Annotated in this window: 55 protein-coding genes and 1 tRNA gene (2 of these 56 cut by a window edge); 23 read left to right on the top strand and 33 right to left on the bottom strand. The window is 73.3% G+C overall.

Annotated elements, in window-relative coordinates:
• The 6 genes from V1258_RS14335 to V1258_RS14310 all read right to left on the bottom strand — a co-directional run.
• Positions 1 to 1,859: the 5' portion of a beta-galactosidase gene (locus tag V1258_RS14335; RefSeq protein WP_329750317.1), read on the bottom strand. 151 nt of this gene lie to the left of the window's left edge; the window shows 1,859 of its 2,010 coding nt (coding positions 1-1,859); the start codon lies at positions 1,857 to 1,859; its stop codon lies off the left edge, out of view.
• 58 nt (positions 1,860 to 1,917) lie between these two features.
• Positions 1,918 to 3,081 (bottom strand): serpin family protein, encoded by a 1,164-nt coding sequence (locus V1258_RS14330; protein ID WP_329750316.1) that lies wholly within the window; start codon positions 3,079 to 3,081, stop codon positions 1,918 to 1,920.
• The gene (locus tag V1258_RS14325) at positions 3,078 to 4,472 is read right to left on the bottom strand and encodes a serpin family protein (RefSeq protein ID WP_329750315.1); all 1,395 of its coding nucleotides are present in this window, start codon (positions 4,470 to 4,472) and stop codon (positions 3,078 to 3,080) included. Before V1258_RS14325 ends, V1258_RS14330 begins: the two co-directional genes overlap by 4 nt.
• 248 nt (positions 4,473 to 4,720) lie before the next feature.
• Positions 4,721 to 5,650 carry a carbohydrate ABC transporter permease gene (locus tag V1258_RS14320; protein ID WP_329750314.1) on the bottom strand — a complete coding sequence of 310 codons (930 nt, stop codon included), beginning with the start codon at positions 5,648 to 5,650 and terminating at the stop codon, positions 4,721 to 4,723.
• Positions 5,647 to 6,531, bottom strand: coding sequence for a carbohydrate ABC transporter permease (locus V1258_RS14315; RefSeq protein WP_329750313.1), 885 nt, complete (start codon positions 6,529 to 6,531; stop codon positions 5,647 to 5,649). The genes V1258_RS14320 and V1258_RS14315 overlap by 4 nt, the downstream gene beginning before the upstream one ends.
• Entirely contained in the window at positions 6,528 to 7,862 is a 1,335-nt protein-coding gene (locus V1258_RS14310) for an ABC transporter substrate-binding protein (protein WP_329750312.1), read from the bottom strand. Before V1258_RS14310 ends, V1258_RS14315 begins: the two co-directional genes overlap by 4 nt.
• 394 nt (positions 7,863 to 8,256) lie before the next feature.
• Here V1258_RS14310 and V1258_RS14305 point away from each other — a divergent pair, with 394 nt between their 5' ends.
• The 3 genes from V1258_RS14305 (at position 8,257) to V1258_RS14295 (ending at position 11,907) form a co-directional block, all read left to right on the top strand.
• Positions 8,257 to 9,954 carry a sodium:solute symporter family protein gene (locus V1258_RS14305; protein WP_329750311.1) on the top strand — a complete coding sequence of 566 codons (1,698 nt, stop codon included), beginning with the start codon at positions 8,257 to 8,259 and terminating at the stop codon, positions 9,952 to 9,954.
• 23 nt (positions 9,955 to 9,977) lie between these two features.
• On the top strand, positions 9,978 to 10,313 hold the full coding sequence (locus V1258_RS14300) for a hypothetical protein (protein ID WP_329750310.1): 336 nt from the start codon (positions 9,978 to 9,980) through the stop codon (positions 10,311 to 10,313).
• 91 nt (positions 10,314 to 10,404) lie between these two features.
• Positions 10,405 to 11,907 carry an NAD-dependent succinate-semialdehyde dehydrogenase gene (locus V1258_RS14295; protein ID WP_329750309.1) on the top strand — a complete coding sequence of 501 codons (1,503 nt, stop codon included), beginning with the start codon at positions 10,405 to 10,407 and terminating at the stop codon, positions 11,905 to 11,907.
• Positions 11,908 to 11,919: 12 nt separating this feature from the next.
• On the opposite strand, the gene V1258_RS14290 is transcribed toward V1258_RS14295, so the two are convergent.
• The 5 genes from V1258_RS14290 to V1258_RS14270 form a co-directional block, all read right to left on the bottom strand.
• On the bottom strand, positions 11,920 to 12,255 hold the full coding sequence (locus V1258_RS14290) for a hypothetical protein (RefSeq protein ID WP_329750308.1): 336 nt from the start codon (positions 12,253 to 12,255) through the stop codon (positions 11,920 to 11,922).
• Between the two features lie 86 nt (positions 12,256 to 12,341).
• Positions 12,342 to 13,169 (bottom strand): hypothetical protein, encoded by an 828-nt coding sequence (locus V1258_RS14285; RefSeq protein ID WP_329750307.1) that lies wholly within the window; start codon positions 13,167 to 13,169, stop codon positions 12,342 to 12,344.
• Complete coding sequence (locus V1258_RS14280; protein WP_329750306.1) at positions 13,166 to 13,789, bottom strand: RNA polymerase sigma factor; 624 nt, start codon at positions 13,787 to 13,789, stop codon at positions 13,166 to 13,168. The genes V1258_RS14285 and V1258_RS14280 overlap by 4 nt, the downstream gene beginning before the upstream one ends.
• Positions 13,790 to 14,027: 238 nt before the next feature.
• Entirely contained in the window at positions 14,028 to 14,876 is an 849-nt protein-coding gene (locus V1258_RS14275; protein ID WP_329750305.1) for an aldo/keto reductase, read from the bottom strand.
• 170 nt (positions 14,877 to 15,046) lie between these two features.
• Positions 15,047 to 16,759 carry an IlvD/Edd family dehydratase gene (locus V1258_RS14270; protein ID WP_329750304.1) on the bottom strand — a complete coding sequence of 571 codons (1,713 nt, stop codon included), beginning with the start codon at positions 16,757 to 16,759 and terminating at the stop codon, positions 15,047 to 15,049.
• A 118-nt stretch (positions 16,760 to 16,877) separates the two neighbouring features.
• Between V1258_RS14270 and V1258_RS14265 the strand changes: the two genes are divergently transcribed.
• Positions 16,878 to 17,936 (top strand): zinc-dependent alcohol dehydrogenase, encoded by a 1,059-nt coding sequence (locus V1258_RS14265; protein WP_329750303.1) that lies wholly within the window; start codon positions 16,878 to 16,880, stop codon positions 17,934 to 17,936.
• Positions 17,937 to 18,485: 549 nt separating this feature from the next.
• Positions 18,486 to 20,093, top strand: coding sequence for an HNH endonuclease signature motif containing protein (locus tag V1258_RS14260; protein WP_329750302.1), 1,608 nt, complete (start codon positions 18,486 to 18,488; stop codon positions 20,091 to 20,093).
• A gap of 58 nt (positions 20,094 to 20,151) precedes the next feature.
• Here the strand turns inward: V1258_RS14260 and V1258_RS14255 are convergent, their stop codons facing one another.
• Positions 20,152 to 20,622, bottom strand: coding sequence for an NUDIX domain-containing protein (locus V1258_RS14255; protein ID WP_329750301.1), 471 nt, complete (start codon positions 20,620 to 20,622; stop codon positions 20,152 to 20,154).
• A complete protein-coding gene (locus V1258_RS14250; protein WP_329750300.1) occupies positions 20,619 to 21,083 on the bottom strand; it encodes a PTS sugar transporter subunit IIA in 465 nt (154 codons plus the stop codon). Before V1258_RS14250 ends, V1258_RS14255 begins: the two co-directional genes overlap by 4 nt.
• 81 nt (positions 21,084 to 21,164) lie before the next feature.
• On the opposite strand from V1258_RS14250, the gene V1258_RS14245 reads away from it, so the two are divergent.
• On the top strand, positions 21,165 to 22,121 hold the full coding sequence (locus tag V1258_RS14245; protein WP_329750299.1) for a sugar-binding transcriptional regulator: 957 nt from the start codon (positions 21,165 to 21,167) through the stop codon (positions 22,119 to 22,121).
• Here the strand turns inward: V1258_RS14245 and V1258_RS14240 are convergent, their stop codons facing one another.
• The 10 genes from V1258_RS14240 to V1258_RS14195 all read right to left on the bottom strand — a co-directional run bounded on the left by V1258_RS14240 (position 22,122) and on the right by V1258_RS14195 (position 31,758).
• Complete coding sequence (locus tag V1258_RS14240) at positions 22,122 to 22,970, bottom strand: aminotransferase class IV (RefSeq protein WP_329750298.1); 849 nt, start codon at positions 22,968 to 22,970, stop codon at positions 22,122 to 22,124.
• A gap of 19 nt (positions 22,971 to 22,989) precedes the next feature.
• Entirely contained in the window at positions 22,990 to 24,036 is a 1,047-nt protein-coding gene (locus V1258_RS14235) for a hypothetical protein (protein ID WP_329750297.1), read from the bottom strand.
• 91 nt (positions 24,037 to 24,127) lie between these two features.
• Positions 24,128 to 24,589, bottom strand: a complete 462-nt coding sequence (locus V1258_RS14230) for a hypothetical protein (protein WP_329750296.1) — start codon at positions 24,587 to 24,589, stop codon at positions 24,128 to 24,130.
• Between the two features lie 18 nt (positions 24,590 to 24,607).
• A complete protein-coding gene (locus tag V1258_RS14225) occupies positions 24,608 to 25,711 on the bottom strand; it encodes a hypothetical protein (protein WP_329750295.1) in 1,104 nt (367 codons plus the stop codon).
• 64 nt (positions 25,712 to 25,775) lie between these two features.
• Positions 25,776 to 26,522, bottom strand: a complete 747-nt coding sequence (locus V1258_RS14220) for a hypothetical protein (RefSeq protein WP_329750294.1) — start codon at positions 26,520 to 26,522, stop codon at positions 25,776 to 25,778.
• Positions 26,519 to 27,649, bottom strand: coding sequence for a cysteine desulfurase family protein (locus V1258_RS14215; RefSeq protein WP_329750293.1), 1,131 nt, complete (start codon positions 27,647 to 27,649; stop codon positions 26,519 to 26,521). Before V1258_RS14215 ends, V1258_RS14220 begins: the two co-directional genes overlap by 4 nt.
• The gene (gene nadC / locus V1258_RS14210; RefSeq protein WP_329750292.1) at positions 27,646 to 28,500 is read right to left on the bottom strand and encodes a carboxylating nicotinate-nucleotide diphosphorylase; all 855 of its coding nucleotides are present in this window, start codon (positions 28,498 to 28,500) and stop codon (positions 27,646 to 27,648) included. Before nadC ends, V1258_RS14215 begins: the two co-directional genes overlap by 4 nt.
• Positions 28,494 to 29,879, bottom strand: coding sequence for an L-aspartate oxidase (locus tag V1258_RS14205; protein ID WP_329750291.1), 1,386 nt, complete (start codon positions 29,877 to 29,879; stop codon positions 28,494 to 28,496). The genes nadC and V1258_RS14205 overlap by 7 nt, the downstream gene beginning before the upstream one ends.
• On the bottom strand, positions 29,876 to 31,093 hold the full coding sequence (nadA, locus tag V1258_RS14200) for a quinolinate synthase NadA (protein ID WP_329750290.1): 1,218 nt from the start codon (positions 31,091 to 31,093) through the stop codon (positions 29,876 to 29,878). The genes V1258_RS14205 and nadA overlap by 4 nt, the downstream gene beginning before the upstream one ends.
• Positions 31,090 to 31,758, bottom strand: coding sequence for an NUDIX hydrolase (locus V1258_RS14195; RefSeq protein ID WP_442878631.1), 669 nt, complete (start codon positions 31,756 to 31,758; stop codon positions 31,090 to 31,092). The genes nadA and V1258_RS14195 overlap by 4 nt, the downstream gene beginning before the upstream one ends.
• 120 nt (positions 31,759 to 31,878) lie before the next feature.
• On the opposite strand from V1258_RS14195, the gene V1258_RS14190 reads away from it, so the two are divergent.
• From V1258_RS14190 to V1258_RS14175, 4 genes are all read left to right on the top strand, one after another.
• Positions 31,879 to 33,387: a glutamate--cysteine ligase gene (locus V1258_RS14190; protein ID WP_329750288.1), complete on the top strand. Its 1,509-nt coding sequence runs from the start codon at positions 31,879 to 31,881 to the stop codon at positions 33,385 to 33,387.
• A 62-nt stretch (positions 33,388 to 33,449) separates the two neighbouring features.
• A complete protein-coding gene (locus V1258_RS14185; RefSeq protein ID WP_329745592.1) occupies positions 33,450 to 34,412 on the top strand; it encodes a bile acid:sodium symporter family protein in 963 nt (320 codons plus the stop codon).
• An 89-nt stretch (positions 34,413 to 34,501) separates the two neighbouring features.
• Positions 34,502 to 35,101 carry a DUF4352 domain-containing protein gene (locus V1258_RS14180; protein ID WP_329750287.1) on the top strand — a complete coding sequence of 200 codons (600 nt, stop codon included), beginning with the start codon at positions 34,502 to 34,504 and terminating at the stop codon, positions 35,099 to 35,101.
• A gap of 233 nt (positions 35,102 to 35,334) precedes the next feature.
• Positions 35,335 to 35,928, top strand: coding sequence for a DinB family protein (locus tag V1258_RS14175; RefSeq protein WP_329750286.1), 594 nt, complete (start codon positions 35,335 to 35,337; stop codon positions 35,926 to 35,928).
• Between the two features lie 16 nt (positions 35,929 to 35,944).
• Here the strand turns inward: V1258_RS14175 and V1258_RS14170 are convergent, their stop codons facing one another.
• Positions 35,945 to 36,634 carry a hypothetical protein gene (locus V1258_RS14170; RefSeq protein ID WP_329750285.1) on the bottom strand — a complete coding sequence of 230 codons (690 nt, stop codon included), beginning with the start codon at positions 36,632 to 36,634 and terminating at the stop codon, positions 35,945 to 35,947.
• Positions 36,635 to 36,667: 33 nt separating this feature from the next.
• Here V1258_RS14170 and V1258_RS14165 point away from each other — a divergent pair, with 33 nt between their 5' ends.
• Positions 36,668 to 37,162, top strand: coding sequence for a hypothetical protein (locus V1258_RS14165; RefSeq protein WP_329745596.1), 495 nt, complete (start codon positions 36,668 to 36,670; stop codon positions 37,160 to 37,162).
• Positions 37,159 to 39,564, top strand: a complete 2,406-nt coding sequence (gene hrpB / locus V1258_RS14160) for an ATP-dependent helicase HrpB (protein ID WP_329745654.1) — start codon at positions 37,159 to 37,161, stop codon at positions 39,562 to 39,564. Before V1258_RS14165 ends, hrpB begins: the two co-directional genes overlap by 4 nt.
• On the opposite strand, the gene V1258_RS14155 is transcribed toward hrpB, so the two are convergent.
• A complete protein-coding gene (locus tag V1258_RS14155) occupies positions 39,554 to 40,204 on the bottom strand; it encodes a GOLPH3/VPS74 family protein (RefSeq protein WP_329745597.1) in 651 nt (216 codons plus the stop codon). The genes hrpB and V1258_RS14155 overlap by 11 nt on opposite strands.
• A 42-nt stretch (positions 40,205 to 40,246) precedes the next feature.
• Here V1258_RS14155 and V1258_RS14150 point away from each other — a divergent pair, with 42 nt between their 5' ends.
• The 3 genes from V1258_RS14150 to V1258_RS14140 are packed head-to-tail and all read left to right on the top strand — an operon-like array spanning position 40,247 to position 42,914.
• Positions 40,247 to 40,756, top strand: coding sequence for a DUF3817 domain-containing protein (locus V1258_RS14150; protein ID WP_329745598.1), 510 nt, complete (start codon positions 40,247 to 40,249; stop codon positions 40,754 to 40,756).
• Between the two features lie 2 nt (positions 40,757 to 40,758).
• Entirely contained in the window at positions 40,759 to 41,895 is a 1,137-nt protein-coding gene (locus V1258_RS14145) for a methyltransferase domain-containing protein (RefSeq protein ID WP_329750284.1), read from the top strand.
• Positions 41,892 to 42,914 (top strand): asparaginase, encoded by a 1,023-nt coding sequence (locus V1258_RS14140; RefSeq protein WP_329750283.1) that lies wholly within the window; start codon positions 41,892 to 41,894, stop codon positions 42,912 to 42,914. The genes V1258_RS14145 and V1258_RS14140 overlap by 4 nt, the downstream gene beginning before the upstream one ends.
• Here the strand turns inward: V1258_RS14140 and V1258_RS14135 are convergent.
• On the bottom strand, positions 42,859 to 43,281 hold the full coding sequence (locus tag V1258_RS14135) for a VOC family protein (RefSeq protein WP_329745601.1): 423 nt from the start codon (positions 43,279 to 43,281) through the stop codon (positions 42,859 to 42,861). The two genes, V1258_RS14140 and V1258_RS14135, sit on opposite strands and share 56 nt — an antisense overlap.
• 110 nt (positions 43,282 to 43,391) lie before the next feature.
• On the opposite strand from V1258_RS14135, the gene V1258_RS14130 reads away from it, so the two are divergent.
• On the top strand, positions 43,392 to 44,297 hold the full coding sequence (locus tag V1258_RS14130; protein ID WP_329745602.1) for a sulfurtransferase: 906 nt from the start codon (positions 43,392 to 43,394) through the stop codon (positions 44,295 to 44,297).
• The gene (locus V1258_RS14125) at positions 44,294 to 44,728 is read left to right on the top strand and encodes a SufE family protein (RefSeq protein ID WP_329745603.1); all 435 of its coding nucleotides are present in this window, start codon (positions 44,294 to 44,296) and stop codon (positions 44,726 to 44,728) included. The genes V1258_RS14130 and V1258_RS14125 overlap by 4 nt, the downstream gene beginning before the upstream one ends.
• 4 nt (positions 44,729 to 44,732) lie before the next feature.
• Here V1258_RS14125 and V1258_RS14120 read toward each other — a convergent pair whose 3' ends face one another.
• On the bottom strand, positions 44,733 to 45,416 hold the full coding sequence (locus V1258_RS14120) for a hypothetical protein (protein WP_329745604.1): 684 nt from the start codon (positions 45,414 to 45,416) through the stop codon (positions 44,733 to 44,735).
• Positions 45,416 to 46,090, bottom strand: coding sequence for a TetR/AcrR family transcriptional regulator (locus tag V1258_RS14115; protein WP_329745605.1), 675 nt, complete (start codon positions 46,088 to 46,090; stop codon positions 45,416 to 45,418). The genes V1258_RS14120 and V1258_RS14115 overlap by 1 nt, the downstream gene beginning before the upstream one ends.
• Positions 46,091 to 46,128: 38 nt before the next feature.
• Between V1258_RS14115 and V1258_RS14110 the strand changes: the two genes are divergently transcribed.
• Together V1258_RS14110 and V1258_RS14105 are read left to right on the top strand one after the other, a co-directional pair.
• A complete protein-coding gene (locus V1258_RS14110) occupies positions 46,129 to 46,881 on the top strand; it encodes a hypothetical protein (RefSeq protein ID WP_329745606.1) in 753 nt (250 codons plus the stop codon).
• 131 nt (positions 46,882 to 47,012) lie between these two features.
• Positions 47,013 to 47,285: an HPr family phosphocarrier protein gene (locus V1258_RS14105; protein ID WP_329745607.1), complete on the top strand. Its 273-nt coding sequence runs from the start codon at positions 47,013 to 47,015 to the stop codon at positions 47,283 to 47,285.
• Positions 47,286 to 47,333: 48 nt separating this feature from the next.
• Here V1258_RS14105 and V1258_RS14100 read toward each other — a convergent pair.
• Together V1258_RS14100 and V1258_RS14095 are read right to left on the bottom strand one after the other, a co-directional pair.
• Positions 47,334 to 47,420 (bottom strand) — tRNA-Ser (locus V1258_RS14100).
• 64 nt (positions 47,421 to 47,484) lie between these two features.
• Positions 47,485 to 48,243 carry a universal stress protein gene (locus V1258_RS14095; RefSeq protein ID WP_329745608.1) on the bottom strand — a complete coding sequence of 253 codons (759 nt, stop codon included), beginning with the start codon at positions 48,241 to 48,243 and terminating at the stop codon, positions 47,485 to 47,487.
• 34 nt (positions 48,244 to 48,277) lie between these two features.
• On the opposite strand from V1258_RS14095, the gene V1258_RS14090 reads away from it, so the two are divergent.
• Positions 48,278 to 50,401 (top strand): S9 family peptidase, encoded by a 2,124-nt coding sequence (locus tag V1258_RS14090; protein ID WP_329750282.1) that lies wholly within the window; start codon positions 48,278 to 48,280, stop codon positions 50,399 to 50,401.
• Here the strand turns inward: V1258_RS14090 and V1258_RS14085 are convergent.
• Genes V1258_RS14085 through V1258_RS14075 form a run of 3 tightly spaced genes read right to left on the bottom strand, consistent with a single transcriptional unit; the run spans position 50,385 to position 52,963 of the window.
• Positions 50,385 to 51,224, bottom strand: coding sequence for a MetQ/NlpA family ABC transporter substrate-binding protein (locus V1258_RS14085; protein WP_329750281.1), 840 nt, complete (start codon positions 51,222 to 51,224; stop codon positions 50,385 to 50,387). The genes V1258_RS14090 and V1258_RS14085 overlap by 17 nt on opposite strands.
• A gap of 24 nt (positions 51,225 to 51,248) precedes the next feature.
• Entirely contained in the window at positions 51,249 to 51,950 is a 702-nt protein-coding gene (locus tag V1258_RS14080; RefSeq protein WP_329750280.1) for a methionine ABC transporter permease, read from the bottom strand.
• Positions 51,947 to 52,963 carry a methionine ABC transporter ATP-binding protein gene (locus tag V1258_RS14075; RefSeq protein WP_329750279.1) on the bottom strand — a complete coding sequence of 339 codons (1,017 nt, stop codon included), beginning with the start codon at positions 52,961 to 52,963 and terminating at the stop codon, positions 51,947 to 51,949. Before V1258_RS14075 ends, V1258_RS14080 begins: the two co-directional genes overlap by 4 nt.
• A gap of 84 nt (positions 52,964 to 53,047) precedes the next feature.
• On the opposite strand from V1258_RS14075, the gene V1258_RS14070 reads away from it, so the two are divergent.
• From V1258_RS14070 to V1258_RS14060, 3 genes are all read left to right on the top strand, one after another.
• Positions 53,048 to 53,560 (top strand): SRPBCC domain-containing protein, encoded by a 513-nt coding sequence (locus V1258_RS14070; RefSeq protein WP_329750278.1) that lies wholly within the window; start codon positions 53,048 to 53,050, stop codon positions 53,558 to 53,560.
• Between the two features lie 90 nt (positions 53,561 to 53,650).
• A complete protein-coding gene (locus tag V1258_RS14065; protein WP_329750277.1) occupies positions 53,651 to 54,562 on the top strand; it encodes an ABC transporter ATP-binding protein in 912 nt (303 codons plus the stop codon).
• A 29-nt stretch (positions 54,563 to 54,591) separates the two neighbouring features.
• On the top strand, positions 54,592 to 55,027 hold the 5' portion of the coding sequence (locus tag V1258_RS14060; RefSeq protein WP_329750276.1) for an ABC transporter permease. 305 nt of this gene lie beyond the right edge of the window; 436 of the gene's 741 nt are visible here — the first part of the coding sequence; its start codon is at positions 54,592 to 54,594; its stop codon lies beyond the right edge, outside the window.

The raw sequence follows: 55,027 nt of genomic DNA, 5'->3' as shown, positions 1-55,027 counted from the left end.
GCGAAGCGGCGCACCGCCTCGACGTCCCGGTGCAGGCCCGGGACGGCCGGCTCGACACCGGCGGCGTCCGCGATCTCCTCGAGCAGCGCCTCGAGGCCCGCGACGGAGGGGCGGGCGGCGACATACCAGGCGGCTCCCTCCCCCACCTCGTGGCGGGTCACGGCGGGCCAGCCGTGCAACGGCCCGTCGGCCCAGGTGCGCACCGCGCGGGCGCCCTCGAGGTGGGTGCGCTCGCTCCACAGATCCGCGCTCGAGCCGTCGTCGAGATGGCGCACCTCGTCCTCGAGCAGCGGGTCGAACTCCTCGGTGCGCACGCCCAGCAGCTCGCGGAAGGCGCCGGGGTAGCCGCCGAGCCGCACCAGGTCGTTCTCGTCGACGATGCCGGAGAAGAAGGTGATCACCACCTGGGCGCCCTCGCGCGCGGCGGCGGCGAGCCGCTCGGCGTCCTCGTCGCGGACCGTGTACAGCGTCGGCGCGATGATCAGGTCGTACCCGTCGAGATCGCCGCCGACGGGCACCAGGTCGACCCCGAGCCCCAGGTCCCACAGCGCCGTGTACCAGCGCAGCAGCTCCCCGGGATAGGACAGGGCCTGGGTGGGATGGGAGTCCAGCTCGCTCGCCCACCACGAGGGGTAGTCCATGACCAGCGCCACCCGGTTCAGCACGCGGCTGCCCCGCACCGAGGCGAGGGCCTGCAGCACGCGCCCGAGGCCCACGGTGCCGCGCCACACCTCCGAGTCCCGCCCGGCGTGCGGAACCATCGCCGAGTGGAACTTCTCGGCGCCGGCCCGGGACTGCTGCCACTGGAAGAACATGACCCCGTCGGCCCCGCGCGCGACGTGCGAGAGGGAGTTGCGCAGCATCTCGCCGCGGCGCTTGGACCGGTTGCGGTTCTGCCAGTTCACGGCCGAGGTGGAGTGCTCCATGAGGATCCACGGGTCGCCGCCCGCGACGCCGCGGGAGAGGTCCGCGGCGAAGGCCAGCTCGATCTGACCGCGGGGATCGGCGGAGATCAGGTAGTGGTCGTTGGCGACCAGGTCGAGGTCCCCCGCCCACGAGAAGTAGTCCATCCACTTCGTCGCCGAGGACAGCATCAGGTTGGTGGTCACCGGGACGTGCGGGGTGACCTCCCGCAGCACGTCCCGCAGGGCCCGGTAGTGGGTCAGCAGCTCATCGCTCGAGAAGCGGGCGAAGTCCAGCTGCTGGGTGGGATTGGGGTAGGTGGGCGCCGCGCGCGGCGGCAGGATCTCGGCGAAGTCGTCGTAGCGCTGGGACCAGAACGCGGTGCCCCAGGCCCGGTTCAGCTCCTCGATCGTGCCGTAGCGGTCCTCGAGCCAGGTGCGGAAGGCGAGCGCCGCATGCTCGGAGAAGTCGTGGGGAACGTGGCAACCGAGCTCGTTGTCCACGTGCCAGAGGGCGAGCGCGGGATGCTCGGCGTAGCGCTCGGCGAGAACCCGCGTCATGCGCAGGGCGTACTCCCGGTAGAGCGGGGAGGAGACCGCGTAGGCCTGGCGGCCGCCGGGGCTGAGCACCGTGCCCTCCGCCGTGACGGGCAGGATCTCGGGATGCGCGCGGGTCAGCCACGGCGGCGGGGAGGCGGTCGCCGTCGCGAGCGCGACCTGGACGCCGGCCTCTCCGAGGCGGTCCATGACGTCATCGAGCCAGGCGAACTCGTACTCGCCCTCGCGCGGTTCGAGCGTGGCCCACGCGAAGATCGCGACGCTCACCAGGTTCACGCCCGCCTCGCGCATCAGCTCCACGTCCTCGAGCCGGACCTCCTCGGGCCACTGCTCGGGGTTGTAGTCGCCTCCGTACGCGAGGCCCTGCACTCCGAGGGGCCAGGGTCGCTGCTCGCTCATGTCTCCTCCATCGGATCCGATCGTCCACCGTGGGGCTCGGCAACCCCTTACCCGCAGTCTAGGCGGCCGCGGTGGGGTCGCCGATCCGCGCGACCACCAGCGGGGTTCCGGTCCCGGTCTCGACGACGAGCGCGAGGAAGGGGACGTCGAGCGCGAGGGTCCGGCTCGGGACCGCGGCCGCGGTGCGTGCGGCGACGAGGGTCGCGGCGGCCGCCTCCATCCCCTCCTCGTCCACGCGTAGCACCGCCTGCTGGAGCACAAGGGAGAGATGCAGGCGCGGATCCTCGGCGATGCCGGAGAGGTCCGCCCCGGGCCGGAGCACGGGTCCGGCCCCGAGGCCCGCGAGCGCTCCCGTGAGGTCGCCGGACCAGCGCAGATCGAGCGGCGGAACGCTCAAGCGCACGGCCTCGCGCGGGGTGCGGAGCTCCGCGAGCAGGCCGACGAGCGCCGCCGGGTCCGCGGCCCAGGCCGCGAGGAGCGCCTCCGGTCCGGTGCGTGGCCGCACGAGCACGAGGGAGAGCGCGCCGCCGACGGTCCGCAGGCTGCTCGCCTCCCACAGCTCCCCTTCGGACCAGCCCGCCCCGGTCCCGGTGAGCAGGTCCGTCTCCACCCGCTCGCCGCGGGCCGTGGTGAACTCGCCCCGGGTGCGGGCGAGCGGCGCCGTCCAGGGGGCGCGCACGTGCAGGGCGTCGATGAGCACGAGGAGCAGGTGCGGGGAGAGGCCGTCCGGGCCGACGAGATCGGTGATCAGCCCGTCGGTCGCCTCCTCGACGAGGGCGTTGATCTCGTCCCGCGCTCGCGCCCGCCCCTCGGCGCGGGTGAAGTCCGCGCTCCCCGGCCGGGCCCGCAGCTCGTGCACCAGACGGTCCCGGAAGCCGCCCTCGAGGTGGATCCCCGACTGCAGCCAGAAGGCGTCCACGAGCGCCGCCTGCGCGGGGGCGCCGATCTGCTCGAGCGCCTCGCGCAGCGCCATGGCCTGCGCGGCGAGCGACTCCGCGTCGGCGCCGAGGGCCGTCTCGAGCTGGTCTAGCGTCTCCGTTCGCGCACCGAGCGCGAGCGGGGTGAGCGCGATCCGTGCCGAGACCGGCGAGCAGACCATGTTCTGCTCCGCCGGGTCCTTCTCTCCCGGCGCGAGCAGCGGGAGCAGCGGGAGCAGCCGCGCGGTGAACGCGGCGGCGGAGGCGGAGGGATCGTCGGCGGTCGGCGGGACGGGCGCGCTCATCGGGTCTGCGTCGGGTCGCCGATCCAGCCCGCGACCAGCGGGGCGAGGGTCGTGCGCTCGTAGGCGACGACGAGGAAGGGCCGATCCAGCACCAGCTCCTTCGGCTCGAGCGGGGCGGAGCCCGCTTCCATGACGACCGCGGTGGCCGCGGCGGCCTCCATGCCGTTCTCATCGACCGTCAGCACGGCCTTCTGGATCACGTCGCTGATCAGCAGCTTCTCGGCGGTGCTGATCCCGGAGAAGTCTGCGATGTCGGTGAAGGCATCCGCCATGCCGAGCTCCCGCAGCAGGTCGACGAGGGAGGAGTCCCAGTCGATGTCGATGGCCGGCACGGTCACGTCGACCGTCTCCTGCGCGTTCTCGAGCCCCGCGAGCAGCGCGCCGAGCCCCGCGGCCGGGTCGTCGGCCGACTCCGCCCAGGCGTCGAGCACCTCCGCGGGGCTACCGACGGGCAGCACCAGCGCGAGGGCCAGCTCGCCGCCAGCCGCCGCGAGCGCGGTCGCCTGGCACAGCGCGTCCTCGTACCAGGACGACGTGCTGCCGCGGAGCATCTCGGCCGAGACCTGCTCGCCGCCCGAGGTGGTGAAGGTGCCGCCGGTCTTCTCGAGCGGTGCGGGCCAGGAGGCCTTGAGGTGCAGGGCGTTGACCAGCACGAGGCGGGTGTCCTCGGAGAGCGCGTCCGGGGGGATCAGCTCCTCGATGAGGTCGTTGGTCTGCTCGAGCACCCAGTCGTTGATCCGCTCGCGGCCCGCCTCCCGGGCGCCGGGGTCGATGTAGTCGACCTCGAAGACGCCGCTGCCGAACCATTGCGCGAGGGCGTCCAGGTAGAGCTGCTCGACCTCGAAGCCCTCCTGCAGCCACGTGGAGTTGACGAGGGAGGCGACGGCGGGCTCGGGCGCGTCGGGATCATCGTCCTCCCGGGCCCGGTCCGCGACGGCGGCGAGCACCGCGGAGAGGGTGTTGGCGGTCTCGGCGAGCTCCTCGACGGTGCCGCTGAGGGCCTCCTCCATCTGCGCACGGGTGGCCCCCGCCGCACCGAGCGCCGCCATGGTCAGGGCGGTCTGTGCCGAGAGCGGGGAGCAGACCGCGTTGACCTCCTCGCGGTCGATGAGGGCGAGCATCCGTGCGGTGAAGGGCACGACCTTCTCCCCCGCGCCCTCGGCCGGCCCGGGCTCGCGGCGCGGCAGCTCGGCGGCGAGGTCCGGCTCGTCCCCTCCCCCGCCGGGCAGCAGATCCGTGCCGCAGGCCGAGAGGCCGAGGCCGGCGAGGGGCAGCCCCGCCGCGGCGGTGAGCAGGGTGCGGCGGCGCGGGCCTCCCGTGTGCTGCGGCGCCGCCGCCGTGCTGTCCGCGTGGGCGTCTGCAGGCGGCGCTGTCGGCGCGGTGGGGCTCATCACCCCATCGAAGCCGCCGATCGGGCCCGGCGCAAGCACTGCCGGGGTGCGCAGTGGTCGGTGGCTGACGGGGTGAACGTTGGCCGGGTCCTGGCGCCCTGCGCAGCACGACGCCATATATGGCGTAGTCATCGCTGTGACGCCAGTACCCGACCATGGCCCCGCCGATGGGGGCGGGGGTGCGGGCGAGCGGGGGCGGGCGGAGGCGAGCGGGGCGGGCCCGGACAGGCCGGCCCCGCCCCCGGCGCTCAGCCCTTGACGGAGCCCTCGGTGAGGCCGCCGCGCCAGAAGCGCTGCAGCACCAGGATGAGGATCGCCAGCGGGATCACCGAGAGCAGCGCGCCGCCCACGGTGAGCTGGTAGAACTCCGGCAGACGGTCCGTCTGCGCGCGCCAGTTGTCCAGGCCCAGGGTGATCGGGTAGAGCCGCTCGTCGGCCAGCATCACCAGGGGCAGGAAGTAGTTGTTCCAGATCGCGACGAACTGGAACAGCACGATGGTCACGACCGCCGGGGTCAGCTGCGGCAGGGCCAGGCGGTGGAAGAGCCCGATCTCGCTGACGCCGTCGAGACGGCCCGCCTCGAGCATCTCGTCCGGCACCGCGGCGCTCGCGTAGATCGAGGCGAGGAACAGGCCGAAGGGGCTCACGAGCGACGGGATCAGCACGGACCAGTAGGTGTTGGTCAGGCCCACCGAGCTGAACAGGAAGAACAGCGGCAGCGCCACCGCGGTGCCGGGCACCAGCACACCGCCCAGCACGAAGCCGTAGACCAGGCTGCGTCCCCGGAAGCGGTACTTCGCCAGCGCATAGCCCGCGGCGACCGCGAAGTAGGTCGCGAGCAGGGAGCCCACGCCCGAGTAGAGCAGCGAGTTCAGCGCCCAGCGGGGGAAGATCCCGCCGTTCGCGCTGAGCACGGCGCCGAGGTTCTCGAACAGCTGGAAGTTCTCGCCGAACCAGAAGCCGCTCGTGCCGAAGAGGTCCTCGGTGGACTTGGTGGCGTTGACGACCACCCAGTAGACCGGCACCAGGAAGTAGATCGCGACGATCGCGAGGATCGCGGTGACCAGGATCGTGGTGGTGGGCCGACGGCCCGCGTCGCGGGAGCCGGAGCGGGAGTGGTCGGCGGTGCGGCGGGGCGAGCCGGAGGCCTTCGCCCGGTGAGTCTGCGTGGTGGTCATCGACGCTTCTCCGTCCAGTTCGAGATGCCGAGCGCCACGGCGGACAGCACGAAGGCCGAGACCGCGATGATCACGGCCTGCGCGGCCGCCATGCCGATGTCGTTGTACTGGAAGGCGAAGGCGTAGGCGGACATGTTCGGGGTGTACTCCGAGGTGATGCCGGAGCTCATGGTCTGCAGCAGGCGCGGCTCGGCGAAGAGCTGCAGGGTCCCGATGATCGAGAAGATGATCGTGAGCATGAGCGCGGGGCGGATCAGCGGCAGCTGGATGGACAGCGCGACCCGCAGCGAGGAGGCGCCGTCGAGCTTGGCCGCCTCGTAGAGCTCACCGGGGATCGCCTTCAGCTGGGCGATGATGATGAGCATGTTGTAGCCGGTGTAGGTCCAGGTCACGATGTTCGCGATCGACCACAGCACCATGTTCGGGGCGAGGAAGTCGACGTTGATCCCGACCACCGCGAGGGTGTCCACGATCGGGCTGAGGCCCGGGATGTAGAGGAAGGACCACAGGATCGTCGCGATCACGCCGGGGATGCCGTAGGGCAGGAAGTAGGTCGCGCGGAAGAAGCCGGGCCACTTCGCCGAGGCGCTCTCGAGGAGCAGGGCGAGGACCGTCGCGGCGACGATCATGACCGTCACCTGCACCGCGCCGAAGAGCACCATGCGGCCGAGCGAGGCGATGAAGTTGACGTTCGACAGTGCCGCGATGTAGTTGTCGAGGCCGGCGAACACGCTGGTCACGCCCGCCTCACCGAGGAGGCCGGAGCGCTCGACGCGGGTGAAGGAGTAGCCGATCGCCATGATGATCGGCACCACCATGGTCACCACGAACAGGAACAGGAAGGGCGCCATCAGCACCCAGGGAGCGGACTTCGCCTTCATCGTGCCTCCTCCGCGTTCAAGCCGATGGTGCGCATGATGTCGACGATCTGCGTCTGCGCGTCGGCGAACATGTCCACCAGCGGCACCTCGCCGCTGACTGCTCGGGTCATGCCGTCCCCGATGATCGCCTGGGCGCGCTGCATGAGCGGTGCCCAGGTCCAGTCGAGGTTCTGGCCGGCGGCCATCGGGACGATGACCTCCTCGTTGTAGTTCTGGCCGGAGAAGAACTCCGAGGGCTGCATGCGGCTCTCGCCGATGTAGTCCGCGGCCGGGGACCAGCCGATGCCGGAGTACTGGATCATCGCGTCGATCCCCGCGGGGTCGGTGCACATCCAGGTGAGGAACTCGAGCGCCTCGGCAGGGTGCTTCGCGTTCGACAGGATCGCGCCGGAGGAGCCGCCGTGGCCGCCGGAGGCATAGCCGTCGGACCAGGTGGGCATCGGGGCGACCGCCCACTTGCCCTCGCCGCCGGGGACGGTGGCGTTCAGGGCGTCGGACCAGGAGCCCGAGATCGAGGCGAGCACGTTGCCGTCACCGGCCGCCGCGTACCAGGGCGTGGTGTACGAGCCGTAGCCGGTGCCGACGATCCCGTCGGCGAAGATGCCGTCCCAGAACTCGGCGACGCGCATCGAGGCGTCGTCGGTCATGTCGACGATCCAGCCGTCGCCCTCGGGGCGGAACCACACCGCGCCGGACTGCATGACCCAGGCGATGGGGTGCGATCCGTCGGAGGGGTCGAGACTGATGAGGTTCTTGCCGGCCTCCTGCACGGCACCCGCGACCTCGCGGAAGTCGTCCCAGGTCGCGGGGACGGTCAGCCCCAGCTCCCCCTCGAGGACCTCGCGGTTGTAGAAGGTCGCGACGGGGCCGGTGTCCTGCGGGACGCCCCAGAAGGAGTCGCCCACCTTGACCTGGCTGATCGCGCCCGGGTCGAACAGCGACTCCTGGTCGCCGAAGCCGTAGCGGGTGAGGTCCACGAGCGCGCCGGCGAGGGCGAACTCGGGGATCTGACGCAGCTCGACCTGGGCGATGTCGGGACCGCCGCCCGCGGCGACCGCGGAGAGGATCTTGGCGTAGCCGCCCGAGTTGCCACCGGGGATCCAGGTGGCCTCGACCGTGATCCGGTCCTGCGACGCGTTGAACACGTCGGCGACCTTCTGCAGGTCCTTCAGCCACGCCCAGTAGGTCACGGTGACCTTGCCGTCCGCGGCGGGGATGGTGGGCTCGGCGTTCACCGTGCCGTTGTTGGGCGGGGCGCAGGCGGCGAGCCCGGCGGCGAGCGCCGCTCCGGTCCCCACCAGCGCCGAGCGCCGCGACAGTCGTTGCCTCATCGCTCTCCTTGTCGTTCCTCATCATCGAGTCGTGTCTCGTCTCCGAGCGCCGCGAGCCTAACCGAGAAAAGTGACGGGGCACTATTTTCCACGTGAACGTTCCCGTCGACGTGAGCCGAGCCACGTCGAGGCGGGGGCGGTCGGGCTGGAACGGATGCCCGGGCACGGTCCGGGCCCGTCGGCCGACCACCCTGCCCGTCCGCCCACCGACCGGCGCGCCGTTACCACACGGCGGAGCATCTGTCCGGACCTTGAGGGAAGATGCCGCACGCGGCTCCTCGCCCGGTGGTAGCGTGACCCGCCGTCGGCGCTGGATTCCCCGTCAGCTCACCGCTGGCCCGGACCCGTCCCCTCCACGTCCCCTCCCCCTCTCCCCACTCTGAAGGATCTGATCATGGTCGACATCCGGCTGGATGCGCAGTGGATCGACTACGCGATCATCGCGTTGTACTTCGTCTTCGTGCTCGGAGTGGGGTGGTACGCCAAGCGCGGCGTCTCCAGCTCCATCGAGTTCTTCCTCTCCGGCCGCTCGCTGCCCGCGTGGGTCACGGGCCTGGCGTTCATCTCCGCGAACCTCGGCGCGGTCGAGATCATGGGCATGTCCGCCACGGGCGCCCAGTACGGCATGCCGACGATGCACTACTTCTGGGTCGGCGCGGTGCCTGCGATGCTGTTCCTCGGCGTCGTGATGATGCCGTTCTACTACGGCTCGAAGGTGCGCTCGGTCCCCGAGTTCATGCGGATGCGCTTCGGCACCGGCGCGCATCTGGTGAACTCGATCAGCTTCGCCGTCGCGCAGCTGCTCATCGCGGGCGTGAACCTGTCGCTGCTCGCGACGATCGTGAACCGGCTGCTGGGCTGGCCGATGTGGGTGGGGCTCGTCCTCGCCGCCGCGTTCGTGCTCTTCTACATCACCGTGGGCGGGCTCTCCGCCGCGATCTACAACGAGGTGCTGCAGTTCTTCGTGATCGTCGCGGCGCTGCTGCCGCTGACCCTGATCGGCCTGCACCGCGTGGGCGGCTGGAACGGCCTCACGGAGCGCGTCGCCGGGGACGGCATGCTCGGCGGGGAGCAGCTGCACACCTGGCCCGGCCAGGCCCTCTCCGGCTTCGACAGCCCCGTGCTCTCCGTGATCGGGATCGTCTTCGGCCTCGGCTTCGTGCTCTCCTTCGGCTACTGGACCACGAACTTCGTCGAGGTGCAGCGCGCGATGGCCTCGAAGTCGCTCACCGCCGCCCGGATGACGCCGATCATCGGCGCCTTCCCGAAGATGTTCATCCCCTTCATCGTGATCATCCCCGGCATGATCGCCGCCGTGCTCGTCGGCGAGCTCACCGAGTACAAGCAGCTCGACCACGCGGGCGACGCCGCCGGCGCGGCCGCCACCGGTGTGAACTACAACGACGCGCTGCTACTGCTCATGCGCGACGTGCTCCCCAACGGCCTGCTCGGCGTCGCGATCGCGGGCCTGCTCGCCGCGTTCATGGCCGGCATGGCCGCGAACATCTCCGCCTTCAACACGGTGGTCTCCTACGACCTCTACCAGCAGTACGTGAAGCCGGACGCCCCCGACGCCCACTACCTGAAGGTGGGCCGCGTCGCGACGCTCATGGCCTGCGTCATCGCGATCTTCACCGCGCTCATCGCCGGGCAGTTCTCCAATCTCATGGACTACCTGCAGACCCTCTTCGGGTTCTTCAACGCGCCGCTGTTCGCGACCTTCATCCTGGGCATGTTCTGGAAGCGGATGACCCCCACCGCGGGCTGGACCGGCCTCGTCGCCGGTACCCTCTCGGCCGTCGCGCTGTGGGCCTCCTCCACCTTCTTCGGGCTGTTCGAGCTGCCCGGCCAGGGCCTCGCCTTCGTGAGCGCCGCGACCGCCTTCGTGGTCGACATCCTCGTCTCCGTGGTGGTCACGCAGTTCACCGCCCCGAAGCCCGTCCACGAGCTGAAGGGCCTGGTCTACTCCGAGACCCCGAAGTCCCAGCTCGTCGACCCCGAGGAGAAGGACCTGCCGATCTGGCGCCGCCCGGTGCCGATGGCCGGCCTGGGCCTGGTCCTCGTCAGCGTCCTGAACATCGTCTTCGCCTGAGCCGGGATCACCAGGAGCACACCATGAACACGCACAAGGGCACGACCCCCGAGCCGGCCGACTCCCCCGACGTCCCCGCGGACGCCCACGTCGAGACCGCCGGCGCCTTCGACATCCGCACCTTCATCGGCGCGCTCGTAGGCCTGTTCGGCCTGATCCTCGTCGCGATGGGGCTGTTCGCGTTCACGCCGCACGAGGCCGCGAAGACAGACGGGCTCAACGCCAACCTCTGGGCGGGCATCGCCATGGTGGTCGTCGCGATCCTCTTCTTCGTCTGGGCGAAGCTCGACCCGATCCGCATGATCGTGCGCGAGAACGAGGACGGCGCCGAGGAGCCGAAGGACATCGCGGCCCTCTGACCGGTCGGGGCCGCGGCCTCGGGCCCAGCATGCCCCCGCCGGGCGACGCCGAGGGGCAGACTGGACGGACCCGACGACGTTGGAGGTTCCCGTGCCCGACCTGCCCACCATCACCCCGGACCGCATCGCCGACCTGCTGGAGCGGGTGCCGCGCAGCTCCTTCGTGGACGGCGGCTTCCTCGGCGGGACCCCGTCGCTGGACGTCATCGACCCCGCGACGGGGCTGCCGCTGCTCGAGGTCGTGGACGCCGACGCCGCGACCGTCGGGCGCCGCGCGCTGGATGCCGCGGTCGCCGCGCAGGACGCGTGGGCGGCGACCCTCCCGCGGGAGCGCTCGGAGATCCTGCGCCGCGCCTACGAGCTGTGCCACGAGCGGGCCGACGACCTCGCGCTCGCGATGACCCTCGAGATGGGCAAGCCGCTCGCGGAGGCGTACGGCGAGGTCACGTACGGGGCCGAGTTCCTGCGCTGGTTCTCGGAGCAGGCGGTGCGGCAGCCGGGCGGGTTCCGGCAGGCGCCCAGCGCCGACCAGGCGATCCTCACCGTGGCGCGGCCCGTCGGCCCGGTCCTCGCGATCACGCCGTGGAACTTCCCGCTGTCGATGGGCACGCGGAAGATCGGTCCGGCGCTCGCGGCCGGCTGCACCGTGGTGCTCAAGCCCGCGCAGGCCACGCCGCTGACGTCGCTGCTGCTGATGCGGATCCTGGCCGACGCCGGTGTGCCAGATGGCGTCGTGAACTGCGTGGTCACCTCCGACGCACGGGGGCTGTCCGGGACGCTGCTCGCCGATCCGCGGCTGCGGAAGATGTCCTTCACCGGCTCGACCCCGGTGGGTCGCGGGCTGCTCGCCCAGGCCTCCGAGCAAGTGCTGCGCACGTCGATGGAGCTCGGCGGGAACGCACCGTTCCTGGTGCTTCCGTCGGCCGACGTGGCGACCGCCGTGGAGGCGGCGATGCCCGCGAAGTTCCGCAACAACGGCGAGGCGTGCACCGCCGCGAACCGCTTCTACGTGCACGCGTCGGTGGCGGAGGAGTTCACGGCGGCGCTCGTGGAGCGGGCGGCGGCGTTGCAAGTGGGGCCCGGGATCGACCCCGCGACGACGCTCGGCCCGCTCCTCGACGAGGCGGGGCTCGCGAAGGTCGAGGAGCTGGTCGCCGACGCGGTCGAGCGCGGGGCGCGGGTGCTGGTGGGCGGGCGCCGGCCGACGGCCGAGGAGCTGCCGGACGGCTGCGCGGGCGGCACGTACTACCTGCCGACGGTGCTCGCCGACGTCCCGGCCGACGCCCGCGTCGCCCGGGAGGAGATCTTCGGGCCCGTCGCCCCGATCATCGTCATGGACGACGTGGACGAGATGGTCCGCGCCGCGAACGACACCGAGTTCGGGCTGATGAGCTACGTGATCGGGGACGATCTGGGCGCGGTGACGGCCGCGGCGCGGCGGATCGAGTCGGGGATGGTCGCGGTGAACCTCGGGGTCGCGTCCGATGCGGCCGCCCCCTTCGGCGGGGTCAAGGAGTCGGGGCTCGGCCGCGAAGGATCCCACGAGGGGATGGCCGAGTACCTGGAGATGACGTACGTGCGCCTGCCCCTGTGAGCTCGGCGCCCGTCAGCGGTCGCGGCGCAGTGGGTCGTCCTCGGCGAAGGGCTCGTCCTCGAAGGCGTCCACGGGCTCGTCGGCCTCGTCCAGCAGCTCCCGGCCGTCCGGGAGCTCCTGATCGGTGAGCATCTCGTCCCCGGCGCGGTTGCCCTGCTCGGCGGCGGCCACGTCCTCCTCGCCCAGCTCGGCGGGCATGTCCGCGGCGTCGTCGCTGCGACCGGAGGCGTCCCGCTCCCGCTCCAGCTCGAGGATCCGGTCGATGTTCTCGGTCCCGTCGGGGCCGGTGACGTCCTCGCGCGGGGTGTCGGTGCCGTTAGCGGACGGGTCGTAGGGGTTCTCCGTCATGGCGATGCTCCTTCTCGTGGTCACTGCGGCGGGGCCGGATGCGTCCCGCCGTGTGCCCCGACCCTACGGGGTCGCCGCGGGTGGCGTCAGGCGCTCCCCTCCAGGGTCACGGTGCGGGTGGTGCCGTCGGCCAGGGTGATCGTCGCCGGGACGACGGGGTGCGGGTCGGAGTCGTCCTCGATCGGCCACCAGGCGGCGAAACGGCCGTCCGCGACGCTCGCCTCCACCGGGCCCCTCTCCGTGTCCAGGACCAGGCGCGCCACGTCCTCGCCTACGTGCCCGGTGATGGCGGTGGACCCATCGGCCTGCCAGCCGTTCTGCGGCATGGCCTCCTGGAACGACGTCTGCACGAAACCCACCACGACTTCGTCGGCACCGGGTGCCGCCGCGGGCGGCTCCTCCAGCGAGGTCATACCCCCGATCGGCTCCCGCCCATCGATGAGGGTGGCGGTGCACAGCAGTTCCCGCCCGTCCTCGTCGCCCGCCAGGACCAGGGTCGTGCTCCCGCGCTGCTCCTGCAGGAGCGGCCGCAGCCGATCGGACTCCACGCGCCACCAGCGCGCGCACTGCTGCACGCCCGGGGCATCCACGGCGACCGGGTCGCCGACCGGGGTCCAGCCGGCGGAGGCGGTCGGCGGACGGATCAGGTCGACGGCGACCACCGCCGTCGTGACCACGAGGGCCGCGGCGGCGAGAGCGAGGAGACCCCGTCGGCGCAGCGGATGCCGACGCGATCCCGCCCGGGGTCGGGTGTCGTCGGCATCCGCGGAGCGCGGGTCCGAAGCCTTCGGCTGCCGGCGCGTGGTGGCGAGGATCCGCCGGAGATCGGCCTCGGCCCGCTGCTCGCGACCAGCGTGCTGGGGAGGGGCGGGGTCGAGGGAGCGCAGCGCGGTCTCGATCTCGGTGGTCGTCATCGGATGGCCTCCCAGGTGGTGTCGACGGACGGGGCGGGGCGCGCGGGGTGGGCGGGCGGCGCGGGGCGCGCGGGCGGCCCGGGGTGCGGGGGCGGCGCGGGGTGCGGGGGCGGCCCGTCCTCGACGAGGCGGCGCAGTCTCCGGCGGGCACGGGACACACGCAGCCGGTAGGCGACCGCCGTGGTGCCGAGCACGCGGGCAGCCTGCGCGGACGTGAGATCGTCCAGGACGGCGAGCGCGATGGCCTCCTGCTCGCCGTCCGTGAGATGGCGCCAGGCCCGGGCGACGTCGAGCCGCAACGTCGCAGCATCATCCTCCGGGTGGGGTGTCGTCGACTCCGCGTCGGCCAGGCGCACGCCCAGGGCATCGCGACGGCGGTCGCTGCGTCGACCGTTGGCGAGGGTGCCGCGGGCGATGCCGAACAGCCAGGCTCGGGCGTCGCCGCGATCCTCGGGCAGGTCCTCGAAACGTCGCCAGGCCGCGAGGAAGGCCTCTGCGACCACGTCCTCCGCCCCGCTCTCCCCGTGGCGGCGGCGCACGAAGCGGAGGACGTCGGCGTACGTTTCGTCGTACAACGCGGTGAAGTGCTGGGCGGGATCGGGTCGGGGCGGCGTGCTCACATCCTCTTCCTGTCCGGCAGCGCACGAGGTGTGTCACGCAACCTCGACGGCCGTCTGCTCTGGTGCTCGAGCCGACGGCCGCGCGCCGTGCTCCCTCGAGCGGGAGCACGGCGCGCGGGTGCGGGGGTCGGGGCGGGGTGGGGCGCGTCCGTCGGCCGGACCGACGGGTGGCTGGACCGATGGGCGCCGGGACCGATGGGCGCCGGGACCGATGGGCGCCGGGCCGCGCCCGGCGGGGTCAGGCGCCCTGGTGCCCGCCGAAGTCGTCCGGGTTGCCGCCGCGACGACCCGCCTCACCCTTGTGCAGCGCGGTGATCGCGGCGATCTGCTCCTCGGAGAGCGTGACCTCGAGGGAGGCGAAGTTGGCGGCGATGCGCTCCGGGGTCACGGACTTCGGGATCACCACGTTGCCCAGCGCGAGGTTCCAGGCGAGCACCACCTGGGCGGTGGTGGCGCCGACGGCCTCGGCGATCTCGGCGATCACCGGGTCCTCGAGCTCGCCGCCGCCCTGACCCAGCGGCGACCAGGACTCGGTGACGATGTTCTTCTCCGCGTGGTACTCGCGCAGCTCGGGCTGGTTGAAGTACGGGTGCAGTTCGATCTGGTTGATGACCGGCACGATCCCGGTGGCGTGCTCGATCTTCTCGAGGTCCTCGCGGCGGAAGTTGGAGACGCCGATGGAACGGATGCGGCCCTGCTCGTGGAGCTCGGTGAGTGCCTTCCAGGTCTCGACGGCGAGGCCCTTGGACGGCGCCGGCCAGTGGATCAGGTACAGGTCGAGGACGTCGAGGCCGAGGTCGCTCATGCTCGCGTCGAAGGAGCGCAGGGTCGCGTCGCGGCCCTGGTCCTGGTTGGGGACCTTCGAGGTCACGAAGACATCGTCCCGGGGAAGGCCCGAGCGTCGCAGCGCCTCACCGACGCCGGCCTCGTTGTTGTAGCCGCGGGCGGTGTCGATGTGGCGGTAGCCGGTCTCGAGGGCGGTCACCACGACGTCGGCGGCCTCCTCGTTCGAGACCTGCCAGACGCCGAAGCCCAGCTGGGGGATCGAGCGGCCGTCGTGGAAGCTGAGGCGGGGAGAGACAGTCATGATGCTCCTTGGGTGGGAGGTCCGCGGCAGCTCCGCGGGCGGACGACGGGATCCAGGCTAGCGCTTGCCCTGGTGGTGCGGGATGGAGAGTCGAGCGGTGTCGGGGGATGGGGCGGACAGGGACGGGTCCGGGCGCGCGCGACGACGGACGGGTCGACGGTGGGGCCGGGTCAGTGCGACTCGCGCGGAACGTCCGATCCGCTCGATCCGACGAGGAAGTCGAGGTCGGCACCGGTATCGGCCTGCAGGACGTGATCGACGTAGAGCCGTTCCCAGCCGCGCTCGGGACTCGCGAAAGCCGAGGTCATGGCCTCGGACGGAACTCGAGCGGCCAGCTCCTCGGCGCTGAGCTCGACGTCGAGTCGGCGGGCCGGCACGTCCAGCACGATCCAGTCGCCGGTGCGGACCAGGCCGAGGGGACCACCTGCGGCGGCCTCCGGGGCGACATGCAGGACGACGGTGCCGTAGGCGGTGCCGGACATGCGGCCGTCGCAGATGCGGACCATGTCCCGCACCCCCTTCTCGAGCAGCTTCGGGGGCAGCGGCATGTTCGAGACCTCGGGCATGCCCGGATACCCCTTCGGTCCACAGCCGCGCAGGATCATGACCGTGGAGGCGTCGACCTCGAGATCCGGATCGTCGATGCGGGCGTGGAAGTCCTCGATGCTGTCGAAGACGAGCGCCCTGCCCCGGTGCTGCAGCAGCTCGGGCGAGGCGGCGGCGGGCTTGATGATCGCGCCGTCGGGGGCGAGGTTCCCCCGGAGCAGCGCGATGCCCGCGTCCTCCTGGAGCGGCGCGCTGCGTGGGGTGATCACCTCGGGGTCCCAGATCTCCGCACCCTCGAGATGCTCGACCAAGGGCCGGCCCGTGATGGTGAGCGCCTCGGGATCCAGCAGGTCCTGCACCTCGCGGAGCACCGCGAGCAGGCCACCGGCACGGAAGAGGTCCTCCATGAGGTGCCGGCCCGCGGGTTGCAGGTCGACCAGCAGCGGCACCCTCGCACCGATCCGGTCGAAGTCCTCGACGCTCAGCTCGATGCCGAGTCGTCCAGCGATCGCGAGCAGGTGCACCACGGCGTTGGTGGAACCGCCGATCGCGGCGAGGGCCACGATCGCGTTGTGGAAGGAGCCCTTGGTGAGGAAGGACGACGGAGTGCGCCCCTCGCGCACGAGGTCCACGGCGAGACGACCGGTGAGCTGGGCCGCCTCGTTCAACCGGGCGTCGGCCGCGGGCGTGCCGGCGATCCCGGGGACTATCGTGCCCAGCGCCTCGGCGACCAGCGCCATCGTCGAGGCGGTGCCCATCGTGTTGCAGTGACCGGCGCTGCGGATCATCGCGGACTCGGAGCGGGTGAAGTCCTCCTGGGAGAGGGCCCCTGCCCGAACCTCCTCGCTGAGCTTCCAGACGCCCGTGCCGCACCCGAGCCGCTCCCCCCGGAAAGTGCCGTTGAGCATCGGTCCGCCCGGGATCACGACCGCCGGGATGTCCACGCTCGCCGCGGCCATGAGGAGGGACGGGATGGTCTTGTCGCATCCGCCCAGGAGGACGACGCCGTCGACGGGGTTCGCACGGAGCATCTCCTCGATGCTCATGGCGGCCATGTTCCGCCAGAGCATCGCCGTGGGTCGCACGTTGGTCTCGCCGAGGGAGGTGACCGGCAGCTCGAGGGGCACTCCTCCGGCCTCCAGCACGCCGTTCTTCACGAACTGGGCGACGCCGGTGAGGTGCGCATTGCAGGGGGTGAGGTCGCTCGCGGTGTTCGCGATCGCGATCTGGGGGCGGCCGCGGAAGGCGTCGTTGGGCACGCCGCGCCGCATCCAGGCCCGATGGATGTAGCCGTTGCGGTCCTCGCCCCCGTACCACTGGCTGCTGCGGAGCTCCATTGCCGTTCCCCTCATCATCGATCGGGCCTACGCTCGGAAACATCATGGATCCTATGTTATTTCGTTCCAGCGCCTCGAGGGGTCCGGCGGTCGGGATGACGTTCGAGGGGGAACGACGATGCGCGCACTGGTGATCACGGGACCGGGTCGGGCCGAGGTGCAGGAGGTCGAGCCGCCCACCGCCGCCCCCGGCGAGGTCGTGGTCGAGGTGGAGCGCGCCGGGATCTGCGGCACCGATGCGGAGATCTTCAGCGGCCACATGTCCTACCTCGAACAGGGGGTCTCCCGCTTTCCGATGCGGATCGGGCACGAGTGGTGCGGGCGGGTGAGCGCCGTCGGCACCGGCGTCGATCCGGGGTGGCTGGACCGGCGGGTCATGGGAGACACCATGCTCGGCTGCGGATCGTGCCGACGCTGCCGCCGCGGCCATCAGCACGTCTGCGCCGCGCGCGAGGAGGTCGGGATCCGCGGAGCCCGCGCCGGTGCCCTCGCCGAGCAGCTCGCCGTGCCTGCGAACTCGTTGCACGCCCTGCCGGATGCGGTGGGACCGACGTCGGGGGCGCTGGTCGAGCCGGGCGGGAACGCGCTGCGCGCCGTGCAGGGCGCACAGCTGTCCGTCGGGGACCGCGTGCTGATCATGGGACCGGGGACGATCGGCCTGTTCAGCGCCCTCTTCGCCCGCGCCACGGGGGCCGAGGTCCATGTGCTGGGCCTGCCCGGCCCGCACCTCGAGCTCGCGTGCACCCTCGGCCTCGACGGGGTCTGGGACGACGCGACGCTGCCCGATCTCCCCTGGGACGCGGTGATCGACGCGGCGGGCGCCCCGCTCCTGCCCGCCCGCGCCGTGGAACTCGTCGAGCCCGGAGGCCGGGCGGTGTTCATCGGCCTTGCCGGCACACCGACCCCGGTGGACTCGCGCGAGCTGGTCCTCGCGGACGTCACGGCGGTCGGAGTGCTCAGCGCCTCCCCCGCCCTCGAGGAGACGATCGCGGCCTATGCCTCGGGCACCGTCGACCCGTGCCCGATCGTGGGCAGCACCATCGCGCTGGAGGAGGTCCCGGACGTCCTCGCCGCGACGCCGGGACGCGGGCGGGAGGGCGCCGAGCCGCGCCGCGGGCCGACGACCGCGCCGGAGAGGCCACGCGGCCCGAAGGTGCACATCGACCCTCACTTGTGACGCGGAGCGCGCCGGGCGCTCTGAGCGCGCCGTGTGCTGGCTGATCCGAAGGGACATGGGCGCCATCATGCCCGCTCGAGCGCGCCAGAGGAAGGGTTCTCGGCGATCGATTGCACGAACGATTCCTCCCCAGAGAATGGTTTTCCACAATGGACTAATATGCGGCCCACATGTCGCACCCAACGTGTATTACGCGGGGCGCGCGCGTGCTGCGCGATCACCCGTCGTGGCACCCTCCGCTCGGAGATGTCGGGGCATCCTGCGTGTCGCGACACGTCCATGGCCTGGGCGTCTGGTGCGCTGACCATCGCGTCGACGTCCCCGCTCCCGCGCGCATCACCACCGACTCCCCCGCCCTGAACCGCCAGGAGGTTCCCGCCCGCGGCGCGAACCGTTCCTCCCCACTCTCGGTTTTCCACATTTTCATCCCCATGTTCGCGCAGGGGTTCCCTCACCCTCAGGCATCGAATAGCGTTGTCACATCTCCCCGGAACTCCGGGGGCGTCGACGGCGAGATGGGACGGGGGTTTCCAGGACATGTCCGCAGTGATGACCGCAGAGCTCCCCCGCGAGCTGAGGCCCTGGCCCGTCCGCGCCCGCCGGCCCCTCACCCCTGAGGCCGTCCGGGCCTCTGCGCTGGTCGACAGCGCGCACGAAGCAGACCCGGTCGTCACCGCGCACGCGCAGCAGGCCGTGACCATCCATGACACCTCTCGGGAGCGGACCCGGCTCTACGCGCGCCAGCTCGCGGAGGTCGCGCAGTTCCTGCAGGAGGACCCTGACGTCAGCGACCCGAGCGACGATCTCGACCTGATCGCGATGAAGCTGGCCACCGCCCTGCGGGTGTCCGCCTCCCAGGCGGCCGGCAGGGTCCGGGACGCGCACCGCGCAGTCACCGTCATGCCGGGCACCTTCGAGCAGCTGACCACCGGGGACCTCCCGGAGGACTGGCATCGGACTCTGCTCCGGCGGCTCGCGGGCATGAGCGATGCGCAGGCCGCCGCGATCGACGCCGTGGTCGCGACCTGGGAAGTCGCCTCCATCTCGCGCTCCCAGTTCGATCGGCATCTCGGTCTCGCGATCAGCCTCACCCTCTCCGAGGTCCCCGAACCCGCGCGCACGCCGGAGCGGGACGTGTCCGTGCAGATCGGTCCTGTCCCCGAGGGGACGGCGACTCTCTCGGTGACGGGGCCGATGCTGGAGATCCTCGCCCTGTCGCATCGGCTCGACGCCGTCGCGCGCACGGTCCAGGCGGCCCAGCGCAAGCAGCTCGCCGAGCAGCCCGGGGAGGCACTTCCCTTCGACCCGGACGGCACGGCGCTGGAGAACGGTCGGGCCCTGTCCCTCGCGACGCTGCGCTATCTCGTCCTGACCCATTCCCTGCTGCACCACGAGCCCGTCGAAGCTCCCCGGACCGCGTTAACCCTCTTCGTGACCGTCCCGGCCATGACCCTGCTCGGTGCGAGCGACGCCCCGGGGATGCTCGAGGGCCGCACTCCGATCCCCGCGGACCAGGCCCGCTTCCTGGCCGCCGGGCAGCCGGATTGGCACCGCCTGCTCACCGACCCGATCAGCGGCGCGTACCTCGACGCTCCCACCACGAGATACACGCCCACCGCGGCCCAGCGCACACAGCTCCGGTTGAGACATCCCGTCTGCGCGGCGCCGGGCTGCACGCATTCCACGGTTCTCGCCTCCGAGGATGACCACATCGAGGAGTTCGACCACCGAGACCCGGCGCGTGGAGGACCGACCACGCTCGAAAATCTCCATCGCCTCTGCTGGCGACACCACCAGCTCAAGACAGTCGGGCGCCTCGATCCCACACGCGAGGCCGGGGCGACTCCCGACCCTTCTGCCGCCGAGCCCTCCGATCCACGCGCCTGCCTGGGCGCGGGGACCGGTCCTCCCGAGCTGCGTCGCCGAGAGCCCGCCGTCACCCGGTGGACCCTCGATGGAGCCCACACGTCCTGGACCCTCGAGCACACCGACATGACCACCCCGCTTCTCGCCGCGACGCTCGAACGACGCTGGGCGGAGCACCTCGCGGAGCGGGCGGCCGCGGCGGCGCGGGCGGGTGCCCTGCCCGGGGACGGCGGAGCGGTGGACCCCTGCGGGTCGGTGTGCCCGTCCGATCCCGGGCCACCGCCCTTCTGAGCGACCCGGCCCCGGCCGCCGCGCAGATCGGGGGTCAGGCCGGAGATCAGCCTGGAGCTCAGGCCGGGGCGCAGACCCCGAGGGAGACCGGGCGGCTCGAGGGATCGGACTGCAGCCAGCGCTTCAGTTCGACGGGGCGCACGTCGTGGTCGTCGAGGCGGTCCAGTGACAGCCATTCGGTGCCGTCCTGGCCGGCGTCGGGATCGGTGCCGACACCCGGCTCCTCGCCCTCGGCGAGGTCGCACCAGTACGCGATGTTCACCTGATGGAACAGCGGGATGGGAGCGCCGTCTCGATAGCGGCGCTCGGTGAGGATCTCGAACAGGCAGGCGATCTGATGCACCTCGACCGTCGCCCCGATCTCCTCCTGGCACTCGCGGATCAGCGCCGCGACCTGATGCTCTCCGTGCTCCTGACCTCCCCCGGGCAGGGCGAGCACCACGTGCCCGTCCGCATCCGTATAGCGATTCATCAGCACCTGGCGATCGCGCACCACCAGCGCCTTCACCCCGACTCTCGGACCCCTCACGCGGTCTCCCCCTCCAGCAGCTCTCCTGCGCACCGGCGCAGCTCGTCCTCGTCCTCCGCCTCGAGCAGCCGCCCCACGGCATCCTCCGAGCGGAGCACGCCCATCAGGCGCTGCAGTGCCCGCAGATGCGACGCCGCGTCGGTCAGCAGCGGCATCGCCACGACGCGCACCCCCACGGTGCCCTCGCCGCCCATCTCCCCGAAGTCCACGGGGCGGGCGAGCGTGGCGAGGGCCAGACCCGGCCGACGCACCAGCGCCGGATCGGCATGCGGGATCGCGGTCGGGATCGGCGTCGGCAGGCCCGTCGGGTACTGCCGCTCCCGCTCCCGCAGCGCCTCCGGGAAGTCGACGGTCACCGCCCCCTCCTCCAGCAGCCGCGCGGCGAGCGAGCGGAGCGCATCCTCCGCATCGCCCACCTCGAGGTGCGCCACCACCACGATCAGCTCCAGCTCCTCGGCCATGCCGCCTCCCTCGTCGTCGTCACGGATTCTGTCACCCCGGTGCGTAGGCTGGGCCGACCCGCCCAGAACGAGGAGGCCCGCATGCCCGCACCCCGCGACACCTCCGTGATCGTGCGGGCCGCCCGCCTGTACTACGAGCAGGGACGTTCCCAGACAGAGGTCGCCGCCGAGCTGGGCCTCTCCCGCTCCAACGTCTCCCGCATCCTCACCCAGGCTCGGGACCGGGGCATCGTCGAGATCAGCATCCACGACCCCGAAGGTCCGCCGCGCCGGGACGACGCCCTCGAAGCCTCCCTGCGCGCCGCCTTCGGCCTGCAGGAGGCGTACGTCGTCTCCGCCCCGCGCACCTCCGCGATGGAGTCGGTCGCACGCCAGGGCGCCGCCGTGATCACCGACCGCGCCGCGCAGGTCTCGAGCCTCGGCGTCTCCTGGGGGCAGACGGTCCAGAACGTCGTCGCCGAGCTCGAGACGCTCCACCTCCGGCCCCGTCCCCGGGTCCTCCCGCTCGTCGGCGGCCACAGCGCCCTGGACCAGTTCGACTCCGGCGACTCGGTGCTGCGCGTCCTCGCCTCCCGCCTCGGATCGCGCCCCGAGACGCTCTACGCCCCCGCCATCCTCGAATCCGCGACGGCGCTCGCCACACTGCGCGCCGAGTCCAGCATCGGCAGCGTGCTGGCCGACGCCGCCCGCGTGGAGCTGGCCGTGGTCGGCATCGGCTCCGCGGGCATGCACTCCTCCCCGCACATCGTCGAGCTGATGCGCCTGGACGACGCCGAGCGTGCGGCGTTCGACGCGCAGCAACCCGTGGGCGATGTGTGCGGGCGGTTCGTCAACGCCCACGGCGAGCCGCTCGGCGCCCCCTCGGATCAGCGTGTCCTCGCAGTCACCTTCGACCAGCTGGTGCGCATCCCCGAGGTGCTCGGCGTCGCCGCTGGTGCGGAGAAGGCTCCCGGTGTGCTCGGTGTGCTGCGCAGCGGCGCGATCGACACCGTGGTCGTCGACACCGACCTCGCGCGGGAGGTGCTCTCCCGCCTGTGATCAGTCGCGGCCGGTCAGCAGCCGGCCGAAGCGCTCGGTCAGCTCACGATCCACCGGCAGCTCCGCCTCGTCCAGATGCGTCAGAGGAGCGGCGAGACGGCTCGAGGAGAGCAGCCACGCCCCGTCGGAGCCGGCGACGTCCGCGACGGTCATCAGCTCCTCGCGGGCAGACCGTCCCTCGGCCTGCAGTGCCGCGAAGAGGGTGCCGACGCTGGTCCCCGGCAGCACACCGGCGCTCACCGGGGTGGTCAGGAAGTCCTCGCCCCGCCGGACCAGCAGGGTCGACGTCGGCCCCTCGAGGACGTACCCGTCCGAGGCCACGAACAGGACGTCCCGGGCTCCGCGGCGCACCGCCTCGCGGGTCGCGGCCATGTTCACCGCATAGGACAGCGACTTCGCGCCGGCCAGCAGCCAGGGGCTGGTCCGGGGCGCAGTCGTGGCCAGTCCCCGGTCCAGGGTGATCACGCGCATCCCGGCGCGATGGGAGGACCAATCGTCGGCCGCGCGGGCGTGGACCCAGGCGGTCGGCTCGCCGGAGCCCTCCACGCCGCGCGAGACGATCACCCGCACGGTCAGCTCCGCGACCGGGTCGTGGGCCGCGATCGCCGCCTCCATCGCCGCGGAGAGCTCCTCGCGCGCGGGGAGCGGCAGATCCATCATCCGGGCGCTGCGCTCGAGGCGGTCCAGGTGCGGGCCGACGTTCACAGCGCGCCCGTCGAACACGCCGATGGTCTCGAAGACACCGTCACCGCGGGTGGCCGCGAGGTCCGTGACCAGCAGTGCCGGGGCGGCGGGATCCGCAGGGCGGGAACCGGGGACGAGGATCAGGACGGGGCTGTGCGCGGACATGCCGACCAGCGTAGACCCGTCAGGATCGGCCGATGTCTCCGCCGATCGAGGCGGCGCCGCCGCCGGAGCCCATGGCGTCGCCGATCATCGCCATCAGCCGCTCGAGGAGCGACATCCCGGAGTCCGCGCCCGGGGCCTCGATCCGCCCGGCGAAGACCGCGCCCGAGCTGGAGTCCTCCCCCGCCACGATGCCCTGACCGCCGATCGCGCGGCCGTGCGCGACGGGGCCCTCGTCGCCGGAGGCGGCGGGGTCCGCCCCGGCACCGCCTCCGGAGCTGCCGCCGGAGCCGCTGCCGCTTCCGCCGCCGCTTCCGCCGCCCGCTGCGTCTCCGCCGCCGGAGCCGCCGCCGCTGCCGCCCGCGCTGCCGCCACCGCTGCCGCCCGCGCTGCCGCCACCCGCCGACTCGCCGCCGCCCGCCGTCGCCTGCTCGTCCGACGCCGCGGCTGCCGCGACGGGAAGAGGCTCCTGGCCGAGCTGATCGCCGAGGGCCGCGCCCAGGGCGAGTCCGCCACCGAGGGAGCCGAGCAGATCGGTGAAGGCCTGGCCCAGCGCGAGCGCCCGGGTGAGGAGCTCGGCGAGGAGTCCGCCGAGCAGCGACGCGCCCAGCAGTCCGCCGAGGAAGGCCGCACGACCCTCCGGGGTGGAGAGCGCCTCGCGGAACATCTCCTCGAGCGCCGCGGCGACCGCCCCCGCGATCACGCCCTCGGCCACCCCCGTCGCACCGCCCAGCGCCCCCCGCAGGAGGGCCTCGGCCGCCTCCCCGAGCGTCCGCGCCAGGTCCGCCGCGAAGGAGTCGCTCGCGCTCGAGGCGGCGTCCTGCTCGTCGGCGTGCTCGACCAGCCGGCGCGCCTGCATCCGCAGCTCGACGCCGAGGTCCTGCAGCCCGGGACGCACGCGAGAGCTCCAGTCGGCGCGGAACTCGTCGGCGTCCTCCCCGATCCACTCGACGTCGTCGACGACACCGCTCAACAGCGACTCGAGGTCCTCGAGGACCGCCGCCCGCCGCGCGCAGATCGATCCGATCGTGCGCAGCGCCTCGGTATCCGCGCCCAGGAATGCGCTCATCGTCGCCCGTCCCCCCCTCAGTTCTCCCCCGTTGACGAGATCACGGTAAGCGGCGATCCGCCGCCGAGGCGATGGGGAGGACTCCCCACCCTCAGGGAAGCAGGTCCCGCACCCACCCCGGCAGCGACTCCGCCCCGAAGCGCTCCGCGAGGCGCTGCGCGACCTGCGCATCCACCCCTCCGAGCCCGTCGAGGTCCCCCGGATCCCGGTCCCGGTTCAGGGTCGAGCCCAGCGCGATCCGCTCCGGCTCGGGCCGCGAGAGGTCCAGCCGCAGCGAGAGCAACGGAGCGCCCTCCTCGGCGGAGACCGACTGCAGCTCGTCGAGCAGCGAGGCGATCCGCGAGCCCTCCGCGAAGGGTGCGTCGCCGCCCCCGGGGACGGCGTCGTCGGCCGCGGTGATCACGAAGCGGCCCGCCCAGGCGGTGCCGTGGGGCAGGAAGGCCGCGCCGACGTGCCGCCAGTCGGCGGGCGGGTCGAGGGAGGCGAGCAGGACGGTGCCCAGTTCCTGCACCAGGGCGCCCTGTCGCTCCATCGGGGATGCTTGCTGCGTCATTCCGGATCCCTCCACGGGTCACTCGGGGAAACGGGCACCGTCAGGGTAGTTGGGCAGATGGAGGTCCACGATCTCCTCGCCGTCCTCCGTGACGGTCACGTCGTAGCTCTCCGGCACGTACTCCCACGGCTCGCTGTCGAACTCCGGCCCGACGCCGGCGGGCTGCTCCTCGCCCCAGTGGATCTCGGTCTCGTAGGAGTACGAGCGTCCGTCCTCGGTGACGCCGTCGGCGAGGAGCGACTCGACGGAGTAGATGTTCTCCACACCGGACCGGGACTGGTTCACCTCATCCCACTGGCGGGTGTAGTTGATCTCCTCGCGGATCCCGCCGAGCTGGCGGGCCAGCACGTGGCCGGCGTTGTACTCCACCGGCTCGGAGGTGCCGTCACCGGCCATGTCCCAGCGTTCGGCGATGGTCGACTGGATCGACTGGCTGCGCTCCATGTCGCGGTCCACGATCACCTCGGGGACGAAGAGGTGCTCGGTGCGGCCCAGCTCATCGGTACGGTAGTAGGCCAGGTCGTTGACGTGGTATACGGCGTCGGGGAAGGTCTCGCGCAGGTTCGGGTTCATCCTCTCGCCGCCGCCCTCGGCCTGCACGTACACGACGGCGCCGGTCTCGTCGGTGTGGAAGGTGCCGTGGTCGCCCACCTCGTAGGTGGTGCTCGGGGCGAGCTCGACACCGATCCCGAACGGCTCGTCGTCATCGCCGGGCGCGAGCTCGTGGTCGGGGCCGATGGTCACGGTGCGCTCGGTCGGCGGCGGTCCCGGGGCGGTGGGCTCGGCGGGCGCCAGCGGGGCGATGGCCGCGACCAGCTTCACGGCGAGGGGCTGGACGGCGGGCTGCGCCGACAACGGGGACGATGCGTCGTCCTGCTCGTCGGCATGGTCGGTCAGCTCCCGGGAGTCGCGGCGCAGCGCCTCACCGCGCTCGACGAGAGCCGGCCGCACCTGCAGTGCCCAGTCGGCGCGCAGCGCGTCGGCATCCGGCCCCACCCACGCGACCGCGGCGAGCACGGCCGTCAGCCGCTCCGCCAGCGCATCGATCCGTCCGGCGCCGGTGGCGATGTCCCCGCCGATCCGCCGCACCTCGTCCGTGTCCGCACCCAGGAACCCCGTCACACGCTCACGCTAGGCGGGGTCTCCCGCGGCGACCATGGGGAGTTCTCCCCATGGACCGCGCGGGTCAGCCCCCGAGCAGGACCACCGCGCGGCCGCCGGCGCGCCAGGCGACGTGCAGCTCGAGCGGGTCGCCGGGCACGTCGGCCTCCATCAGGTCGACGCGGGCGCCGACGGGGGCCTCGCGCAGGTCGGCGACGGCGAGCGCGCCGGCCGGCAGTTCCGGGACCGCGGAGTCCGACGGGGACCGCAGCGGCACGTCCAGCGCCGGGTCGGGATCGGCGAGTCCGAGGACCTGCGTGAACAGGTGATCGTTCATGAGCTGCTCGGCGGCCTCGTCGCGCTCCTCGCCCTCGAGCGCCGGGTCGAGCTCGGCGAGGGTCGCGGCGAGCGCGTCCGCGAAGCGCTCGAGGTAGGTGCCGAGGTCCGGGGCGACGAGGTGCAGGGCGAGGTCCTCGCCGATGCCGAAGACGGCACCGGGCGCGCCCTCCTCGTCGAGGGTGAGGATCACGGCGGCCTCGGGCGTCTCGAAGAGGGGGTAGAACGTCGCGGCGTCGCCCAGCAGCGTGTACGGGCCGACGTCGGTGCGGTCCTCGACGAGCAGGGTCAGCAGGGTCTGATCGCGCAGCACGATGCCGCCGAACTCGTCGACGATCTGCTCGAGGGCCGCCGGCGGGTTCGCGGCGACCTCCTCCTCGGTGACCGCGAGGCCAGGAATCAGGGTCGCGTCCCGCTCATGGGTGCGGGCGAGGGAGGTGAGGCGGTCCAGGACGGGGCGGACCGAGAGGATCGGCAGCAGCGGGGAGGTGTTCACCGCGCCATCGTGGCACAGAGGACGGCCGACACCGCCCGCCCCGCCTCCTCGATCTGCTCCGCGGTGACGTCGCCGCCGAGGGTCAGGCGCACCGCGGACTGCGCCAGCTCCCGGGGCAGGCCGAGGGCGAGGAGGACCGGGCTCGGCTCATCGCTGCCCGCGGCGCAGGCGGAGCCGCTCGAGGCGATCACCCCGCGCCGTTCGAGGTCGAGCAGCACCGACTCCCCGCTGCGGCCCGGCACGCAGAAGGACAGGTGCCCCGGGTGCCGCGGCGCCCGCGGACCGGTGAGCATGCAGCCCGCGGCGAGGACCCGCTCGAGCAGCGCGTCCCGGAGCGGGGTGATGCGGGCGACGCGCTCGGCGCGCTCCGCCTCGGCGAGCTCCAGGGCGACGGCGAGCGCGACGGCGAAGGCGACGTTCTCGGTGCCGGAGCGTCGGCCGTTCTCCTGCCCGCCGCCGTGGACGAGGGGCTCGACGGGCAGTCGCCCGCGGAGCATCGCGAGTCCGCTGCCCTTGGGCGCGCCGACCTTGTGCCCGGCGAGGGTGAGCGCGTCGACGCCGAGCCCGCGCAGGTCGAGCCAGCCGGCGGCCTGCACGGCATCGGTGTGGACGAGTGCGCCGACCTCGTGCGCGATCGCGGCGAGCGCGCGCACGTCGGTGATCGTCCCGATCTCGGTGTTGGCGAGGGCGAGGGAGACGAGGGTGGTGTCGGGACGGAGGGCGGCGCGCAGGGCCGACGGGGTGATCGTCCCGTCGGGTGCGACCTCCACCTCGGTGACCGCGAAGCCGTGGAGGCGGCGCAGGTGGTCGACCGACTCGCGGACCGCCTCGTGTTCGAGCGGGGAGGTGACAAGGTGCCTCCCGCGCGGCGAGCCGAGGGCGAGGCCCTTGATCGCGAGGTTCGCGGCCTCGGTCCCGCCCGCGGTGAACACGATCTCGTGGCGGCGCACGCCGAGCACCCGGGCGGCGCGGGCCCGGGCGTCCTCGAGCCCCGCGGCGGAGGCCTCCCCCGCAGCATGGTGCGAGGAGGGGTTCGCGAACACGCCGGTGAGATACGGCCAGGCCGCCTCGAGGGCCTCGGGGCGCACGGGTCCCGCGGCGGCCGCGTCGAGGTAGACGGTGCTCACGCCCGCACGTCCATGTCCAGCCCCAGGTCGAGGCTGCCGGCGGAGTGGGTGAGCGCGCCCGAGGAGATGACGTCCACGCCGGTCAGGGCCACGTCGCGCACGGTGCCGAGGGTGATGGTGCCGGAGGCCTCGACCACGGCGCGGCCCGCGATCAGCGCGACCCCCGCGCGGAGGTCCGCGAGGGAGAAGTTGTCGAGCATGATGACGTCGGCCCCGCCCGCGAGCACCGGCTCGATCTGGTCGAGGCGATCCACCTCGACCTCGAGACGGACCATGTGCCCGAGCCGCGCCCGGGCCGCGCGCAGCGCCTCCTCCACGCCGATCCCGGACCGGGCGAGGACGGCGAGATGGTTGTCCTTGGCCATCACCCCGTCGGAGAGGGAGAAGCGGTGGTTGACCCCGCCGCCGCAGCGCACCGCGTGCCGCTCGAGGACCCGCAGGCCCGGCGTGGTCTTCCGGGTGTCGGTGATGCGGGCGCCGGTCCCCTCCACGGCGGCGACCAGCGCGGCGGTGAGGGTCGCGGTCGCGCACATCCGCTGCAGCAGGTTCAGGGCGACCCGCTCGGCCTGGAGCACGGCCCGGGCGGGTCCGTTGACCTCGGCGAGGACCTCCCCTGCCGCGAAGCGGTCCCCGTCGGCCGTGCGCGGGACGACCTGCACCGAGGGGTCGGTGAGGGTGAAGGCCGCGGCGAAGACGTCGATCCCGGCGAGCGTCCCGGGCTCGCGGGCGACGAGACCGGCGGTGGCGGTCGCCTCCGCGGGGACGAGCAGCTCCCCGGTGAGGTCGCCCCAGGGGGCGTCCTCGGCGAGGGCGGCGCGGACGACGGGGTCGATGAGGGCGGGGGTCAGCATGCGGGGGCCTCCAGGCGGGCGGGTCGGCGGGCGGCGGCCAGCAGCAGCCGGCCGAGCAGGAGCAGGTTGCGGTCCTCGACGGACCGCCGGTCGGTGGGATCCGGGGCGACCCAGTCCGGGAGGCGGGGTCGTCCCTCGCCGCTGCGGAGCGGCCCGGCGTGGGACCACATCTCCTCCTGCAGGGCGCGACGGGTCCAGGCGGGGTCAGTGCCGCTCTCCCGCGGCGGGGAGCTCGGGCCGGGAGGCGACGCCGACGAGCGGGGGGTGGCGAGGGCGGACTCGGCGGCGCGGGCACCGAAGACGGCCCCCTCGAGCAGGGAGTTCGAGGCGAGGCGGTTCGCGCCGTGCACCCCGGTGCAGGCGCATTCCCCCGCGGCGAGCAGGCCGGGCAGGGAGGTGCGGCCGTCGAGGTCGGTGCGGATCCCGCCCATCCAGTAGTGCGCGGCGGGGGTGACGGGGATCGGCTCCCGGCCCCAGTCGAGGCCCTCGGCGCGCACGGCGGCGTCGATCGTCGGGAAGCGGGCGGCCAGGAAGTCGGCCCCGAGGGCGGTCGCGTCCAGCAGCACCGGTGCGCCGTCCTGCGCGGCCATGGTGCGGGCCATCGCGCGGGCGACGACATCGCGGGCGGCGAGCTCGTCGACGAAGCGCTCGCCCCGCGCGTCGCGGAGCACCGCCCCCTCCCCGCGCACGGCCTCGGAGACGAGGTGCGCGCCAGGGGTCGCGGTGGGGTGGAACTGCACGCGGTCCAGGTCGGCGAGGACGGCCCCCGCCCGGGCAGCCGCGGCCACGCCGTCCCCCGTCGCGGTCAGCGGGTTGGTAGTGCGGGAGAAGAGCTGGCCGGCGCCGCCGGTGGCGAGGAGGACCGCGTCCGCCCGCTGCTCGACGAGCACGCCGTCGGGGCCGAGCAGCACGGCGCCGACGACCCGTCCGGCCCGGACGACCAGGTCCACGAGCACGGTGTGCTCGCGCACCTCGACGCGGTCCGCGAGCGCCGACTGCAGGGCGGCCTGGATCGCGGCGCCGGTCGCGTCGCCGCCCGCGTGGAGGATGCGGTGGCGGGAGTGGGCGCCCTCGAGGCCGAGGCCCGCGTCGAAGACCACTCCCTTATCGGCGAGCTCGGCGATCACGCTCGGCGCCGCCTCGCAGAGCAGCCGGATCGCGGCCGGGTCGCCGAGACCACCGCCCGCGGCGAGGGTGTCGGCGGCATGCGCGGCGGGGCTGTCAGCCGGGTCGATCGCGGCCGCGATCCCGCCCTGGGCGCGGGCGGTCGCCCCGTCGGCGAGCGCGCCCTTCGACACCAGCAGCACCTCGGTGCGTCCGGCGAGGCGCAGCGCGGCGGTGAGCCCGGCGATGCCGGAGCCGACGACGAGGACGCTCATGGCCGGGCCGCGAGCATCCGCTCGAGGGCGAGGCGGGCCGGCACGGCGACCGACGGGTCGACGGCGATGCGGTTGACGACCTCGCCGCGCAGCAGCGACTCGAGGGTCCAGGCGAGGTAGCCGGGGTGGATGCGGTACATGGTCGAGCAGGGGCACACCACGGGGTCGAGGCAGAAGATCCGATGCTGCGGATTCTGGGCGGCGAGGCGCTGGACGAGGGTGATCTCGGTGCCGATCGCGAAGGTGGTCGGCTCGCTCGCGCCCTCGATCGCGCGGCGGATCACGTCGGTCGATCCCGCCTCGTCGGCCGCGTCGACGACCTCCATCGGGCACTCGGGGTGGACGATCACCCGCACGCCGGGATGCTCGGTGCGGGCGCGCTCGATCTGGGCGGGGGTGAAGCGCTTGTGCACCGAGCAGAAGCCGTGCCAGAGCAGCACGCGGGCGGCGCGGATCTCCTCGGCGGTGTTGCCGCCGAGGGGCCGACGGGGGTTCCACATGACCATCTCGTCGAGGCCGACGCCCATCGCGCGGGCGGTGTTGCGGCCCAGGTGCTGGTCGGGCAGGAAGAGGACGCGGCGGCCGCGGGCGAAGGCCCACTCCAGCACGGTCCGCGCGTTCGAGGAGGTGCACACGATCCCGCCGTGGCGACCGACGAAGCCCTTGATGGCCGCGGAAGAGTTCATGTAGGTCACCGGGATGACGTCGTCGGCGATCTCGCCGAGCTGCTCCCAGCAGTCCTCGACCTGGTCGATGTCCGCCATGTCCGCCATCGAGCAGCCGGCGGCGAGGTTCGGCAGGATCACGGCCTGCTCGGGACGGGAGAGGATGTCCGCGGTCTCGGCCATGAAGTGCACGCCGCAGAAGACGATCGCCTCGGCCTCGGGGTGCGCGGTGGCGGCGGTCGCGAGCTGGAAGGAGTCGCCCACGTAGTCGGCGTGCTCGACGACCTCGTCGCGCTGGTAGAAGTGCCCGAGGATCACCACGCGGGAGCCGAGGGCGGCCTTCGCGGCGCGGATGCGGTCCGCGAGCTCCTCCTCGGAGGCGGTGCGGTACTCCTCGGGGATCTCTCCCTGGCGCGGGGCGGCGAGCGGGATGCGGTCGCCCATCGAGGCGCCGGGCCCGTAGCCGGGGTCCTCGCGGTCGATCACCCAGGGGTCGGTGAGCAGACGGGTGGAGCAGGAGGTGGCCGTGGTGGTCGGCAGGGCAGTCATGGTCGGGGAACCGTTCGGTAGAGGCGGGCGGGACGGTGGCGGCCGCCGGTGCGGAACTCGTCGGTCGCGACGAGCTGGCCGGAGGACTCCATCTGGCGGCGGAAGTTCGCCGGGTCGAGGGGGCGCTGGAGGACGGCCTCGTGGACGCCGCGCAGCTCCGCGATGGTGAAGGTGCGGCCCAGGAAGGACGCGGCGATCTGCGAGTACTCGACCTTGTTGCGCAGGCGCCAGAGGGCGTACTCGACGATCTCGGCATGGTCGAAGGCCAGCTCGGGCAGCTCGTCGGCGAGGAACCACTTCACGTTGACGGCGCCGGCGACGGTGTCCTCGGGGCGCACCAGGGCCCAGTAGACGATCGAGACGGTCCGCTCGGCGTCCCCCGTGGCCCGGTCCAGACCGCCGAAGGCGTAAAGCTGCTCGAGGTAGTCCGGGGTGAGCCGGGTGGTCTCGCGCAGGGTGCGGCTCGCGGCGGCGGCGAGGTCCTCCCGATCGTCGAGGGGGCCGCCGGGGAGCGCCCAGCGGCCCTGGTGCGGGGCGCGGATGCGGCGCACGAGCGGGAGCCAGAGCGCGAGCCGACGGGTGGTGGGGTGCGGTCGCAGCGCGAAGATCACCGTGGAGACGGCGAGAGCGGTCACGTCGAGGACACCTCCTGTTAAAGTCACCATCACCTTTACTGGTGCCGACGAGCCTAGGGTCACGATGACCAGAAGTGGCAGGGGTGGCGCGGGTCTCGTGATGCGGGTCACAGGGCGAATGACTCTAACTCCCGTGTCAGGATGTGCCGCATGGGACGCGAGATCGGTTCGACCGAATACACCCGCGGTCAGCGCACGCGCTACCGCCACGACCTGCGACGGAACCTCGACCTCTTCGAGACGTTCCTGGACACGGCCGAGTTCGTCGACGAGGGCACGATCGGGGTCGAGCTCGAGCTGAACCTCGCCGACGCCACCACCATGGCGCCCTCGCTCACGGCCGACGAGGTTCTCGCCACCCTCGACGACGAGGGCTTCACGCACGAGATCGGCCGCTACAACGTCGAGGCGAACCTCCCGGTCTCGATCCCGCACGGCAACGGCCTCGCCGACCTCGAGCGGGCCCTGCAGGCCCGGCTCGACCAGGTCGACGCCGCCGCGCGCGAGCACGGCGCCCGCGCGATCCCCGTCGGCCACCTCCCCACCATCACCGAGGAGCTCTTCGCGGGCGAGGACTGGCGCGCCCCCGGCCACCGCTACGCGGCTCTCGAATCGAGCGTTCTCGAGGCGCGCGGCGAGGAGATCGCCCTGCGCATCAACGGCGAGGGCCGGGGACTCGAGGCGAGCTTCGACTCGATCGCCCCCGAGTCCGCGTGCACCTCCCTGCAGCTCCACCTGCAGGTCCCGCCCGAGCAGTTCGCCGCCGCATGGAACGCCGCGCAGGCCATCGCCGGCCCGCAGGTCGCGCTCGCCGCGAACTCGCCCTTCCTGCTGGGCCGGCGCCTCTGGCACGAGACCCGCGTCCCCGCCTTCGTGCAGTCCCTCGACACCCGGCCGCCCGAGTACGCGGCGCAGGGTGTGCGCCCCCGGGTGTGGTTCGGCGAGCGCTGGATCACCTCGATGTTCGACCTCTTCGAGGAGAACGTGCGGCTGTTCCCGGCGCTCATCCCGGAGTCGCGACTGATGGCCGAGGAGCCCCTGCTGACACCGGGCGCCTCGCCCCGGCTGCACGAGCTGATGCTCCACAACGGCACCGTGTGGCGCTGGAACCGGCCCATCTACGATCCCGGCACCGACGTCCCCCATCTGCGGCTCGAGAACCGCCTGCTGCCCGCCGGTCCGACCCCCGCGGACATGGCGGCGAACGCCGCGTTCTTCTACGGGATCCTCCACTCGCTGGTCTTCGAGCGGCGGCCGCTGTGGTCGCGGATGAGCTTCGAGCAGGCGGCCGACGCCTTCGAGCAGTGCGCCCGCTGGGGCCTCGAGGCGCGGATCCGCTGGCCCCGCGTGACCGGTCGCGTGCGCGTCGCCGATCTGCTCCTGGACCAGCTGATCCCGCAGGCCATGGAGGGCCTCCGGGATCTCGGCGCGGACGCCGACGTGGTCGAGCGCTATGCGGGGATCCTCACCGGCCGCGCGCGGACCGGGCGCAACGGCGCCCGCTGGCAGATCGACACCGTCACCTCCCTCGAGGTGCGCGGCCTGGATCGGCCGACGGCCCTCGCGGAGATGACGCGGAGGTACCGAGCGGGGGTGGACTCGGGCGATCCGGTGCACGAGTGGCCGGTGCCGGCGCGGACGCCCGCCGTCGGGGCCTGACGGGAGTCCACGATCCGTCCACATCGCGGGATGCCGTCTCAAAGAGCAGTACCCTGCGAGGCATGACCACCACCGCCCCCGCGCCCGCCGAGACGGCGCGCGCCTCCGAGGACCGCTCCGCGCGCATCGCCGTGACAGTCTTCCCCGCCCTGATCCTCCTCGCCGCCGCGATCGGTTTCTTCGCCCCGTCGGTGGGCCAGGCCCTCGCCCCGCACACCAGCATCTACCTGGGCGTCATCATGTTCGCGATGGGCCTGACCCTGACCGCTCCGGACTTCGGCCTGGTCCTGCGCCGCCCGCTGCCGGTGCTCATCGGCGTGGTCGCCCAGTTCGTGATCATGCCGCTCATCGGCCTCGGCGTGAGCATCCTGCTGCAGCTGCCGCCGGAGCTCGCCGTCGGCGTGATCCTCGTGGGCTGCGCCCCCGGCGGCACCAGCTCGAACGTCATCTGCTACCTGGCGAAGGCGGACACCGCGCTCTCGGTCACGATGACCTCGATCTCGACCCTCCTGGCCCCGCTGCTCACCCCGGTGCTCACCCTGTGGCTCGCCGGGTCCTATCTCCCCGTCGACGCGGGCGCCATGGCGCTGTCGATCGTGAAGATGGTGCTCGTGCCCGTGATCGGCGGCCTCGTGATCCGCCTGGTCGCCGGGAAGCTCGTCGACCGGATCCTGCCGGCCCTGCCCTGGATCAGCGTCGCGGGCATCTCGCTCGTGGTGATCTCCGTGGTCTCCGGGTCGACCGAGGCCATCGTCTCCGCCGGCGCGATCGTGCTCCTCGCGGTCGTGCTGCACAACGGCCTCGGGTACCTGCTCGGCTACTGGGCGGCGCGACTGCTGCGCCAGGACGTCCGCGCGGCCCGCACCACCTCGATCGAGGTGGGGATGCAGAACTCGGGACTCGCCGCGACCCTCGCCGCGAGCGCCTTCTCCCCCGCCGCCGCGCTGCCCGCCGCGATCTTCTCGATCTGGCACAACCTCTCCGGCGCCATGCTCGCGCTCTACTACCGGCGCACCGCCCGCTGAGCAGGACGGGGAGTCCTCCCCATGGCGCTCCGGCGCCCGGTGTCGTTGACTGGACCCACTCAGCATTCCGTCCCCCGAGGAGGCCCCCGATGTACCCGACCCCGCCCGCTCCGCAGCCCAAGAGCCGTACCGGACTCTGGATCGGTCTCGCCTGCGGCTGCATCGCCCTGCTGGTCCTCGTGGTCGGCGGCGTCGGCGCCGGCATCTGGTTCATGAACCGCGGAGAGGATCCGGACCAGACGGGCCGGGAAACGACCTCCGAGGAGGAGACCACCTCGGACGAGGAGACCACCGACGAGGAGACCACCGAGGTGGAGACGACGGCGGCCGAGGAGGTCACCGTGACCCTCGCGGTGATGGACTCCGCGGAGGGCAACACCCTCACCACCGACGACGGCGACCAGACCAGCACCAACGGCAAGTACGTGGGCGTCTACATCTCGCTGTACAACGAGGGCGATTACTCGGTGAGCTTCGCCTCCTCGGACTTCACCATGTACGACGCCGACGGCTCCCCGTACACCCCGATCTACGGGAACTTCTCGTCCTCCGGCCCCGAGGTGGCCGCGGGCGAGGAGCAGTACGGCTGGATCTACGTCGACGTCGCGGAGGACGTGACCATCACCGAGATCGCCTACACCGACGTGGTGGGCACCCTCGGCGAGGAGATCCGCCAGCCCGTCTCCTGATCCCTGGTCCAGCATTCCCAGGGAACGGACAGCACCATCGCAGTGCGCTCCAGGGAGCGCCGTGTTCACTGATCCCATCGCGTCACCGGAGGGACCGCCGACTGAGGAGGAAGCGGGTCCCACACCACCGGCGACGCGGGGGAAAGGGATGGCCCCGGCTCGTGGGGACGAGCCGGGGCACCTTTTTGTCCGGACCCTGCCCGACCGTCACCCCCTCAGCACAGACTGGGGCGATGACGACCACTCCCGACAACGCTAAGGCCACTCTCCACCGCTATCTCCGCGAGGCGAGCGACGCCCTCGTCTGGAAGACGGAAGGCCTGTCCGAGCGGGACCTCCGCCTGCCCCGCACCCCCACCGGCACCACCCTGCTCGGACTGGTCAAGCACGCCGCGAACATCGAGGCCGGGTACTTCGGGGAGACCTTTTCCCGCCCCCTCCCCGCGCTCGCGGGGCTCGAGGACGTCGCCGCGGTCGACGCGGACCCGCAGGCGGACTGGGTCGTCGGCCCCGAGCAGAGCGCCGCGCAGGTGCTCGAGCTGTACGCGCGGGTGCGTGAGCTCGCCGATGCGACGATCCGCGAGCTGCCCCTCGAGGCCGAGGGTCACGTCCCCTGGTGGGGCGAGCGCGGGAACCCGGTGACCCTGCACCGGATCCTGGTGCACGTCACCGCGGAGCTCGCCCGCCACGCGGGCCATGCGGACATCCTCCGCGAACTGATCGACGAGTCCGCCGGACTGCGCCGGAACGGCACGAACCTCCCCGGGGAGGACTACGACCTCGCGGCCTACCGTCAGCGCCTGCGCGAGATCGCCGACCGCTTCTGAGCCCCGGGACTCGCCGTCAGCGCCGCAGGTCGATGCCGAACACGCGGCGGATCTGGGCGACCGCGTGACGGGTGAAGCGCCGGTCCGACGGCGTCGAGGCGAAAGGCACGGCGAGGCCCGGGTGCTCGGGATGGGTGACCCGGCCGTGGGTCGAGCCGGGGGTGACGACGAACCCCGCCTCCTGCAGCCGGCGCAGCAGCTCCCGGCGCGAGGTGGGATGGCGCGTGCCGCGGCCGCCGCGGGCGCTCGGCCCGGCCGCGGTCTCGGCGATGTCGAGGGCCGGCTCGTACTCCTCGGGTCGCACCGAGAGGGCGTAGCGCGCGGAGAACAGGCCGATCACGGCGTTGTCGATGCGCCGCACCTGCACCACCAGGTCTCCGCGCAGGAAGTGATCGCTCGCCCCGGCGTCCGCGGTCCAGGCGTCCTCGGGATCCGCGACCACGAGGACCAGCCGCTCCTGGGTGACGCCCGCGACGCCGACGGTGCGGACGGCCTCCTCGTCGAGGTGGAGCGGCGGGAGGACCGGGAGCGGTGGCTGGGGTGGCTGCGGTGGCTGCGGCTGTTCCGCCTGCGGCGGTGCCGGGGGCGGTGCTGGTTGTGATTCCGACGGACGCGGTGGGCTCCAGTCGACGGGGGTGACGCGGCGCGCGGGATCCACGCGGCCGCGCAGGGCGCGGGGCGTGGGACGGGGCGGGGTCGCGGGCATCAGCACGATGGTGGCACGCCGTAGGGTGTGCGAGTGCTCCGAGACTCCCGCCTCCCCGTCCTGATCCTCGCCGCGCTGCTGCTCGCGGCCTGCTCCGCCGAGGAACCGGCCCCCGCTCCGGAGTCCACCGTCGCCGAGGCGCCGACGGTCACGGAGGAGCCGACGACCACCCCCGCTGCCTCCGACGCCGGGGGCGCGACCACCCAGCCGCCCGCGCCGATCGCCGTGACCCCCGCGCCCGAGGGCTTCGCCCCGCCCTCGGCCTGCACCGGGGAGGGCGCCTACTTCGCCGAGGTGGGCACGCCCGCGACGCCCGCGCTGCCCGAGCGCGACGGGCAGGGCCTCACGGTCACCGCGACCGGCATCGAGGGGGACGACGCCCTCCTCGAGGTCGTGGTCGGCGACGGCGAGGCGCAGCAGGTCGAGGCGATCACCCTCGGCGAGACCGTCGCGGTGGAGGGCTGGACCCTCTCCGTGACCAGCGTCTGCGCGGACACCCAGCAGGTCGAGTTCGACCTGATCGACTGAGCGTGTTCGACCTCGACCGGATCGGCGCCGGGCTCCCCGTCTCCGCCGCGCGCGCGGAGCTCCTCGCCGCCGCCCGCACCGGGGCGCTCGTGGTCACCGCACCGCCCGGAACCGGCAAGACCACGCTGCTGCCGCCGCTGGTCGCCGACCTGGTCGAGGGGCGCACCCTGGTGACGCAGCCGCGCCGGGTCGCGGTGCGCGCCGCCGCCCGCCGCCTCGCGACCCTCGACGGCGGCCGGATCGGCGAGCGGGTGGGCTTCACCGTGCGCGGGCAGCGCAGCGTCGGCGCGGACACCCGCATCGAGATGCTCACCCCCGGGGTGCTGCTGCGCCGGCTGCTCGCCGATCCCGCGCTGCCCGGCGTCGGCGCGGTGCTCCTGGACGAGGTGCACGAGCGGTCCCTCGAGACGGACCTGCTGCTCGGCATGCTCGCCGAGGCTCGGCTGCTGCGGGAGGACCTGCTGGTCGGGGCGATGTCCGCGACCCTCGACGCGCAGGCCGTGGCCGCGCTGCTGGGCGGCGCACCGGTGGTCGAGGTGCCGAGCCCCCTGCACCCCCTCGAGATCAGTTACGCCCCCTCCCCCGCCCTGCGGCTCGACGCCCGCGGCGTGACCCGCGAGTACCTCGCGCATCTCGCCGGCGTCGTCGCCCGGACCCGCACCGACGGCGACGCCCTGGTCTTCCTGCCCGGGGTGCGGGAAGTCGACGAGACCGTCCGCCGCGTGCGGGAGCTCGTCGGCCCCGGCACCGAGGTGCTGCCCCTGCACGGGCGCCTGCCCGCGGCGGCGCAGGACCGAGCAACCGGCGGTCGGTCCCCCGGGGACCCGCCCCGGATCGTCGTCTCCACGGCCCTCGCCGAGAGCTCGCTGACCGTGCCCGGCGTCGACCTCGTGATCGACGCGGGCCTCTCCCGCGAGGTCCGCCGCGACCGCGGCCGCGACATGTCGGGGCTGGTCACCGTGAGCGCCTCCCATGCGGCCCTCACCCAGCGCGCGGGCCGCGCCGCCCGCCAGGGTCCGGGCCGCGCGGTGCGGGTCCTCGCCGAGACGGACCTCGCCGGCATGCCCGCGCACTCCCCGCCCGAGATCACCACGAGCGACCTCACCGACGCCGCCCTGCAGCTCGCCTGCTGGGGGACGCCGCGCGGCGAGGGCCTCGCCCTGCTCACGCCGCCGCCGGTCGCCGAGATCACCGCCGCCGAGGAGACCCTGCGCGCGCTGGACCTGGTCGACGCGGACGGCCGCCCCACCGCGGAGGGCACCGCCGTCGCGCGGATGCCCGTCGGCGTGCGGGAGGCGCGGGCCCTGCGCGGCGGCAGCGCCCGGCAGGCCGCCGAGGTGGTCGCGACCGTCTCCGGCGACCAGCGGCCCGACGGCGGGGACCTCGACGCCCTGCTGCGCGGCCTGCGGCGGGAGCGGCCCGAGGCCTGGCGGCGCGAGGCGGACCGGCTCGAGCGCCTCGCCCCGGGGGGCGAGCCGGTCTCCGACGGCCACCTGCTCGCCCGCGCGCGACCCGAACGGATCGCGCGGCGCGTCGGCCCCCGCAGCCTGCTGCTCGCCTCCGGGACCCGCGCCGCCCTCCCCGAGGGCAGCGGGCTGATCGGCCACGACTGGGTCGCGGTCTGGGAGGTGCAGCGGGCGGAGGGCCGCGCGGCCGACGGCACCGGGGCGGTGGTCCGGGCCGCCGCGGCGCTCACCGAGGAGGCCGCGCTCGCGGCCGGAGCGGGTCTGCTGCGCACCGAGCGGATCGCCCGGCTCGAGGACGGGGCGGTGCGGGTGCGGCAGGTGCGCCGCCTGGGCGCGATCGAGCTGTCCTCCACCCCCGTCGGCGCCCGCGCCGAGGACACCGTCCCCGCCGTGCTGGGGGCCGTGCGCGCGGGCGGCCTCGGGGTGCTGCGCTGGAGCGAGGCGGCGAGCTCGCTGCGGGCCCGGTTGGACCTCCTGCACCGCGAGCTGGGGGCGCCCTGGCCCGCGATGGACGACGCCTCCCTCGAGGGGCGGCTCGAGGAGTGGCTCGCCCCGCAGGTCTCCGCCCGCACCACCCGGCTCGAGCAGGTCGACCTGCTCGCGGGGCTGCGCTCGCTGCTGCCCTGGCCCGAGGCGGCCGCGCTCGACGAGCTGGTCCCCACCCGGCTCGGCCCGGGGCAGCGGGTCGACTACGCGCTCGGCGAGCGCCCCGTGGTCGCGGTGCGCCTGCAGGAGGTGCTGGGGCTCTCCGAGACCCCGCGCCTGGTGCGCGGCCGGGTCCCGGTGCTCTTCCACCTGCTCTCGCCGGCCCGTCGGCCGCTCGCCGTCACCGACGACCTGCACTCCTTCTGGGACGGGCCGTACCAGCAGGTGCGCAAGGAGATGCGCGGGCGCTACCCGAAGCACTCGTGGCCGGAGGACCCGCTCACGAGCTGACGGCCCCGGCCTGCGTCGCCACCTGCATCGCGACCTGGTACTCCTGGATCACCCGGCGTACCGCGTCCGCCACCGGGACGTCCACGTCGAGCGCCTCGATGCGACGCTCCAGGTCGCGCCGGCCCACCCCCGGCAGGTCCTCGCAGAGGATGCGATGGGCGATGCCGAGGGCGCGCAGGATCTCGAGCAGCACGGCGTCCTGGACGCTCGCCCGACGCGGGTCCTCGAGCGCGGCGACGAGCCGGGCGCGCAGGGAGGTCTCGACGGTGTCGTCGTGCGTCGGCCAGGTGGTGGTGAACCAGCCGTCCTTGCGGACCACCACGCCCTCCGCGGCGAAGGACGCCCCGATCACCTCGGTGAGATCGAGGGAGCGATGGGTGATCACGGCGGCGAGACGCGTGCGGCGCAGCTCGGTCACCGCGCCGAGGGCCTGGTCGATGATGGGAAGACCCGTCGAGGCGGTGTCCACCACCTCGACCCGGGGCCGCCGCTCCTCGGTGAGGGTGATCTTCTCGCGCAGGGCCAGCTCGGCGAGGGCCGCGGCAGCGAGGGCGACACGACGGTGCTGGGTGGAGTCCTGCCGCCCGGCGTCCGTGGTCAGCAGGAGGAACAGCTCGGCAGGGATGGTCGTCGTAGGCATGCGGTCCATCGTCACGGGCACAGCGGGAGCTGGCATCATGCGATGGTCGACCCCCGCCCCGACCGAGGACTCCCCGAGGACATCATGCGCCTGCTCTCCACCCCCTCCCGCCTGTACGGGACCCTCGCCCTCGCCGAGATGGTCACCTGGACCCTGCTGCTGCTCGGCATGCTGCTCAAGTACGGCCTGCACGCCACGGAGGTGATGGTGCGGATCGGCGGCAGCCTGCACGGCTTCGTGTTCCTCGCCTACGTGGTGGTGACGGTGCTGGTCGCGATCGACCAGCGCTGGCGGCCCGCGGATCTGCTGCTGGGCATCGGCTCGGCCTTCGTGCCCTACCTGACGCTGCCATTCGAGCGGTGGGTGCGCCGACGCGGGCTGCTCGCCGAGAGCTGGCGGCTGCGGGCCGAGGACGGCCGCACCCTCCCCGAACGCCTCGTGGCCCTCGCCCTGCGTCGACCGCTCCTGGCCGGCCTCGTCGCGCTCGTGGTGATCGCGGTGGTGTTCTCGCTGCTGCTGATGGCGGGGCCGCCCACCGAGTGGTTCGCCTGAGCATGCGCTGCTCCCACTACGAGGCCGGGGAGTGCCGCTCGTGCACCCTCCTGGATCTGCCGCGTGCCCGGCAGGTCCAGGACGGCGGGGCGCGGGTGCGGGATCTGCTCGCCCCCTTTGCCGACGGCGACGTGTGGGGGCCGCCGATCGTCGGTGCCGAGTCCGGCTTCCGCGCCCGCGGGAAGATGGCGGTCGGGGGCACCGCCCAGGATCCGGTGCTGACCCTCCCCGGGCAGAAGGAGGGCGCGGACCTCAGCGACTGCCCGCTCTACCCCGCCGGGGTCGAGGAGGTGCTGCAGGGGGTGCGCGCCCTGATCCGGCGCGCTCAGGTGCCGCCCTATGACGTGGCCCGACGCCGCGGCGAGATCAAGAACGTCCTGGTCACAGCCTCCCCGGACAGGGAACATCTGCTGCGGCTGGTGCTGCGCAGCGAGGCGAGCCTGGAGCGGATCCGCGAGCATCTGCCCGCCTTCCTGGACGCGCACCGCTCCGTCGTCTCGGTGAGCGCGAACCTCCATCCCGAGCACACCACCGCCGTCGAGGGCGCGCGCGAGATCCCGCTGTGGGGCGCGTCCTCCGTCGCCGTGCGCACCGGGGACGTGGTGCTGCACGCGCGGCCCCGCTCCTTCCTGCAGACCCACACCGAGGTCGCTGGCGAGCTGTACCGCCAGGGCGCGGCATGGCTCGCCGATCTCGCGCCCGCCGCGCGGATCTGGGACCTGTACTGCGGGCTCGGCGGTTTCGCCCTGCACGTGGCCCGGGCTCTGCCGCAGGCGGAGGTGACCGGGGTCGAGGTCTCCGCCAAGGCGATCGACGGGGCCCGCGAGGCGGCCACCGAGCTGGGCGTCGCGGCGCGCTTCCTGGTCGCCGACGCGACGCAGTGGGCGATCGAAGAGGGCGTGCCGGACGCGGTCGTGGTGAACCCGCCGCGGCGCGGGCTCGGCCCGCGGCTCTCCGCCTGGCTCGAGGACAGCGGCGTCCCGGACGTGGTCTACTCCAGCTGCAACCCGACGACCCTCGCCGCGGACCTCGCGGCGATGCCGTCCCTGCGGATCACGGCCGGGCGGTACGTCGACATGTTCCCGCACACCGCGCACGCCGAGGCGATCGTGCGCCTGCGCCGAAGGAGCGCCCCATGAGCGAGCCCCACGTCCTCCTGCTGACCCTCGGCGGGACGATCTTCATGACCGAGTCCGCGGGCGGGGGCCATGCCGCACCCGACGCGGAGGCGGGGCGGCGCCTCGCCGCGACCGCGGTGGACGGGCTGCGGGTCACGGCGCGACAGCTCGCCAACACCTCCTCCTCCGACCTCCGCCCGCACCACTGGCGGCGGGTCCTCGAGGAGGCGCGGGCGGCGGTCGACGACGGCGCCGTCGGGGTCGTGCTGACCCACGGCACCGACACCCTCGAGGAGACCGCCTTCGCCCTCTCGCGCCTGTGGGACCGGGAGGCGCCGCTCGTGATCACCGGGGCGATGCGCCCGGCGAGCGCCCCGGGGGCCGACGGGCCCGCGAACCTGCGCGATGCCCTGATCGCGGCCGCGGACCCCGCGGCGCGCGGGCTCGGCCCGCTCGTCGTCTTCGACGGGATGCTGCATCTCGCCGACCAGGTCACCAAGGCCTCCTCGCGCTCCGTCTCGGCCTTCGCCTCCCACCCCGTCGGCCCCGTCGGGATGGTCGACGACGGCCGCGTGGTGCTGCTGCAGCGCCCGCTGCCGCGACCCGCACCGCTCGACCTCGAGCTGCCCGACGCGCTGCCCCGCGTCCCCGCGCTGATCGCGGGGATCGACGAGGACCTGGCCCTGCTCGACCACCTTCCGACGGGCGCGATCGCAGGACTGGTGATCGCGGGCGTGGGGATGGGGCACGTGGCCCCGGAGGCGATGGACTGCATCCGGCGGCTCCTCGCGGCGGGCATCCCCGTGGTGGTCGCGACGCGGATCGCGACGGGAGGCACCTCCGAGCACCACTACGCCTATCCGGGCAGCGAGGTGGACCTGCTGGCGGCCGGTGCGGTGATGGCCGGTTTCCTGCCCCCGGCGCAGGCGCGGCTGCTGCTGCAGCTGCTGCTCGCCGCCGGGGTGCAGGACGTGCGGGGGGCGTTCAGGGATGCCGGACCAGGCAGAACGGGTGCCCTGCCGGGTCCAGGTACACCCTGAAGCTGCCCGAGGCGGAGGGCTGCTCGGCGTGCACGCTGCCGCCGAGGGCCAGCACCCGCGGCTCGGCCGCCTCGATGTCGCTCACCGAGAGGTCGAGGTGGAACTGCTGCGGGTGCTTCCCGCCGGGCCAGGTGGGACGCGCATAGTCCTCGATCCGCTGGAAGGCGAGGGTCGCCTCGCCGTCGGGGTTCTCGGGGGTGATGCCGCCGCGCGGCGGGGAGAGGGTGGCCCAGTCCGGGTCGGAGCCCTCCTCGATCTGCCACTGCAGGAGCTTCGCGTAGAAGGTCGCGAGCTCCATCGCATCGGGGCAGTCCAGGACGATCAGGTCGAGAGTGGGGACGACGGGGCCCTCATCCAGGTTCTCCATGGGGCCACCGTAGGAGGTGCGTCGCGCCCTGGGAAGTCCCGTTCACCATCGGGGGCCGCGCGGTGACAGACTGGTGGGGTCCGTCCTCGACCCCCGAAGGAGGCCCCGCCGTGGCCGTTCCCGTCGATCCGACTCCCACCCTGCAGGAGTACGCCCACCCCGAGAAGCTCGTGACCACCGCGTGGCTCGCCGAGAACCTCGGTGCCGACGGGCTCGTGGTCGTCGAGTCCGACGAGGACGTGCTGCTGTACGAGACCGGCCACGTGCCCGGCGCCGTGAAGGTCGACTGGCATCTCGACCTCAACGACCCCGTCTCCCGCGACTACGTCGACGGCGAGGGCTTCGCCGCGCTCATGGACCGCCTCGGCATCACCCGGGACACCACGGTGGTCGTCTACGGCGACAAGTCGAACTGGTGGGCCGCCTACGCCCTGTGGGTCCTCGAGCTCTTCGGCCACCCCGACGTCCGCCTGCTCGACGGCGGCCGGGCCGCCTGGCAGGCCGAGGGCCGCGAGATGACCACCTCCGACGAGGGCACGCCGGCGCCGACCTCCGGGTACCCCGTGATCGAGCGGGCCGACGCCCCGATCCGCGCCTTCCGCGAGGACGTGCTGGGGTTCCTCGGCGGGCAGCTGATCGACGTCCGCTCCCCCGCCGAGTACACCGGCGAGCGCACCCACATGGCCGAGTACCCGCAGGAGGGCACCCTCCGCGGCGGCCACATCCCCACCGCCCGCTCCGTGCCGTGGGCCCGTGCCGCCGCCGAGGACGGCCGCTTCAAGCCGCGCGCCGCCCTCGAGGCGATCTACCGCGACGAGCTCGGCTTCGAGGCCGCGCAGCCGGTCATCGCCTACTGCCGGATCGGCGAGCGCTCCTCCCACACCTGGTTCGTGCTGCGGTACCTGCTGGGCTTCGAGGACGTCCGCAACTACGACGGCTCGTGGACCGAGTGGGGCAACGCCGTGCGCGTCCCCGTGGCCCGCGGCACCGAGCCGGGCGAGGCACCGGCCCGATGAGCGCCGCCTTCGCCGAGATCGCCGAGGACTTCCATGCGCTGACCGGCCGGGACCGGCTGCAGCTGCTGCTGGAGTTCGCGAACTCCCTCCCGGCCCTCCCCGAGCGCTACGCGGAGCATCCCGAGCTGCTCGAACCGGTGCCCGAGTGCCAGTCCCCGATCTTCCTGATCACCGAGGTGGAGGGGACCGGGAGCGGAGCCACCGCGCACCTGTTCTTCTCCGCCCCGCCGGAGGCGCCCACGACGCGCGGCTTCGCGGCGATCCTCGCCGAGGCGCTCGACGGCCGCACCGTCGGCGAGGTCCTCGAGATCCCGGAGACGGTCACGAGCGAGCTGGGTCTCGCCGAGGTGGTGAGCCCGCTGCGGCTGAACGGCATGGCGGGCATGCTCGCCCGGATCAAGCGGCAGCTGGCCCAGAAGGCCGGCCTCTAGGCCGTCAGGAGCGCCGCCTGAGCCGCCACAGGGTCGCGGCGGCGCGACTCAGCTCCTGCCGGGCGACACGCAGCGCGGCCGGATCCAACCGCTCGGCGGGCTCCGCCGGCGCGGGATGCCGCGCGGCGAGCGCGCTGGACTCGACCTGTTCGTGCCGCGCGATCGCCGTGCGCAGCTCGAGCGGGACCCGCACGAGGCGCTCGAGCCGATCGCGCACGGCGCCGCGCAGCAGCTCGGCCTGTCGGGCCAGGAAGTCCTCCTCGGTGCCGCCGGGGGCCATCGCCCAGGCCCGCGAGAGGAGGTAGGAGGCGAGGTCCGCAGCGGTCTCGAGCGAGAAGCCGTAGGCATCGGCCGCGTAGTCCCCGTCGCGCAGGGCCAGGGCGTCGTCCCGGGCGAGGGTGCTCGGGGCGATCACCAGCGAGGCGACCACCTGGTCGAAGACGGCGCGCACGGCCGGGTCCGCGGCGACGTCCGCCGCGAGCAGCTCGGCGCGACCCCAGCCGTCGGGGAGGTCGACCAGTTCGGTGCCCTCGCGGGCGAACTCGTCGACCGCGGCATCGAGGACGAGGCGGTGGGCGCGGCGCACGACCTGGGCGGCGTCGGCACCCCGCGGCAGGTCGGGGACGACCGCGCGGACGTCGGCGAGGATCGCGTCCCGCGGGGAGGCGGGCGGGGTCAGGCGCATCATCACTCCCGGCCCGGCGGCTCGTCGAGGAACTCGGTGCTCGCGAGGTCCTGCGGTATCGGGTCCTCGGGACCGAGGCCGGTGTACCAGCTCGGGAGCAGCCGCAGGATCGCCTCGAGCAGGGGCTGCTGGTCGAGGTCCTCCCCGGCGCGCGCGGCGGGCTCGGTCTCGACCAGCCACTGGATCAGCAGGTCGAGCGAGCCGCCCGCGAAGTAGCGCCCGATCCGCTCGTGGGGCAGGTCCAGCGGGACCACGTCGCCCATCCGGTCGAGGGCGACGACGTGCAGGTCGGCGAGGGTCCCGACGAGGATCAGGTAGGTGCGGTGGGAGAACTTCCACTCCAGGGCGCCGCGCAGGAAGGCGTGGTGCCGGGCGACATAGGCGACCATCGTCGCGGCCGCGACCTGGACCATCTCCTGGGTGGTGCCGCCGGCCGCGGCGAGCTCGCGCCCCCGCTCCTGCTGCCGGTCGAACATGGTGCCGAGCATGCCGCCCATGAGGTCGTCGAGCCCCGAGAAATGGCTGTAGAAGCCGGCGCGGCTCACCCCGGCCCGCTTCGCGAGGGCGTTCACGGTGATCTCCCCATCGGCCACGGTGAGATCGCGCGCGGCGGCGAAGATGGCGGCGCGGGTCCTGGCGGGGCGCGGATCCGGGGCGCGGCCCTCTGTGGCGGTCATGGCCCCATGGTAGGCGGGGGTGAGAGAGGATGCGTCGCGTGCGCTCCTTCCTCTCCTCCGCGATCCCGCCCGATCCCCCGCTGCTGCGGGGCCTCGTCGGGCAGACGGTCCTGCACACGCGGGTGGCGGCGCGCGGGACCTGGACCGTGACCGAGCGCGGGGCGGTGCTGCACGCCCGGATCCAGCGACTGGACGGCGACCCGGTGGGCCTGCGGGACGCCCGGGTCGTGGGGGCGCGGATCGCGGGCGCGGGGATCGGCGTCGGCCAGGAGCTGTGGGTCGCCCTGGAGGGCCGGCGCCGCCTCGTCGTCGCGCCACGCTGGTCGCTCGAGGGCCCCTACGGCGCGCTGCTCGCGGTGGACGACGACGGGGAGACCCGCGCCGTGGCGGCGGGCGCGCCGCGCTTCGCGACGGCGGAGCGGATCGACGAGTTCTCCCGGTCGACGCCGAGCAGCATCGAGGAGCGCCTCGCGGAGCTGGGCCGGGAGGGCCCCTTCCATCCCGGGCAGGTCGTCGAGGTGCTCGCCGCGGCGGGGGCGCTCGAGGACGAGGAGTTCGCCGTCCGGGGACCGCTGCTGCTGGGCCGGATGCTCGCGCGCGGCGAGCTGCGGGCGGGCTTCGTGGTCGACGGCGCGTTCCGCGCCTGGGAGCTGCCGCTGGCGGACGTCCTCGAGCACGTGGCCTGGACCTGGGGAGGGCTCGGCGGGCGCACCCCGGGGCGGGACATGATCGCGTGGTTCGCCCTCAGCCCTGCTGGCCGCGAGGCCCTCGGCCCGCCGCGCCACCCCTGACGCACGAACGAACTGTAACCGCTCGTGGGCCCACCGAGATAGCTTTTCTGGTCGGATGTCCGTTTGGCCGGGTCCGCTGGGACGGGACGGGGGCGCTACCCTGGGTCCGACCGACCGGAGAGGCGTGTGAGATGCCAGAACGTACCGTGAGGATCGCGAGCACGAGCGGGCTCCACGCCCGGCCCGCCGCGATCTTCTCCCAAGCCGCGAGCGAGCAGAGCGCCGAGGTGACGATCGAGACCGCCGGATCCGCCGCCGTGAAGGCCTCGAGCATCCTGATGCTGCTCACCCTGAACGTAGGCCACGGCGACGAGGTGACGCTGCGCGCGGAGGGCGAGGGGGCCGAGGAGTCCCTCGACGCGCTCGTCGCGCTCCTCGAGAGGAATCTCGACGACGCGCTCTGAGGACGACGACGGGCCCCGGTTCTCACCGGGGCCCGTCGATCACCTGGGCGGTAGCGGCGGGATTTGAACCCGCGGTGGCTTTGACACCACACATCATTTCGAGTGATGCACCTTCGGCCGCTCGGACACGCTACCGCCGGACAGCGTAACCGCCCCTCCACCTCCTGTTCAAACCGGAGCCGGGCGGGGGCGAGTCAGATCACTCGCCGCGGACCACCACGACATTGCCCACGCCGTGCAGCACCGTCGCATGCGCCGCCGAGCCGAGGGCCGTCTCGTCGGCGCCCCGATGCCCCATCACCAGCACCCGCGACCCCGCGGCCGCATCGAGCAGACCGTCCGGGACGGTCCGCGCCGGGAGGATCTCGACCCCGTCCGGGATCCCGCCGCGGTCCGCACCGGGGACCGCGACGTGCACGCGGCGCAGTGGGGCGCCCCAGGCGGCCGCGAGACGTGCGCCGGTCTGCTCGGCCCGGCCGCTCACGGGCGATCCGTCGACGGCGACCAGCACGGGGCCGGCGCGATGCTCGGCCGAACGGATGATCGCGACCGGGCAGCCCGTCTCGTGCAGCAGCCCGCGGCTGACCGATCCGAGCAGCAGGCCGAGCACCCGGCCCAGGCCGCGGGTGCCGACCACCAGCAGGGACGCGTCGGCGGCGATCTCCGAGAGCACCTCTCGCGGCTCGCCCGGGACCAGTTCTGCGCGCACCTCCAGCCCGGCGACGTGCGAGCGGACCTCGTCGGCGACCTCGTCCATGTGCCGCTGCGCCTGGTTGTGGGGACCGGCGGCCGCGAGGGTCGGCATGCCGGTCAGCTCGTCGCCCAGCAGCGGCCACGACCAGGCATGGACGATCCGGAGCGGGGTCCCGGTGGCGGCGGCGAGATCCGCCGCCCAGCGCACGGCCTCCGCGGAGGCGAGGGTGTCGTCGTAGCCGACGACGATGTCGCTGACGCTCATGCACCCAGGGTACGCCGCCAGTAGGCTCCCGCCCATGACCTCAGTCCTTCCCGATGCACCCCGTCCCGCCCGCCGCCCCACGGAGCGCCACGCCCACGGCGACGTGGTCGCAGACCCCTACGAGTGGCTGCGCGACAAGGAGGACCCGGAGGTCATCGCGCATCTCGAGGCGGAGAACGCCTACGCCGACGCCCGCACCGCGCATCTGGGCGCCCTGCGGGAGGCGCTGGTCGCCGAGTTCGTCGGGCACACCCAGGAGACGGACCTGTCGGTGCCGGTGCGCCGCGGCGACTGGTGGTACATCACCCGCACCACCGCGGGCGACGACTACCCCCGCTACACCCGCGTGCGCGACGCGGGGTCCCGGCCCGAGGTCGCCCCGGGCGCGATGCTCGACGGGGAACAGGTGCTGCTGGACGCGCAGGCCGAGGCGGCCGGGAGCGAGTTCTACTCGCTCGGGGGCCTCGTCCCCTCCCCCGACCACGACCTGCTCGCCTACGCCGTGGACACCGCGGGCGACGAGCGCTTCACCGTGCGCGTCAAGGACCTCGCGAGCGGGGAGATCCTCGACGAGGCGGTGACCGGCGTCGGCTACGGCCTCGCCTTCTCCGCGGACCAGCAGTGGTTGTTCTACGCCCGGGTCGACGACGCCTGGCGCCAGCACCAGGTGTGGCGGCACCGGATCGGCGCCGATCCCACGACAGATGTGCTTGTCCTCGAGGAGTCCGACGAGCGCTTCACGGTGTGGTTCGAGCGCTCGCGCGACGGCCGCGCGCTCGTGCTGCAGTCCTCCTCGTCGACCACGGCCGAGGCCTGGCTGGTCGATCTCGAGGACCCGACCTCTCCGCCCCGTCCCGCGGGCGGCCGCCGCGACGGGGTGGACTATGCGATCGAGTGGGCGGGCGACCGGCTGCTGGTGGTGCACAACGACGGCGCGGAGGGCTTCGCGCTCGCCGAGGCGCCGCTCGAGGATCCCACCGCCTGGCGCGGGCTGATGACCGCCGGGGAGGGCGAGCGCCTGCTGGGGGTGGAGTCCTTCGCCGGTTTCGTCGCCCTCGAGCTGCGCAGCGGCGGACTCGCCTCGGTGCGGCTGATCCCCCGTGCGGCCGACGGCTCGCTGCTCGTGGAGAGCGCCGAGGACCTCACCCACGGCGGTGAGCTGGACACTGTCGAGCTGGACACCAACCCCGGCTGGGAGCAGACCACGGTGCGCTATCAGCTCACCAGCCTGCTCACCCCGCCCACGGTCGCCGAGCGGGATGTCGCCGCCGGGACCACCGAGATCCTGCGCGTCACCCCGGTGCCGGGCTACGACCCCTCGCTCTACGTCGAGCGTCGCGAGTGGGCGACGGCCGCCGACGGCACCCGGGTGCCGCTCAGCGTCGTCTCCCGGCGGGAGGTCGCCGCCGACGGCACGGCCCCCGGCTATCTGTACGGCTACGGCTCCTACGAGGTCTCGATCGACCCCTCGTTCGTGCCGACCCGCCTCTCGCTCCTGGACCGCGGGGTCGTCGTCGCGATCGCGCACGTGCGCGGCGGCGGCGAGATGGGCCGCGCCTGGTACGACCACGGGAAGCTGCTCGAGAAGAAGAACTCCTTCTCCGACTACGTGACGGCGGCCGCGCACCTGGCCGAGGCGGGCCTCGTGGACCCCTCACGCCTCGGCGCGGAAGGCCGCAGCGCGGGCGGCCTGCTGATGGGCGCCGTCGCGAACCTCGCCCCCGAGCGGTTCCGGGCGATCATCGCCGGGGTGCCGTTCGTCGACGCGCTGACCACGATCCTCGACCCCTCGCTGCCGCTGACCGTCGGCGAGTGGGAGGAGTGGGGCAACCCCGTCGAGAGCGCCGAGGTCTACGCGTACATGAAGGAGTACACGCCTTACGAGAACATCCGGGCGGCGGAGTACCCGGCGATCTTCGCCTCGACCTCGCTCAACGACACCCGCGTGTTCTTCGTCGAGCCCGCCAAGTGGGTCGCCCGGCTGCGGGAGACGGTCACCTCGGACCCGGCGGAGCGGCCGATCGTGTTCCGCTGCGAGATGGTCGCGGGGCACGGCGGCCGCTCCGGCCGCTACCGCAAGTGGGAGCAGCGCGCCGACGAGCTGGCCTGGCTGCTGGACCAGCTCGCGGCGACGGAGCCGATCAGAACGCGGGGATGACCGCGCCCGAGTAGGTCTCCTCGATGAAGGCGCGCACGTCCTCCGAGTGGAGGAGCTCGTCGAGCGTCTTCAGCGCGGCGTTGTCCTTGTCGGCGGTGCGGACGACGAGCATGTTGGCGTAGGGGTTGTCCTCGCCGGACTCGAGCGCGAGGGCGTCCTCGGCGGGGCTGAGGTCGGCCTCGAGGGCGTAGTTGCCGTTGATCACGGCGATGGCGTAGTCGCCCAGGGTGCGCGGCAGGAGTGCGGCGTCGATCTCCTGGAGATCGAGGTTCTTGGGGTTCTCGGCGATGTCGTCGACGGTCGCGGCGGTCGGCTCGATGCCGTCCATGAGGGCGAGCAGGCCCTGGTCGGCGAGCAGGGCGAGGGCGCGGCCACGGTTGGTGGGATCGTTGGGCAGGCCCACGGCCGCCCCCTCCTCGATCTCGTCGAGGCTGGTCAGCGACTCGGAGAAGATGCCCAGGGGCTCGATGTGCACGCCCGCGAAGGGGGTCAGCTCGTAGCCGTTCTCGGCGATCTCGGTCTCGAGGTAGGGCAGATGCTGGAAGAAGTTCGCGTCCACCTCGCCCTCGGAGAGCAGGCGGTTCGGGATCGGGTACTCGGTCTGCTCCTGCAGGTCGAGCTCGAGGCCCGCGGCCTCGGCGAGGTTCTCGCTGATGAAGGTGAGGATCTCCATGTGCGGGAGCGGGGTGGCGGCCACGCGGATCGTGGTCACGCCGCCCTCCTCGGTCAGGGCCTCCTCGTCGGAGCCGCCGCAGGCGGCGAGGGTGAGCGCGGCGAGGCCGGCGCCGGAGGCGAACAGGGTGCGACGCGAGAGCGTGGACATAGCGGTTCCTTTGCGGGGTGGGGGTCAGGCGGTGCGGGCGCGGTGGTCGACCGCGCGGGCGAGACGGGAGCCGATCAGCTGGACTCCGATGACGATGAGGACCAGCAGGATCACGGTGACGATGATGATCTCGGTCTGGTAGCCGGTGTATCCGCGGTTGTAGGCGAGCTGGCCGAGGCCGCCGGAGTTCACCGAGCCGGCCATCGCGGTGTAGCCGATGACGGCGATCGTGGTGGTGGTGATGGAGCCGATGATGCCGGGCAGCGCCTCGGGGACGAGCACCTGGCGGATCACCTGCCAGCGCGTCGCGCCCATCATCCGCACGGCCTCGATCTTGCCCGCGGGGATCTCGCGCAGGTTCAGCTCGAACAGGCGCGCGGCGAAGGGGACGGCCGCGATGGTCAGGGCGATCATCGCCGCGTTCGGGCCGGTCGAGCGGCCCGTGATCGCCGAGGTGATCGGGATCAGCGCGATGATCAGGATGAAGAAGGGGAAGGAGCGCAGCACGTTGACGACGAAGCCGACGACCCGGTTCAGGGTCCGCACGGCCGGCGAGGAGGAGCCCTCGGTCTCGAACAGCGCGACCCCGAGCGGCAGACCGATCAGGACCGTCGCCACCATGGTCACTGCGGTCATGTAGAGGGTGACGAGGGTGGCCTGCCACGGACCGCCGTCCCAGCGGACCAGCAGCGGGTTGGAGAGCCATTCCTGGAGCGTGTCGATCATGCGGTCACCTCCGTGGCGACGACGCCGGCCGCGGCGAGCTCGGCGAGATAGGAGTCGAGGCCCTCGCGGGAGATCGGGGCGCCGGAGCGGTTGCGCAGGGCGAGCTGGACCCGTCCCACCTGACGGCCGCCGATGGTCTCGATGGTCCCGGCGACGAGGGTCGCCTCGGCCTCGTACTCCGCGGCCAGGGCGATGAGGTCCTCGCTCGTGCGGAAGCGCTCGGAGTCACCGTAGTCGCAGTTCACGACCAGGGCGTCGATCCCTGTCGGAGCCGGGGGCAGAGGGATCAGCTCGGCGCTGAGCGGGCCGTGGGGGTCGGCGGCGACATCGATCAGGTCGCCGGTCTGGGTGATCCTGCCGTCCTGCAGCAGGGTCACGGTGTCGCACACCTCGCGCACCACGGCCATCTCGTGGGTGATGATCACGACCGTGATCCCGAGGCGCTCGCGCAGGTCGGCGAGCAGGTTCAGGATCTGCCGGGTGGTCCCGCCATCGAGGGCGCTGGTGGGCTCGTCGCACAGCAGCACCTTCGGCTCGGCGGCGAGGCCGCGGGCGATGCCGACGCGCTGGATCTGACCGCCGGAGAGCTGCGCGGGGTGGTTGTGCTCGCGGCCGGTCAGGCCGACGAGCTCGACCAGCTCGGCGACGCGGCGCTCGCGCTCGGCGCGGGGCACGCCCGCGATCTCCAGGGGGTGGGCGATGTTCTGGGCGGCCGTGCGGGAGTCCAGCAGGTTCGCGTGCTGGAAGACCATGCCGATGTTCCGTCGGGCGGCGCGCAGCGCGGCACCGTCGAGGGCGGCCACGTCGGTGCCGTCGACCTCCACGCGCCCCGAGGTGGGCTTCTCGAGACCCGTGAGGCAGCGGATGAGCGTGGACTTGCCGGCGCCGGAGCGGCCGACGATGCCGTGGATGCGTCCCGCGTCGAGGTGGAGGTCGATACCGCCGAGCGCGACGACGGGGTCTCCGCCGCCGGGAGCGGGGAAGACCTTGCGCAGTCCGTCGAGAGTGATCACGTCAGGCAGTGAAACATCCAAGCACCCCTTTCCGGCACCCCTGTTCATACGGAGAAACGAAGTTCACAGGACTACGCTCCGCGCATGAGCACCCCGTCACTCCCCGCCGACGGCCCCTCCGCGACCCGCGCCGCGGACGGCCGCCTCGCGATCCGCCGTCTCCTCCCGGACACCGTCACCGGCGCCTGGGCGGCGCTCACGGACCCCGCCCTCACCGCGACCTGGTTCGGGACCTGGCGCGGGGACACGGTCACGGGCATCGAGGTGCAGATGCTCGCCGAGGAGGGGCAGCCGCGGATGAGCGCCCGCGTGCTCGCCTGCGAGGCGCCGCGCCGTCTGCTGCTCGAGACCGGTGAGGGCGACATGCGCTGGGTGCTCGAGCTGCGCGTCGAGGAGGCCGGCGCGGGTGCCGCCGTGACGCTGCTGCAGCAGGTCGACGAGGCCGAGGAGGCCGCGATGATCGGCCCCGGCTGGGAGTTCTACCTCGACCGCCTGGTCGCCGCCCGCACCGGCGCCGACGTGGCGGCGATCGCCTTCGAGCCGGACTACGTGCCCGGCCGCTGCGACCACTTCCGGGCGCTGTACGCCGCGACCTGAGGAATGTCATGACCGGGGCGTGAGGATCGCACCGGAGCCGATGACCGGGCGCCCTGCCGCCCCGCCGCCCGCGACGGAAGGCTGGTCCCCATGACGAACAGCACCGCAGACCCCGTCCTCTCCGCCAGGGGGCTCACCCGCCGCTACGGCCGCGGCGCCTCCGCCTACACCGCCGTCGACGGCATCGACCTCGAGGTCCGCCGCGGCGAGCTCTTCGCCCTGCTCGGCACCAACGGCGCCGGGAAGACCTCGACCCTCGAGGTGCTCGAGGGCCTCGCCCCGGCGAGCGCCGGCACCGTGAGCGTCCTCGGCATGGATCCCGTGCAGGACCGCCGCGCGGTGCGCCCCCGCCAGGGCCTCATGCTGCAGAGCGGCGGCTTCCCCGCGGACCTCACGGCCGCGGAGGCGCTGCGCATGTGGACCTCGACGCTCTCCGCGCCGCGCCCCGTCGGCGAGCTGCTGGCCGCCGTCGACCTCACCCACCGCGCCGGGACCCGCATCTCCTCCCTCTCCGGCGGCGAGGTGCGACGCCTCGACCTGGCCTGCGCGATCGCCGGGGACCCCGAGCTGCTCTTCCTCGACGAGCCCACCACGGGCCTGGACCCCGAGTCCCGCTCCCGTGCCTGGGAGCTCGTGCGCGGTCTCAAGGAGCAGGGCACCACGATCGTGCTCACGACCCACTACCTCGACGAGGCGGAGTCCCTCGCGGACCGGCTCGCGATCATGCACCAGGGCCGGATCGTCCGCGAGGGCACGGTCGACGAGGTCGTCGCCGGGCATCCCTCTCGGATCCGCGCCGACCTCCCCGAGGACGCCCCGCTCCCGCCGCCGCTGCACGGGGAGGCCGTGCTGCGCGGCGGCCGGCTCGAGGTCTCCACCGAGTCCCTCGCCGATGACCTCCACACGCTGCTCACCTGGTCCCGCGCGGAGCAGGTCCCGCTGCGCGGCCTCGACGCGCGCGCCGCGAGCCTCGAGTCCGTGTTCCTCACCCTCGCCTCCTGACCCCCGCCCCACCCACGGAAGGACCTCCCATGCCCGCCATCGTCGGCCTCTCCCGCGCCGAGCTCACGCTCCTGGTGCGCAACCGCACCCAGCTCTTCCTCGCCCTCGCGTTCCCGCCCGCGATCACGGTCTTCTTCGCCGCGCTGCTGAAGGACCAGCAGCTCGCGCCCGCCCAGCTGATCCCCCTGCTGGGCGCCCAGTTCGTCATCGCGCTCGTGTTCATCGTCTACTACAACCTGCTCTCCACCTACGTCGCGCGGCGCCAGGAGCTCGTGCTGAAGCGCCTGCGCACCGGCGAGGCGTCCGACGCGACCGTGCTCGCCGCGGCCGCCGTGCCCGCGCTCGCGATCGCCGCCGTCATGACCGTGCTCATGACCGTGCTCGCGATCGTGCTCATGGACCTGCCGCTGCCCGAGCGGCCGGTGCTCGTCATCGCCGGGATCGCCGCGGGCGCGCTCGTCATGG

This window comes from Brachybacterium sp. J153, assembly GCF_036311905.1.
In the GTDB taxonomy this organism is placed as follows: Bacteria; Actinomycetota; Actinomycetes; order Actinomycetales; family Dermabacteraceae; genus Brachybacterium.
The sequence above is the reverse complement of the archived record's forward strand: the minus strand, read 5'-3'. Positions and strand labels throughout refer to the sequence as shown.

Bases quoted from the DNA above. Each gene is read 5' to 3' on its own strand.
- V1258_RS14330 (WP_329750316.1), bottom strand. From the start codon at position 3,081: ATGAGCGCGCCCGTCCCGCCGACCGCCGACGATCCCTCCGCCTCCGCC.
- V1258_RS14325 (WP_329750315.1), bottom strand. From the start codon at position 4,472: ATGAGCCCCACCGCGCCGACAGCGCCGCCTGCAGACGCCCACGCGGAC.
- V1258_RS14320 (WP_329750314.1), bottom strand. From the start codon at position 5,650: ATGACCACCACGCAGACTCACCGGGCGAAGGCCTCCGGCTCGCCCCGC.
- V1258_RS14315 (WP_329750313.1), bottom strand. From the start codon at position 6,531: ATGAAGGCGAAGTCCGCTCCCTGGGTGCTGATGGCGCCCTTCCTGTTC.
- V1258_RS14310 (WP_329750312.1), bottom strand. From the start codon at position 7,862: ATGAGGCAACGACTGTCGCGGCGCTCGGCGCTGGTGGGGACCGGAGCG.
- V1258_RS14305 (WP_329750311.1), top strand. From the start codon at position 8,257: ATGGTCGACATCCGGCTGGATGCGCAGTGGATCGACTACGCGATCATC.
- V1258_RS14300 (WP_329750310.1), top strand. From the start codon at position 9,978: ATGAACACGCACAAGGGCACGACCCCCGAGCCGGCCGACTCCCCCGAC.
- V1258_RS14290 (WP_329750308.1), bottom strand. From the start codon at position 12,255: ATGACGGAGAACCCCTACGACCCGTCCGCTAACGGCACCGACACCCCG.
- V1258_RS14285 (WP_329750307.1), bottom strand. From the start codon at position 13,169: ATGACGACCACCGAGATCGAGACCGCGCTGCGCTCCCTCGACCCCGCC.
- V1258_RS14275 (WP_329750305.1), bottom strand. From the start codon at position 14,876: ATGACTGTCTCTCCCCGCCTCAGCTTCCACGACGGCCGCTCGATCCCC.
- V1258_RS14270 (WP_329750304.1), bottom strand. From the start codon at position 16,759: ATGGAGCTCCGCAGCAGCCAGTGGTACGGGGGCGAGGACCGCAACGGC.
- V1258_RS14265 (WP_329750303.1), top strand. From the start codon at position 16,878: ATGCGCGCACTGGTGATCACGGGACCGGGTCGGGCCGAGGTGCAGGAG.
- V1258_RS14260 (WP_329750302.1), top strand. From the start codon at position 18,486: ATGACCGCAGAGCTCCCCCGCGAGCTGAGGCCCTGGCCCGTCCGCGCC.
- V1258_RS14250 (WP_329750300.1), bottom strand. From the start codon at position 21,083: ATGGCCGAGGAGCTGGAGCTGATCGTGGTGGTGGCGCACCTCGAGGTG.
- V1258_RS14245 (WP_329750299.1), top strand. From the start codon at position 21,165: ATGCCCGCACCCCGCGACACCTCCGTGATCGTGCGGGCCGCCCGCCTG.
- V1258_RS14240 (WP_329750298.1), bottom strand. From the start codon at position 22,970: ATGTCCGCGCACAGCCCCGTCCTGATCCTCGTCCCCGGTTCCCGCCCT.
- V1258_RS14235 (WP_329750297.1), bottom strand. From the start codon at position 24,036: ATGAGCGCATTCCTGGGCGCGGATACCGAGGCGCTGCGCACGATCGGA.
- V1258_RS14230 (WP_329750296.1), bottom strand. From the start codon at position 24,589: ATGACGCAGCAAGCATCCCCGATGGAGCGACAGGGCGCCCTGGTGCAG.
- nadC (WP_329750292.1), bottom strand. From the start codon at position 28,500: ATGCTGACCCCCGCCCTCATCGACCCCGTCGTCCGCGCCGCCCTCGCC.
- V1258_RS14205 (WP_329750291.1), bottom strand. From the start codon at position 29,879: ATGAGCGTCCTCGTCGTCGGCTCCGGCATCGCCGGGCTCACCGCCGCG.
- nadA (WP_329750290.1), bottom strand. From the start codon at position 31,093: ATGACTGCCCTGCCGACCACCACGGCCACCTCCTGCTCCACCCGTCTG.
- V1258_RS14195 (WP_442878631.1), bottom strand. From the start codon at position 31,758: ATGGTGACTTTAACAGGAGGTGTCCTCGACGTGACCGCTCTCGCCGTC.
- V1258_RS14190 (WP_329750288.1), top strand. From the start codon at position 31,879: ATGGGACGCGAGATCGGTTCGACCGAATACACCCGCGGTCAGCGCACG.
- V1258_RS14185 (WP_329745592.1), top strand. From the start codon at position 33,450: ATGACCACCACCGCCCCCGCGCCCGCCGAGACGGCGCGCGCCTCCGAG.
- V1258_RS14180 (WP_329750287.1), top strand. From the start codon at position 34,502: ATGTACCCGACCCCGCCCGCTCCGCAGCCCAAGAGCCGTACCGGACTC.
- V1258_RS14175 (WP_329750286.1), top strand. From the start codon at position 35,335: ATGACGACCACTCCCGACAACGCTAAGGCCACTCTCCACCGCTATCTC.
- V1258_RS14170 (WP_329750285.1), bottom strand. From the start codon at position 36,634: ATGCCCGCGACCCCGCCCCGTCCCACGCCCCGCGCCCTGCGCGGCCGC.
- V1258_RS14155 (WP_329745597.1), bottom strand. From the start codon at position 40,204: ATGCCTACGACGACCATCCCTGCCGAGCTGTTCCTCCTGCTGACCACG.
- V1258_RS14150 (WP_329745598.1), top strand. From the start codon at position 40,247: ATGGTCGACCCCCGCCCCGACCGAGGACTCCCCGAGGACATCATGCGC.
- V1258_RS14145 (WP_329750284.1), top strand. From the start codon at position 40,759: ATGCGCTGCTCCCACTACGAGGCCGGGGAGTGCCGCTCGTGCACCCTC.
- V1258_RS14140 (WP_329750283.1), top strand. From the start codon at position 41,892: ATGAGCGAGCCCCACGTCCTCCTGCTGACCCTCGGCGGGACGATCTTC.
- V1258_RS14135 (WP_329745601.1), bottom strand. From the start codon at position 43,281: ATGGAGAACCTGGATGAGGGCCCCGTCGTCCCCACTCTCGACCTGATC.
- V1258_RS14125 (WP_329745603.1), top strand. From the start codon at position 44,294: ATGAGCGCCGCCTTCGCCGAGATCGCCGAGGACTTCCATGCGCTGACC.
- V1258_RS14120 (WP_329745604.1), bottom strand. From the start codon at position 45,416: ATGATGCGCCTGACCCCGCCCGCCTCCCCGCGGGACGCGATCCTCGCC.
- V1258_RS14115 (WP_329745605.1), bottom strand. From the start codon at position 46,090: ATGACCGCCACAGAGGGCCGCGCCCCGGATCCGCGCCCCGCCAGGACC.
- V1258_RS14105 (WP_329745607.1), top strand. From the start codon at position 47,013: ATGCCAGAACGTACCGTGAGGATCGCGAGCACGAGCGGGCTCCACGCC.
- V1258_RS14095 (WP_329745608.1), bottom strand. From the start codon at position 48,243: ATGAGCGTCAGCGACATCGTCGTCGGCTACGACGACACCCTCGCCTCC.
- V1258_RS14090 (WP_329750282.1), top strand. From the start codon at position 48,278: ATGACCTCAGTCCTTCCCGATGCACCCCGTCCCGCCCGCCGCCCCACG.
- V1258_RS14085 (WP_329750281.1), bottom strand. From the start codon at position 51,224: ATGTCCACGCTCTCGCGTCGCACCCTGTTCGCCTCCGGCGCCGGCCTC.
- V1258_RS14080 (WP_329750280.1), bottom strand. From the start codon at position 51,950: ATGATCGACACGCTCCAGGAATGGCTCTCCAACCCGCTGCTGGTCCGC.
- V1258_RS14070 (WP_329750278.1), top strand. From the start codon at position 53,048: ATGAGCACCCCGTCACTCCCCGCCGACGGCCCCTCCGCGACCCGCGCC.
- V1258_RS14065 (WP_329750277.1), top strand. From the start codon at position 53,651: ATGACGAACAGCACCGCAGACCCCGTCCTCTCCGCCAGGGGGCTCACC.